This window comes from Streptomyces sp. NPDC002446 (assembly GCF_053595675.1).
The window spans coordinates 1-57671 of the sequence record NZ_JBSFYC010000042.1; the positions used below are offsets into that span (position 1 = coordinate 1).

The 57671-nt window shown below is 73.1% G+C and carries 43 protein-coding genes and 1 tRNA gene (1 of these 44 running past the window's edge); 25 read left to right on the top strand and 19 right to left on the bottom strand.

Annotated elements, in window-relative coordinates:
* The first annotated feature begins 339 nt into the window (after positions 1-339).
* Complete coding sequence (locus tag ACWD6P_RS22980; RefSeq protein WP_451446018.1) at positions 340-2172, top strand: glycoside hydrolase family 3 protein; 1833 nt, start codon at positions 340-342, stop codon at positions 2170-2172.
* Positions 2173-2241: 69 nt separating this feature from the next.
* Here ACWD6P_RS22980 and ACWD6P_RS22985 read toward each other — a convergent pair whose 3' ends face one another.
* From ACWD6P_RS22985 to ACWD6P_RS22995, 3 genes are all read right to left on the bottom strand, one after another.
* Positions 2242-3660: a S28 family serine protease gene (locus ACWD6P_RS22985; RefSeq protein WP_451446019.1), complete on the bottom strand. Its 1419-nt coding sequence runs from the start codon at positions 3658-3660 to the stop codon at positions 2242-2244.
* 152 nt (positions 3661-3812) lie between these two features.
* The gene (locus ACWD6P_RS22990) at positions 3813-7721 is read right to left on the bottom strand and encodes an ABC transporter ATP-binding protein (RefSeq protein WP_451446020.1); all 3909 of its coding nucleotides are present in this window, start codon (positions 7719-7721) and stop codon (positions 3813-3815) included.
* Between the two features lie 145 nt (positions 7722-7866).
* Entirely contained in the window at positions 7867-10665 is a 2799-nt protein-coding gene (locus tag ACWD6P_RS22995; RefSeq protein WP_451446021.1) for a discoidin domain-containing protein, read from the bottom strand.
* 233 nt (positions 10666-10898) lie between these two features.
* On the opposite strand from ACWD6P_RS22995, the gene ACWD6P_RS23000 reads away from it, so the two are divergent.
* The 3 genes from ACWD6P_RS23000 to ACWD6P_RS23010 are packed head-to-tail and all read left to right on the top strand — an operon-like array spanning position 10899 to position 14576.
* The gene (locus tag ACWD6P_RS23000) at positions 10899-11693 is read left to right on the top strand and encodes an ATP-binding cassette domain-containing protein (RefSeq protein ID WP_451446022.1); all 795 of its coding nucleotides are present in this window, start codon (positions 10899-10901) and stop codon (positions 11691-11693) included.
* On the top strand, positions 11665-13914 hold the full coding sequence (locus ACWD6P_RS23005) for a YhgE/Pip family protein (protein ID WP_451446023.1): 2250 nt from the start codon (positions 11665-11667) through the stop codon (positions 13912-13914). The genes ACWD6P_RS23000 and ACWD6P_RS23005 overlap by 29 nt, the downstream gene beginning before the upstream one ends.
* On the top strand, positions 13911-14576 hold the full coding sequence (locus ACWD6P_RS23010; RefSeq protein ID WP_451446024.1) for a TetR/AcrR family transcriptional regulator: 666 nt from the start codon (positions 13911-13913) through the stop codon (positions 14574-14576). The genes ACWD6P_RS23005 and ACWD6P_RS23010 overlap by 4 nt, the downstream gene beginning before the upstream one ends.
* Before the next feature lie 63 nt (positions 14577-14639).
* Here ACWD6P_RS23010 and ACWD6P_RS23015 read toward each other — a convergent pair whose 3' ends face one another.
* The gene (locus tag ACWD6P_RS23015; protein ID WP_451446025.1) at positions 14640-16376 is read right to left on the bottom strand and encodes a thiamine pyrophosphate-binding protein; all 1737 of its coding nucleotides are present in this window, start codon (positions 16374-16376) and stop codon (positions 14640-14642) included.
* Between the two features lie 94 nt (positions 16377-16470).
* Positions 16471-17913, bottom strand: a complete 1443-nt coding sequence (locus ACWD6P_RS23020; protein ID WP_451446026.1) for a sodium:solute symporter — start codon at positions 17911-17913, stop codon at positions 16471-16473.
* Positions 17914-18111: 198 nt separating this feature from the next.
* Between ACWD6P_RS23020 and ACWD6P_RS23025 the strand changes: the two genes are divergently transcribed.
* Positions 18112-19737, top strand: coding sequence for a helix-turn-helix domain-containing protein (locus ACWD6P_RS23025; RefSeq protein ID WP_451446027.1), 1626 nt, complete (start codon positions 18112-18114; stop codon positions 19735-19737).
* Positions 19738-19907: 170 nt separating this feature from the next.
* On the opposite strand, the gene speB is transcribed toward ACWD6P_RS23025, so the two are convergent.
* Complete coding sequence (gene speB / locus ACWD6P_RS23030) at positions 19908-20894, bottom strand: agmatinase (protein ID WP_451446028.1); 987 nt, start codon at positions 20892-20894, stop codon at positions 19908-19910.
* Between the two features lie 192 nt (positions 20895-21086).
* Between speB and ACWD6P_RS23035 the strand changes: the two genes are divergently transcribed.
* Both ACWD6P_RS23035 and ACWD6P_RS23040 read left to right on the top strand, forming a co-directional pair.
* Entirely contained in the window at positions 21087-21884 is a 798-nt protein-coding gene (locus ACWD6P_RS23035; protein ID WP_451446029.1) for a phosphatase, read from the top strand.
* A 209-nt stretch (positions 21885-22093) separates the two neighbouring features.
* Positions 22094-23170, top strand: a complete 1077-nt coding sequence (locus tag ACWD6P_RS23040; RefSeq protein ID WP_451446030.1) for a S1 family peptidase — start codon at positions 22094-22096, stop codon at positions 23168-23170.
* A 32-nt stretch (positions 23171-23202) separates the two neighbouring features.
* On the opposite strand, the gene ACWD6P_RS23045 is transcribed toward ACWD6P_RS23040, so the two are convergent.
* From ACWD6P_RS23045 to ACWD6P_RS23055, 3 genes are all read right to left on the bottom strand, one after another.
* Positions 23203-24102 (bottom strand): acyl-CoA thioesterase, encoded by a 900-nt coding sequence (locus tag ACWD6P_RS23045; protein ID WP_451446031.1) that lies wholly within the window; start codon positions 24100-24102, stop codon positions 23203-23205.
* A 32-nt stretch (positions 24103-24134) separates the two neighbouring features.
* The gene (locus ACWD6P_RS23050) at positions 24135-25292 is read right to left on the bottom strand and encodes an acyl-CoA dehydrogenase family protein (RefSeq protein ID WP_451446032.1); all 1158 of its coding nucleotides are present in this window, start codon (positions 25290-25292) and stop codon (positions 24135-24137) included.
* Between the two features lie 161 nt (positions 25293-25453).
* Entirely contained in the window at positions 25454-26095 is a 642-nt protein-coding gene (locus ACWD6P_RS23055) for an SACE_7040 family transcriptional regulator (protein WP_451446033.1), read from the bottom strand.
* Positions 26096-26229: 134 nt separating this feature from the next.
* Here ACWD6P_RS23055 and ACWD6P_RS23060 point away from each other — a divergent pair, with 134 nt between their 5' ends.
* Genes ACWD6P_RS23060 through ACWD6P_RS23075 form a run of 4 tightly spaced genes read left to right on the top strand, consistent with a single transcriptional unit; the run spans position 26230 to position 31983 of the window.
* The gene (locus tag ACWD6P_RS23060) at positions 26230-27861 is read left to right on the top strand and encodes a carboxyl transferase domain-containing protein (RefSeq protein WP_451446034.1); all 1632 of its coding nucleotides are present in this window, start codon (positions 26230-26232) and stop codon (positions 27859-27861) included.
* Positions 27862-27887: 26 nt separating this feature from the next.
* Positions 27888-29873, top strand: coding sequence for an acetyl-CoA carboxylase biotin carboxylase subunit (locus ACWD6P_RS23065; protein ID WP_451446035.1), 1986 nt, complete (start codon positions 27888-27890; stop codon positions 29871-29873).
* Positions 29870-30811, top strand: coding sequence for a hydroxymethylglutaryl-CoA lyase (locus ACWD6P_RS23070; protein ID WP_451446036.1), 942 nt, complete (start codon positions 29870-29872; stop codon positions 30809-30811). Before ACWD6P_RS23065 ends, ACWD6P_RS23070 begins: the two co-directional genes overlap by 4 nt.
* Before the next feature lie 2 nt (positions 30812-30813).
* Positions 30814-31983 (top strand): acyl-CoA dehydrogenase family protein, encoded by a 1170-nt coding sequence (locus tag ACWD6P_RS23075; protein ID WP_451446037.1) that lies wholly within the window; start codon positions 30814-30816, stop codon positions 31981-31983.
* A 110-nt stretch (positions 31984-32093) separates the two neighbouring features.
* Here ACWD6P_RS23075 and ACWD6P_RS23080 read toward each other — a convergent pair whose 3' ends face one another.
* Positions 32094-33689, bottom strand: coding sequence for a beta-N-acetylhexosaminidase (locus tag ACWD6P_RS23080; protein WP_451446038.1), 1596 nt, complete (start codon positions 33687-33689; stop codon positions 32094-32096).
* A 202-nt stretch (positions 33690-33891) separates the two neighbouring features.
* On the opposite strand from ACWD6P_RS23080, the gene ACWD6P_RS23085 reads away from it, so the two are divergent.
* Both ACWD6P_RS23085 and glmS read left to right on the top strand, forming a co-directional pair.
* Positions 33892-34182, top strand: coding sequence for a hypothetical protein (locus ACWD6P_RS23085; protein ID WP_451446039.1), 291 nt, complete (start codon positions 33892-33894; stop codon positions 34180-34182).
* A 95-nt stretch (positions 34183-34277) separates the two neighbouring features.
* On the top strand, positions 34278-36104 hold the full coding sequence (gene glmS, locus ACWD6P_RS23090; protein ID WP_451446040.1) for a glutamine--fructose-6-phosphate transaminase (isomerizing): 1827 nt from the start codon (positions 34278-34280) through the stop codon (positions 36102-36104).
* Between the two features lie 338 nt (positions 36105-36442).
* Here the strand turns inward: glmS and ACWD6P_RS23095 are convergent, their stop codons facing one another.
* Positions 36443-36964, bottom strand: a complete 522-nt coding sequence (locus ACWD6P_RS23095; protein WP_451446041.1) for a universal stress protein — start codon at positions 36962-36964, stop codon at positions 36443-36445.
* Positions 36965-37373: 409 nt separating this feature from the next.
* Between ACWD6P_RS23095 and ACWD6P_RS23100 the strand changes: the two genes are divergently transcribed.
* From ACWD6P_RS23100 to ACWD6P_RS23115, 4 genes are all read left to right on the top strand, one after another.
* A complete protein-coding gene (locus tag ACWD6P_RS23100) occupies positions 37374-37646 on the top strand; it encodes a hypothetical protein (RefSeq protein ID WP_451446042.1) in 273 nt (90 codons plus the stop codon).
* 349 nt (positions 37647-37995) lie between these two features.
* Positions 37996-39285, top strand: a complete 1290-nt coding sequence (locus tag ACWD6P_RS23105) for a GlxA family transcriptional regulator (RefSeq protein WP_451446043.1) — start codon at positions 37996-37998, stop codon at positions 39283-39285.
* A 5-nt stretch (positions 39286-39290) separates the two neighbouring features.
* On the top strand, positions 39291-39926 hold the full coding sequence (gene orn, locus ACWD6P_RS23110; protein ID WP_451446044.1) for an oligoribonuclease: 636 nt from the start codon (positions 39291-39293) through the stop codon (positions 39924-39926).
* A 159-nt stretch (positions 39927-40085) separates the two neighbouring features.
* Positions 40086-40161: transfer RNA gene (locus ACWD6P_RS23115), tRNA-His, on the top strand.
* 82 nt (positions 40162-40243) lie between these two features.
* Here ACWD6P_RS23115 and ACWD6P_RS23120 read toward each other — a convergent pair.
* Positions 40244-40894: an NAD(P)-dependent oxidoreductase gene (locus ACWD6P_RS23120; protein ID WP_451446045.1), complete on the bottom strand. Its 651-nt coding sequence runs from the start codon at positions 40892-40894 to the stop codon at positions 40244-40246.
* 140 nt (positions 40895-41034) lie between these two features.
* On the opposite strand from ACWD6P_RS23120, the gene ACWD6P_RS23125 reads away from it, so the two are divergent.
* Positions 41035-41973 (top strand): helix-turn-helix domain-containing protein, encoded by a 939-nt coding sequence (locus ACWD6P_RS23125; protein WP_451446046.1) that lies wholly within the window; start codon positions 41035-41037, stop codon positions 41971-41973.
* A 52-nt stretch (positions 41974-42025) separates the two neighbouring features.
* On the opposite strand, the gene ACWD6P_RS23130 is transcribed toward ACWD6P_RS23125, so the two are convergent.
* The 3 genes from ACWD6P_RS23130 to ACWD6P_RS23140 all read right to left on the bottom strand — a co-directional run bounded on the left by ACWD6P_RS23130 (position 42026) and on the right by ACWD6P_RS23140 (position 45359).
* Positions 42026-43075 carry a chitinase gene (locus ACWD6P_RS23130; protein ID WP_451446047.1) on the bottom strand — a complete coding sequence of 350 codons (1050 nt, stop codon included), beginning with the start codon at positions 43073-43075 and terminating at the stop codon, positions 42026-42028.
* Between the two features lie 177 nt (positions 43076-43252).
* On the bottom strand, positions 43253-44656 hold the full coding sequence (locus tag ACWD6P_RS23135; protein ID WP_451446048.1) for a sensor histidine kinase: 1404 nt from the start codon (positions 44654-44656) through the stop codon (positions 43253-43255).
* 10 nt (positions 44657-44666) lie between these two features.
* Positions 44667-45359, bottom strand: coding sequence for a response regulator transcription factor (locus ACWD6P_RS23140; RefSeq protein WP_451446049.1), 693 nt, complete (start codon positions 45357-45359; stop codon positions 44667-44669).
* 118 nt (positions 45360-45477) lie between these two features.
* Between ACWD6P_RS23140 and ACWD6P_RS23145 the strand changes: the two genes are divergently transcribed.
* A complete protein-coding gene (locus ACWD6P_RS23145; RefSeq protein ID WP_451446050.1) occupies positions 45478-46047 on the top strand; it encodes a hypothetical protein in 570 nt (189 codons plus the stop codon).
* A 67-nt stretch (positions 46048-46114) separates the two neighbouring features.
* On the opposite strand, the gene ACWD6P_RS23150 is transcribed toward ACWD6P_RS23145, so the two are convergent.
* Together ACWD6P_RS23150 and ACWD6P_RS23155 are read right to left on the bottom strand one after the other, a co-directional pair.
* Positions 46115-46975: a spermidine synthase gene (locus ACWD6P_RS23150; protein ID WP_451446051.1), complete on the bottom strand. Its 861-nt coding sequence runs from the start codon at positions 46973-46975 to the stop codon at positions 46115-46117.
* A 129-nt stretch (positions 46976-47104) separates the two neighbouring features.
* Positions 47105-47476: a chaplin gene (locus tag ACWD6P_RS23155; protein ID WP_451446052.1), complete on the bottom strand. Its 372-nt coding sequence runs from the start codon at positions 47474-47476 to the stop codon at positions 47105-47107.
* Between the two features lie 685 nt (positions 47477-48161).
* Between ACWD6P_RS23155 and ACWD6P_RS23160 the strand changes: the two genes are divergently transcribed.
* The 3 genes from ACWD6P_RS23160 to ACWD6P_RS23170 all read left to right on the top strand — a co-directional run bounded on the left by ACWD6P_RS23160 (position 48162) and on the right by ACWD6P_RS23170 (position 52257).
* A complete protein-coding gene (locus tag ACWD6P_RS23160) occupies positions 48162-49592 on the top strand; it encodes an exopolysaccharide biosynthesis polyprenyl glycosylphosphotransferase (RefSeq protein ID WP_451446053.1) in 1431 nt (476 codons plus the stop codon).
* 74 nt (positions 49593-49666) lie between these two features.
* Positions 49667-50944, top strand: coding sequence for a glycosyltransferase (locus ACWD6P_RS23165; protein WP_451446069.1), 1278 nt, complete (start codon positions 49667-49669; stop codon positions 50942-50944).
* A gap of 17 nt (positions 50945-50961) precedes the next feature.
* Positions 50962-52257, top strand: a complete 1296-nt coding sequence (locus ACWD6P_RS23170) for an NAD(P)-binding domain-containing protein (protein WP_451446054.1) — start codon at positions 50962-50964, stop codon at positions 52255-52257.
* Positions 52258-52301: 44 nt separating this feature from the next.
* Here the strand turns inward: ACWD6P_RS23170 and ACWD6P_RS23175 are convergent, their stop codons facing one another.
* The gene (locus ACWD6P_RS23175; RefSeq protein WP_451446055.1) at positions 52302-52790 is read right to left on the bottom strand and encodes a hypothetical protein; all 489 of its coding nucleotides are present in this window, start codon (positions 52788-52790) and stop codon (positions 52302-52304) included.
* Between the two features lie 224 nt (positions 52791-53014).
* On the opposite strand from ACWD6P_RS23175, the gene ACWD6P_RS23180 reads away from it, so the two are divergent.
* Complete coding sequence (locus tag ACWD6P_RS23180; protein WP_451446056.1) at positions 53015-54436, top strand: tetratricopeptide repeat protein; 1422 nt, start codon at positions 53015-53017, stop codon at positions 54434-54436.
* A gap of 57 nt (positions 54437-54493) precedes the next feature.
* On the opposite strand, the gene ACWD6P_RS23185 is transcribed toward ACWD6P_RS23180, so the two are convergent.
* The gene (locus ACWD6P_RS23185) at positions 54494-55087 is read right to left on the bottom strand and encodes a histidine phosphatase family protein (protein WP_451446057.1); all 594 of its coding nucleotides are present in this window, start codon (positions 55085-55087) and stop codon (positions 54494-54496) included.
* Between the two features lie 183 nt (positions 55088-55270).
* Between ACWD6P_RS23185 and ACWD6P_RS23190 the strand changes: the two genes are divergently transcribed.
* Positions 55271-56584, top strand: a complete 1314-nt coding sequence (locus ACWD6P_RS23190) for a hypothetical protein (protein ID WP_451446058.1) — start codon at positions 55271-55273, stop codon at positions 56582-56584.
* A protein-coding gene (locus ACWD6P_RS23195; RefSeq protein WP_451446059.1) for a hypothetical protein crosses the window boundary here: on the top strand, positions 56575-57671 show its 5' portion. 448 nt of this gene lie beyond the right edge of the window; the window shows 1097 of its 1545 coding nt (coding positions 1-1097); the start codon lies at positions 56575-56577; the stop codon falls past the right edge of the window. Before ACWD6P_RS23190 ends, ACWD6P_RS23195 begins: the two co-directional genes overlap by 10 nt.

Genomic DNA, 57671 nt, shown 5'->3' on the forward strand with positions numbered 1-57671 from the left:
CACCGTCTCCCTGCTGCTGCCCCGCTTCTACGACGTCACCGCGGGCCGCGTCCTGGGCCATGCCCTAAGGGGGCGATGGCACCCCTAGGGCCGTACGAATGGGACGTATATCCGGCGCAGGCGACGACATTGCGCGGTGCCAGCGCCGGAAGCAGCTCCGCGAGCTCGGCGCCCCCGGGCGCACTCGTTCCCGGCGCCCCTTCACACACCCCCGCCCCGCCCGCAAGAGCTGGGCGCCATCGCGGAGCGAGTCATTGACCGGCAATTGTTTTCCGGCTATCCGTGTCTCCTTGGAAGTTTCCTTCAAATGATCGAGGAAGCCCTCCGGAAGGAGCGCAGATGCACTCCAGACGTACCGTTCTGACCACCGCTGCCGCCGCGGCCGCCGCCGCTGCCGCCGGTGCCGGGCCCGCGCACGCCGGCCCGGCCGCCGTCGGCCGGCAGGCCGGGCCCGGTTCCGCCACCCGGGCGCGGCTGCGCCGTCTCATCGCCCGTATGACGCCCGAGGAGAAGGCCGGGCAGCTCTTCGTGATGCGGGTGTACGGGCACTCCGCCACCGACCCCGACCCCGCGGACGTGGCCGCCAACCAGAAGGAGATCGGGGTCGCCAACGCCGCGGAGCTGATCGCGAAGTACCACGTCGGCGGCATCATCTACTTCGGCTGGGCGCACAACACCCGTGACCCGCATCAGATCGCCGATCTGTCCAACGGCATCCAGAAGGCGGCCGCCGCCCAGCGCGTACCGGTCCCGCTGCTGATCTCCACGGACCAGGAGCACGGGATAGTGGCCCGGGTCGGGGCGCCCGCGACGCTGCTGCCGGGGGCGATGGCGCTCGGCGCGGGCGGCTCCCGCGACGACGCGCGCACGGCGGGCCGGATCGCCGGCCGGGAGCTGTACGCGATGGGCATCCGGCAGGACTACGCGCCGGACGCCGATGTCAATGTCAACCCCGCCAATCCGGTGATCGGCGTCCGCTCCTTCGGCGCCGACCCGCAGGCCGTGGCCCGTATGGTCGCCGGCCAGGTGAAGGGCTATCAGGACGGCGGGGTCGCGGCCTGCGCCAAGCACTTTCCCGGGCACGGCGACACCGACACCGACAGCCATGTCGGGCTGCCGCACATCCACCACAGCGCCGAGGAGTGGGAGCGGCTGGACGCGCCGCCCTTCAAGGCCGCGATCGCCGCCGGTATCGATTCGATCATGACGGCGCACATCGTGGTGCCCGCCTTCGACCCGAGCGGGGACCCGGCGACGCTCTCCCGCCCGATCCTCACCGGCATCCTGCGCGAGCGGCTCGGCTACGACGGTGTGGTGGTGACGGACTCACTCGGCATGGAGGGCGTACGGGTGAAGTACGGCGACGCCCGGGTGCCGGTCCTGGCGCTCAAGGCGGGCGTCGACCAGCTGCTGAACCCTCCGGATCTGTCCGTGGCGCACGCGGCCGTCGTCCGGGCCATGGCGGAGGGCGAGCTGACGGAGCGCGAGATCGACGCGAAGCTGATGCGTATCCTGCTGCTCAAGGAGCGGCGCGGGCTGTTCGAGGACCCGTACACCACGCACGGGGCGGTGGACCGGGTGGTCGGCACGCGGGGCCATCTGGCCGCCGCGGACCGGATCGCGGGCCGCACGACCACGCTGCTGCGCAACGACGCGGGCATTCTGCCGCTGTCGCGGCGCCGGGAGCGGCGGGTGCTGGTGGTGGGGGTGGACGCGGCCGCGCCGTCGGGCACGGGCGGTCCGCCGACCGCGGTGCTGGCGAAGGCGCTGACGGAGCTGGGCTTCACGGCCGACGCGCTCTCCACGGGGCCCTCGCCGAGCCGGCAGCGGATCGACGAGGCGGTGGCGGCGCTCGGCGAGCGGGACGCGGTGGTGGTGGCGACGTACAACGTGACGGCCGGCTCCTCCCAGCGGACGCTGGTCGGCGCGCTGCTGAAGACCGGTAAGCCGGTGGTGCAGCTGGCGGTCCGCAACCCGTACGACATCGCCCGGCTGGACGGTGTGCGGGCGGCGCTGGCCAGCTACTCGTGGACGGATGTGGAGCTGCGGGCGGCGGCGCGGGTGATCGCCGGCCGGCGGGATCCGGCGGGCAGGCTGCCGGTCGCGATACTGCGCGCCGACTCCCCCGGCCGGGAGCTGTTCCCGATCGGCCACGGTCTGCGCTATCGGTGACCTGCCACGACGGCGGGCCCGGCGGCGGCGCGCTCCCTGCCCGGGGAGCGCGCCGCCGCGGTCAGCGCGTCACGGCCGCAGCAGCGGCATGCGGCGCATCTCCTGCTTGTCCAGCTTCTTGTTGTACGGGGCCAGCGGGGTGGCCTTGCCGTGCGGGGCGCGGACGCCGGCCCAGTCGAGGAGCTCGGCGGTGGCCTTGGTGCGGTCGGCTTCCTTCAGCTTGGCGATGTTGGCGCCGTGGTTGCCGCCGGGGACGGTGAACAGATACGCGTCCCGGGAGCCCTTGCCGGGCTCGAAGTGCTCCGAATTCCAGGGGTCGTACTGGCCGTTGACGAACATCATCCGCTGTGCGTGGTGACGCACCCAGCGGTCGACGTCGGGCATCGCGCGCCGGTCGAAGCTCATCGGGATGTCCTGGGGCACGAAGGTCCGCGAGTTGTTGATGCCCGGGTACTTCAGCAGGCCGTCCAGTTGCGGGTAGCCGTAGCCGGGCTCACCGAGCTGGGTGCCGGCCTGGTAGTAGTACGGCGTGTAGGGCTCCATGCCCTGGTCGGTGTAGCTGCTGAAGCCGCCGACCTTGTCCATCCACTTCCACAGGTCGTCCGTGGAGACGGTCGGCTTGGGGATCTCGGTGCAGGCGGTCTCGGCGGGCTGGTACTGCCAGAACCCGAACACCAGGTCCGTGACCATGACTTCATAGGCCCGGTCGGCGCTGCCGACGGTCTTGAAGGTCTGCTTCTCCTTGTCGGCCCAGGCCTGGAAGCGGTCGACCATCTCCCCGCGGCGCACCAGGGCCTCGCGCTCGATGGCGGCGAGGTCGGTGCGGCACTGTGCGGTCCCGACGGTCTGGAAGAACCGGTCGTAGGCGGCGTCCTCGTCGTTGCTCACGTCGTTGGGCGCGACATAGGCGACGGTGCCGTTCATGTCGTCGGGGAAGAAGCGGCGGTAGTAGGTGGCGGTCATGCCGCCCTTGCTGCCGCCGGTGGCTATCCAGTTCTTGCCGTAGATGCGGTGCAGCGCCGTGAAGAGGCGGTGCTGGTCGTTGGCGGCCTGCCGGATGTCCAGCTTCTTCCAGTCGGCGGGCGAGGGCCGCGACGGGGTGAAGTAGCGGTATTCCAGGGATATCTGATTGCCGTCGATGATCTTGGTGGGTTCGCTGCGGGACGGCGTGGTGCTGACGTTGTAACCGGAGGTGAAGAACACCGTGGGCCGGTCCACCGACTTGTGCAGCAGGGTCAGCCGCTGCTGGAAGGTCCCCTTCGAGGGGTGCCGGTGGTCGATCGGCTGGGTGTAGTTCAGAACGAAGTAGCGGTAGCCGTCGACCGGCTTCTCCTCGACGAGGCTCATCCCCCGGATCGCCAGGATCCGGTCCTTGATGTCCCCGTCTCTCGGCTCGGCGGCGGTGGCCGCTCCCGCCGAGGCGCTGCCGGCCGTGGCCGTGCCTATGAGCACGGCGAGCGACAGCAGCCATCTGGTGGCCTTGCGCATGCACCCTCCCCTTGGGATAGCAAAGGTGGGGCTGAACCTATCGGCGCGCGGGGGGTGCCACCAGCCCCCGGCGCCATCTGGCGGATCGTCCGTCAGCGGCGCGGGGGCCGGGCCGGGTTCTTCGGATCGGCCCGGCCCCCGTGCGGCGGGCCTCAGGCGACGAGTTCCTCCTCCTCGCCCGTGAAGGTGCGCCACAGCTGTGCGTACCGCCCGTTGCGCGCGAGCAGTTGCGCATGGCTGCCGTCCTCTGCTATCCGGCCCTGGTCGAGGACGACGACGCGGTCGGCGCGGGCGGCGGTCGTCAGGCGGTGCGCGACGACGAGGGTGGTGCGGCGGCCGATGAGGCGGTCGGTGGCCTGGGTGACGACGGCTTCGGTGGCCAGGTCGAGGGAGGCGGTGGCCTCGTCGAGCAACAGCACGTCCGGGTCGACGAGTTCCGCTCGGGCCAGCGCCAGCAGCTGCCGCTGGCCGGCGGAGAGGTTGCGGCCGCGCTCGGCGACCTCGTGGAGGTAGCCGCCGTCGAGTGTGGCGATCATCTGGTGGGCGCCGACGGCGCGGGCCGCGGCCTCCACCTCGGCGTCGGTGGCGTCCGGGCGGCCGTAGGCGATGGCGTCGCGGACGGTGCCGGCGAAGAGGTAGGACTCCTGGGGGACCACGCCGAGGCGGCGGCGGTAGCCGGTCAGGTCCAGCTCGCGCAGGTCCGTGCCGTCGATGCGGACGGCGCCCGAGGACGGGTCGTAGAACCGCGCCACCAGCTTGACGAGGGTGGACTTGCCGGCGCCGGTCTCCCCGACGAAGGCCACGGTCTGGCCGGCCGGGATGGTGAGGTCTATGCCGGCCAGCGCCGGCTCCCCGCTCCTGCCGTAGTGGAAGTGGACGTCGTCGAAGGTGAGGTCGCCGCGCAGCGCGGGCACCTCGCGGGGCCGCTCGGCGGCGGGGGTGGTGCTCGGCTCGCGCAGCAGCTCCTGGATGCGGCCGAGCGAGACGGACGCCTGCTGGTAGCCGTCGAAGACCTGGGAGAGCTGCTGTACGGGGGCGAAGAACAGGTCGATGTAGAGCAGGTAGGCCACCAGCGCACCGGCCGTGAGGGTGCCCGAGCCGACCCGGCCGGCGCCGACGATCAGCACCAGTGCGGCCGCCACCGAGGACAGCAGCTGGACGAACGGGAAGTACACGGAGATCAGGAACTGGCCGTGGACGCGGGCTTGGCGGTAGGCGTCGCTGCGCGCGGCGAAGCGGTCCCGGCCGCGCCGCTCGCGCCCAAACGCCTGGACGATCCGCAGCCCGGCGACGTTCTCCTGCAGGTCGGCGTTGACGGTGCTGATCCGCTCGCGGGCGAGTTCGTACGCCTTGACGCTCTGTTTGCGGAAGAAGTACGTGCCGATGATCAGCGGCGGGAGGGTGGCGAAGACGACCAGGGCCAGCTGGAGGTCGATGGCGAGCAGCGCGACGAGTATGCCGAAGAAGGTCAGCATCGAGACCAGGGCGGTGACCAGGCCGGTCTGCAGGAAGGTGGACAGCGCGTCCACGTCCGTGGTCATCCTGGTCATGATCTTGCCGGTCAGCTCGCGTTCGTAGTAGTCGAGCCCGAGGCGCTGCAGCTGCGCGAAGATCTTGAGGCGGAGGGAGTAGAGGACCCGCTCGCCGGTGCGCCCGGTCATGCGGTTGCCGCCGATCTGGGCGGCCCACTGGGCGAGCACCACGATCAGGGCGAGCACGGCGGCCGTCCACACGCCGGCCAGCGCGCCGCGGCGGACGCCCTCGTCGATGCCCTGGCGGATCAGGACCGGCAGCAGCAGCCCGGCGACGGCGTCCACGGCGACCAGCGCCAGGGCGAAGGCCAGCGGCCCGCCGAAGCCGTGCAGCAGCCGGCGCAGACCGTAGGAGCGCTCGGGGCGCACCGCCCGCTCCTCGTCGATGCCGGGGGTGTCCCGGGCCGGCGGCAGCGCGGCGACCTGGGCGAGCAGTTCGGGGGTGGCCGGTGTGCCGGCCGTCGCGGCGCCGAGGCCGGGCCCGGCGGCGGCCGCGCGGGGCGCCACACCGGCCCCGCCCTCCTCCTCGGCGTCCTGTTCGCGGCGGACCCACAGCTCGGGGGTGACGGTGCCGGCCGCGGTGTCCCGGCCCCGCTCGCCGTCCGCGTCGCCGTCGAGCGCGTCGGTCCCGTCGGGTCCGGCGCCGTCGGGGAGGTACTCCAGCAGTCCGGTGGCGGCGAATTCGCCGCCGAAGGCGCCGGCCAGCTCGCCCGCCGGGTCGCGCGGGGCGCCGCCCAGCTCCTCCGGGTCGGTCAGCAGCTTGCGGTAGAGCGGACATCGTTCGGCGAGCTCGTCCTGGGTGCCGATGTCGACCAGCCGCCCGCCGTCGAGGACGGCGACCCGGTCGGCGAGCGCCAGGGTGGAGGCGCGGTGCGCGATCAGCAGGGTCGTACGGCCCGCCATGACGCCGCGCAGCGCCTCGTGGATCTCGTGCTCGACCCGGGCGTCGACCGCGGAGGTCGCGTCGTCCAGCACCAGCAGCCGGGGGTCGGTGAGGATGGCGCGGGCCAGGGCGACGCGCTGCCGCTGGCCGCCGGACAGGGTCAGGCCCTGCTCGCCGACCTCGGTGTCGTAGCCGTCGGGCAGCTCGGATATGAAGCCGTCGGCCTGGGCGGCGCGGGCCGCGGCGCGCACCTGCTCGTCGGTGGCGTCCGGATGGCCGTAGGCGATGTTGTCGCGCACCGAGTCGGAGAACAGGAAGCTGCTCTCGGGGACCAGGCCGATGGCGGCCCGCAGCGATTCCAGCGTCAGTTCGCGTACGTCGTGGCCGCCGACCAGGACGCGGCCCGCGGTGACGTCGTAGAAGCGGGGCAGCAGCAGGGAGACGGTGGACTTGCCGCTGCCGGACGTGCCGACCACGGCGACGGTCTCACCGGCCTCGATGCGCAGGGAGAAGTCGTCGAGGACGGGGCGCGCAGGGCGGCCGGGGCCGGGCCCCGCGCCGTCGCCCGTGGCGTGGCCGTCGGGTGCCGGTGCGTACCCGAACGTCACCCGGTCGAAGACGACGGTGGCCGGGGCGTCGGCGGGCAGCTCATGGGCGTCCGGGCGCTCCTCGATGAACGGTTCGGTGTCGATCAGCTCGTAGACCCGCTCCACGCCGGCGCGCGCCTGCTGGCCGACGGTCAGCATCATCGCCAGCATCCGGACCGGTCCGACCAGCTGCGCCAGATAGGTGGAGAAGGCGACGAAGGTGCCCAGCGTGATCTGGCCCCGGGTGGCCATCCAGCCGCCGAGGGCGAGCATCGCGACCTGGCCGAGCGCCGGTACGGCCTGCAGGGCGGGGGTGTAGCGGGCGTTGAGGCGGACCGTGCGCAGCCGTCCGGCGAACAGCCGGCGGGAGACCTCGCGCAGCTTGCCGGTCTCCTGCTCCTCCTGGCCGAAGCCCTTGACGACGCGGACGCCGGAGACCGCGCCGTCCACGACTCCGGCCACCGCGGCCGCCTGGCCCTGCGCGTACCAGGTCGCGGGGAACAGCCGCACCCGGCTGCGCCTGGCGATGAACCACAGGGCGGGGGCGACGGCGAGTGCGACGACGGTGAGCAGCGGGGAGAGGACCGCCATCACGACCAGCGAGATCACGAAGAGCAGCACGCTTCCGATCATCATCGGGAGCATGAACAGCAGGCTCTGGATCAGCTGCAGGTCGCTGGTGGCGCGGCCGACGACCTGGCCGGTGCTCAGCTCGTCCTGCCGCCTGCCGTCGAGCCGGGCGATCGCGGCGAACATCCGGGTGCGCAGTTCGTGCTGGATGTCCAGGGCGAGCCGGCCGCCGTAGAAGCGGCGGAGGTAGGTCAGGACGTAGACGACCACGGCGGCCGCGATCAGCAGTCCGGCCCACAGGGCGAGCGAGCGCTCGTGCCGGACGACGACGTCGTCGATGATCAGTTTGGGTATGAGCGGGACCAGCGCCATCACGGCCATCCCGGCGAGCGAGGAGCCGAGCGCGAGCAGTACGTCCTTGCGGTACCGCCAGCAGTCGCGGGTCAGCCGCCGCGCCCAGCCTTCTCGGTGCGTATCCGTGCCCGCCACCCCATGCCTCCCGCCCGTCGACACCTATCGCAAGGCACCAACACCGCCGGGTGCGAATTTCATCCCATCGCAACAATCCGGCGGCCGGGCGGGCGGCCCGCGACGGGGCGGTCACGGGAGGTGACCGCCCCCAACGGGGCGGGGCTCACTCCACGCGCTGCACCGTCAGCTCCGAGATCCCCGGATGCGGCGCGGGCTTGCCGCCGGCTGCCGGGGTCCGCTCGCCGGTCACCGTGACCCGTACGTACCGGGCCGGGGTACGGCCCGCGTACCCCGTCCCCGACCAGTGCTTTCCGTCGGTGGAGACCTGGACGTTGAAGGACTTGGGGCGGGTCCTGGTCCAGTGCGGGGTGATCTGGCCGACGCGGGTGGTGCGGCCGAGGTCGACGGTGAGGGTGCCGGTGGCGGCGTCCGGCACCCAGGCGGTGGCGGCGTTGCCGTCCACCGCGCCGGGCGCGTACATCCCGGGCTCCTCCGAGGTCGCCGTGGCCGGTGTGCACCGGGCGGCGTTCGTGGTCGCGGCCAGATCGGGGCGGCGGGTCTTGAGGACGGCCGGCAGGCCCCGGCTGACGATCTTCTCGCCCTCGGGCGACTCGATCCGCATCGGCGCCCCGGCGGTCAGCCGCACGGTGGTCTGGTGCGCGCCGATCTCGATCTCGTACGTCCGCCCCTGCCAGCGCAGACCGCGCAGGGTGACGCCGTCGGACAGCTGCGGCGGCAGCATCGGGTCGAGCCGCACCCGGTCCTCGCGCAGCCGCAGGCCCGTCAGCCCGTGGGTGAAGGTCTGCAGGAAGCCGCCCTTGCCGGTGAGGAAGTCCTGCGCGGGCTGCCCGGCGTGCGGGTCCGCGGCGCCGGCCTTGCTGCCGCGGGCCTCGGAGAACTGCGCGAACGGCCCGCGCACGAACGGCTTGATGGAGCGCAGCAGATAGGTGTACGTCGCGCAGCCGGCCTCGCCGATCCCGGCCGCGTCGACGGCGTGCACCGAGTCCGTCATGGCCGGGCCGTCCGGGTCGGTGCGCGCGGCGTAGAAGTCCAGGGTGCGCGCCGCCCGGCCGGGCGGCATCGGCCACTCCAGCGGGTACATCAGCAGCACGGTGTCGGCCTGCTTGATGGTCGTGCCGCGGTAGCCGGCGTACTGCTCGAAGACCCGGTTCCTGCGGTCGTAGGGGATCCGCAGGCGGTCGGCGACGGTTGTCCAGGAGGCGGGTGCCCGCTCGCCGAGGAGGGCGGCGGCGCGGGTGGCGTGCCGCAGTGCGGTGGCGGCGCCGGCGTTGGTGAAGACGCCGTCGGTGACGCCGTTGCTGTACTCGTCCGGTCCGGCGACGTTCTTGACGGAGTAGCTGCCGTCGGCGTTGCGGGTGGCCCGCGACGCCCAGAACTCGGCGATGCCCTTGAGGACCGGCCAGCCGCGGGAGCGCAGCCAGGCGGTGTCCTTGGTGGCGAGGTAGTACTGCCAGGCGGCGAGGGAGACATCGCCCATGAGGTGGTTCTGCGTCCGGCAGTGCGGCGGGTCCCAGCTGTGGCACTCGTTCCACAGGTCGCCCTTGCTGCCGCTGGTCCAGGGGTAGAACAGCCCGTCGTAGCCGAGCTTCCTGGCGTTGGCGCGGGCCCCCTCGCGGGTGCGGTAGCGGTAGTCGACGATCGACCTGGCGAGTTCGGGGTGGCTTGCCAGCAGTCCCGGATACATCCAGGTCTCGGCGTCCCAGAACACCTCACCGGCGTAGTTGTCGCTGGTCAGGCCGGTCGGGCCGATGCTGTTGGCGCTGTGGGCACGGGTGTTGGACAGCAGCCCGTACTGGGCCGAGCGCACCCAGGACTGCAGCTCGGGCCGGTTTTTGACCTCGATGTCGGCGCGCCACAGCCGCTGCCAGGCGGCGGTGTGCCGGGCGAACAGGGCGTCCCAGCCGCGGTCCGCGGCCCGGCGCGAGGCGGCGTCGGCGGCGGCGCGCGGCGCGCGGGAGGTGAGCGCGGTGTCCACGCCGACGTACTTGGTCAGTTCGTACGAGCGGCCGCTGCTCACCGGGAAGGTCACCCGCTGCCGGCTGCTCAACCCGTCGGTGCGCGGCGCCTGTTGGGGATGCTGTGCGCGGACTTCCGGGCCGGTGCGCAGGGTGGAGGCCACCGCGCCCTCGGTCTTGGTGCCGTTGGTGCGGAAGCCGACGGCCATCGTGCGGCCGGTCGCCTCGCCGCCGGAGGCGGTGGCCGGTTCGATCCGGCGGGCGCCGCGTCCGTCGAGGGCGTCGGTGACGGTGGCCGCGCCGCTCCAGTGGGGCGTCATCCGCAGGCGTACGGCACCGGTGTGTGCGTCGTCGCGGTCGGCGAGTACGTCGTAGACCAGGTCCGTGGCGCGGCCGTCGGCGGCCGTCCAGGTCAGCGAGGTGCGGACGAAGCCGCAGCGCAGGGAGAGCGTCTGGCGGTAGTGGGAGATGCGGCCCGGCTTCGTGGCGGAGGAGAAGGTGTCGGGGCGCTCGCCGCCGGTGGTGACGTCGAGGGTGGTCCAGGTGGGGATCGCGGCGACGGCCTGCCGTCCCTGGACGTTCTTCGGCCCCTTGGCGTACAGCCCGGAGACGAACGAGCCGTCGTAGGCGGGGGTCTTCAGCGGCCAGCCGGTCGCGCCGCCGGGGGCCGAGTAGCCGGTGCCGTTGGGCGGCACCCGCTGGCCGAGGTAGCCGTTGCCGACGTAGGCGTGGTGACTGTCCTCGGGGTCGATCCTGGTGGCGGTGGCGGTCCAGTCGGCGCCCTGCTCGCACGGGTCCTGCCCGGCGGGCGCGCCGGGCGTCGGCGGCGCCGCGGCGGACGCGGATATCGGGGCGAGGACGGCGACCAGCGCGGTGGCGAGCAGCGGGGCGACGAGCTTGCGGGGGCGGCGGGCAGAGGGACCGGCGCGTCGCCCGTCCGGGTCCTGCGGTGAGCGGTCCACGGGGGGAGGTGCCGAGTGTTCCATGGTTCTCCGTCGTCTGTGCGCGCCCGTGCCGCGGCCACCGCGACACGGACTTCACCTTGAACATCATCAGGCCCCCGCCTTCACCGCACCTTAGGGCGACTGGGCCGTTCGGGTCACGGACCTGGCCGCGACGACTCGCCGCCGCACCCGGCCCGCATTGCTCCGATTGGTCAAAGCGCCGCGCTTGCGGCACACTTTTAGACTGACCAGTCAGATCAAAAGGGGAGGGGTTTGTGAACACCACCCGCCAGGGGGCGGCGGTCAACGCCAGGGGAATGGGAGTGCAGGGCCCACGGGGGTGGGCCTTCCGGGGCATCGACATCACCGCGGACCCGGGCTCGCTGATCGCCGTCCAGGGCCCCTCGGGCTCCGGGCGCACCTGTCTGCTGCTCGCCCTCACCGGCCGGATGCGGATCACCGAGGGCCATGCCACGGTCGCCGGGTTCCCGCTGCCCAAGCGGATGGGGACGGTGCGCGGCCGTACCGCCATCGCCCACGTACCGGGCGTCGCCGACCTCGAACCGGCCCTCACCGTCGGCGAACACCTCAAGGAACAGGCCCTGCTGGGCCGCCGCCTCAAGGGCTCGCTCCCCTGGGGCAAGAAGCACAAGGAGGCCGCCCGGGCCCGGATCGACGCCGCGCTGACGGCCGCCGGCCTCGATGCCGACGCGCTCCCCAAGGGCCTGCGGACGACCGTCCGCGACCTGGAGCGGCTGGAGGCGCTGCGGCTGTCGATCGCGCTCGCGGTGATGCACGGCCCGCGTCTGCTGGCCGTCGACGACGTCGATCTCAAGCTGTCCGCGGCCGAACGCGACCTGGCCTGGCAGCTGCTGCGGGACCTCGCACTGGCCGGCACCACCGTCGTGGCCGCCGGCAGCGACGCACCGGCGGACGCGCTGATCGTCAGCACCGCGCCCGCGGACCGCGCCCCGTCCGCCGCCCCCGACCCCGGCCAGGACACCCCGGCCGCCCCCCACACCACCGAGGAGGAAGCGGCGCATGCGTTCGCCGAAACTGGCCGCGCTTGAGCTCAGGCGCTTCGGCAGGGGCAAGCTGCCCCGGCTGGGGCTGGTCGCCCTGATGCTGATCCCCCTGCTGTACGGGGCCCTCTACCTCTGCTCCTTCTGGGACCCCTACGCCCGCCTGGACAAGATCCCGGTGGCCCTGGTCAACGACGACCGGGGCGCCACCACCGGCGGCAAGAAGATCACCGCCGGCGACGACCTGGCCGAGAAGGTCAAGGACAGCAAGACCTTCGACTGGCAGGAGGTCAGCTCCGCGGACGCCGCCAAGGGCGTCGAGGACGGCACGTACTACCTGTCCCTGACGGTCCCGAAGAACTTCAGCGAGCGGATCGCCTCCAGCTCCGGTGACGACCCGCAGACCGGCGCGCTCCAGGTCCGCACCAACGACGCCAACAGCTACATCGTCGGCTCGATCTCCAAGACGGTCTTCTCGGAGCTGCGTGCGAAGACCTCGGCGAGCTCGTCCCGGGCGTTCTTCGACAAGATCTTCGTGTCGTTCTCGGACCTGCACACCGAGACGAAGAAGGCCGCGGACGGCGCGACGAAGATCGACGGCGGCCTCGGCAGCGCCAAGGACGCCACCGGCAAGCTCAAGGACGGACTGGGGAAGCTGGACAAGGGCTCCGGCGACGTCAGCAAGGGCGCGGGCACGCTGCACGACAAGGCGGGCGAGCTGACCCAGGGCGCGGGGAGCGTGGACAAGGGGGCCAAGGACCTCGACGAGGGCGTCGGGAAGGCCAACTCCGGGGTCCAGGAGCTCAGCAGGCGCATGGGCCAGCTGGCCGGCGGAACCCAGGAGCTCGCCGACACGGCCAACAGGCTGGCCGGCAAGGCGAACCCGGTGATCGACGGGCGCGGCAAGGAGCTGGGCGAGAAGGCGCAGATCGCGGCCGATGTCTCCCAGGAGATCGCGGACGCTCTCGACCGGCTGCCGGACGACATGTCCAGGGCCGCAACGCAGACGCGCCAGAGCGCCGACGAGGCCGCCGCGGTGTACAAGGAGAGCTGCGAAGGCCTCACGCCCGCCGCCAACTGCCTGCGGCTGAAGGCCCACGCCGACGGGCTCGCCCGCACCGCCGACACGGTGGAGAAGGCCAACGGCACGGTCAGCGAGAACACCTCGGCCATCAAGGACATGCAGCGCAAGCTGCGGGAGCTGCACCAGCTCGCCACGGTGGTCGCCAAGGAGGCTCCCACCGCCCAGCAGAAGATGAACACCGCCGTCGCCAAGATCAATCAGCTCAACGACGGTGCGCAGAAGATCTCCGCGGGCGCCGAGCAGCTCGCGGCGGGCACCGGCAAGCTCGCCGACGGCAGCGGCAAGCTGGCCGACGGTACCGGCAAGCTCGCCGACGGCAGCGGGAAGCTCGCCGACGGCGCGGGGAAGATCGCCGACGGCGCCGGCCGGGTGCACGACGGCATCGGCGACGCCAAGGACGGCGTGGTCAAGCTCGACGGCGGCATCTACCAGCTCAAGGACGGCTCCAACCAGCTGGCCGACGGGCTCAACAGCGGCGTCGCCAAGATCCCGGACTACGACAAGCAGGACCGCGAGCACCGCACCGGCGTCATGTCCGACCCGGTCGAGCTGGCCGCCAAGTCCCTGCACAAGGCGCCCAACTACGGCACCGGCCTGGCGCCGTACTTCATCCCGCTCTCCCTGTGGGTGGGCGCGATGGTCGCGTTCATGCTGCTCCAGCCGCTGGGCAAGCGCGCACTGGCCGCGGGCGCCCCGGGCTGGCGGATCGCCCTCGGCTCCTGGCTGCCGGCGTTCGCCATCGGCATCGTCCAGGTGCTCGCCCTGATGGCCGTACTCCACTGGGCCCTCGGCCTGGAGATGGCCCGCTCGGCCGGCACCATCGGCTTCCTGCTGCTGGCCACGGCCTGCTTCACGGCGATCATCCAGCTGCTGAGCGCGTTCTTCGGCCCGGCCGGCCGGGTGCTGACGCTGGTCGTCCTGATGCTCCAGCTGACCTCGGCGGGCGGCACCTACCCGGTGCAGACCAGCCCCGGGTTCTTCGCCGCCATCCACCCCTTCCTGCCGATGAGTTACGTCGTCGACGGCCTGCGCCGTCTGATCACCGGCGGCGACCTCGCCGTCGTCTGGCAGGGCTGCGCGGTCCTGGCCGCCTTCACCCTCGGCGCGCTGGCGCTCACCGCTCTGGCGGCGCGCGGCCGGCAGGTCGTACGGATGAAGGACCTGCACCCGGAACTCAGCCTGTGAGCGTTCCTTCGGGCCTTCGGGGCGGTGCCGTTCGCGGCACCGCCCCGGGGGGCGCGCCCACCCGCCGCCGCTCGGCCACCCGTCGCCGGATCTTCGACGCCGCCGTCCCCCTCATCGCCGAACAGGGCTTCTCCGCCACCACCGTCGACGAGATCGCCGACCGGGCCGGCGTCGCCAAGGGCACCGTCTACTACAACTTCGCCAGCAAGAACGTCCTCTACGAGGAGCTGCTGCGCGACGGCCTCGACCAGCTCGCCGACTCCCTGCGCCAGGCCGCCGACACCACCGCGGACCGCGGCGGCACCCGGATCGACGCGCTCGACGCGATGATCCGCGCGGGCCTGGACTTCATCGCCCGCTCCCCCGCCCTCACCCAGCTCTACGTCGCCGAGCTGTGGCGCACCAACCGCACCTGGCGCGCCACCCTGACGTCCGTACGCGGCCGCGCCCTGACCGTCGTCGAATCCGTCCTCGACGACGCCGTCCGGACCGGGGAACTCTCCGGAGAACTCGACGTCCCCCTCACCGCCTCCGCCCTCCTCGGCATGGTCCTGGTGGCCGCCCTGGACTGGCTGTCCTTCCAGCCGGACCGGTCGGTCGAGGAGGTGCACGCGTCGCTGTCGCGGCTGGTGCAGGGGCGGGTGGGGGCGCGGACGGCCTGACGGTCCGTCTCAGGCCGCCAGAGGGGTTCAGGCCGTCGGATGGGTTCAGGCCGTCAGATGGGTTCAGGCCGTCAGATGGGTCGGGGCGAACATCCGCAGCCGGGCCGGAAGGACGACCACGGACGGGCCGGGCGCGGCGAGCGCGGCCGACAGGTCCGTACGCAGCCGCTCGGGCGTCGTACGGACCGCGGGGACGCCGAAGGACTCGGCGAGGGCCGCGAAGTCCGGGCGGGTGAGTTCGGTGGCGGTGGCCTCGCCGAAGGCGTCGGTCATGTACTCGCGCAGGATGCCGTAGCCCCCGTCGTCCACGATCAGCCAGGTCACCGGCAGGCCGTACTGCCGGGCGGTGGCCAGCTCGGCGATCGAGTACATCGCGCCGCCGTCACCGGAGACCGCGAGTACCGGCCGCGACGGGTCCGCGACGGCCGCGCCCAGCGCAGCCGGGAAGCCGTAGCCCAGGCCGCCGGCGCCCTGCGCGGAGTGCAGCGCGTTGGTGCCCCGCGGGTCGAAGGCGGACCAGGCCCAGTAGGCCAGGATCGTCATGTCCCAGCAGCTGACCGCACCGTCCGGCAGCGCCTCCCTCACCGAGGCCAGCACCTGCTGTTCCACGTCGAGGTGCTGCCCGGCGATGCGGTCGCGGACGCGGGCGAGGAGGTCGCGGACGGCGGCTTCGGGGGTGGCGGCGTCCGGGGTGTCCGACCGGGCGTACGGGGTGTCCGACCGGGCGTACGGGGTGTCCGACCGGGCGTCCGCAGGGTCGCGCCGCGCCGCGCCTTCGTGTCGTGCCACCTCCTTGACCAGGGCTGACAGCGCCATCCGCGCATCCGCGTGGATGCCCAGCGCGGCGTGGTTCGACTCCAGCTTGCCCAGGTCCGCCTCGATCTGTACGACACGGCCGTGCGGGCGGAACGTGTGGTAGTTCGAGGAGAGTTCGCCCAGCCCGGAGCCGACGACCAGCAGGGTGTCCGCGTCCTCCAGGAAGGTCGTGGTGTGGCGGTCCTCCAGCCAGGACTGCAGGGACAGCGGATGCTCCCACGGGAAGGCGCCCTTGCCGCCGAAGGTGGTGGCCACCGGCGCCCGCAGCCGCTCGGCGAGCGCCAGCAGCTCCGCCTCGGCTCCGGCCCGTACGACCCCGCCACCGGCCAGGATCACCGGCCGCCGGGCCTGCGTCAGCCGCTGGGCCGCCGCCGCGATCAGCTCGGGGCGCGGCGCCAACTCCCTTGGAGCGGCGGAGAGTTCGGCAACCGGAGGCACGTCTACGGGCGCCAGCAGCACATCCTGCGGGATCTCCAGCCAGACCGGACCGTGCGGCGCGCTCAGGGCCGACTCCCAGGCGGCGGCCACCGCCGACGGGATCTGCGAGGCGGTACGCACCGTGTGGACGGACTTGACCACGCCCCGGAACGAGGCGCTCTGGTCGGTGAGTTCATGCAGATAGCCGTGGCGACCGCCGCCGAGGCCGGCCACCGGCACCTGGCTGCCGATGGCCAGTACGGCGGCCGAACCCGCCGCCGCCTCCTGGAGCGCGGGCAGCGTCAGCAGCGCGCCGGGGCCGGTGGAGACCAGCAGCGGCGCGACGCGGTGCGTGGTCCTGGCGTACGCGTCGGCGGCGAAGCCCGCGTTGTTCTCCACCCGCAGCCCCACGTAGCGCAGCGTGGAGCGGCGCAGGGCGTCGAACATGCCGAGGGCGTGCTGGCCGGGGAGGCCGAAGACGGTGGTCGCGCCGAGGGCTGTCAGCGACTCCACTACCAGGTCGCCGCCGCTGCGCGGTGCTGGCGACGGCGCTTCCAGGGTGCTCATCGTTGTCGGCTCTCCGTCTCGTTGTGCTCGTTCGCGGCCTGGCGGCCGCTCGTCCTCAATCGCCGGACGGGCTGAATTTCGCGACCGTCTCGCGTCATACACCGGACAGGCTGGTGGTGCGCTCCCGCCAGGCCGCCAGTACCGTCGCGTCCGTGGGCCTGGTGGCCAGGCTCACCGCCACATAGGCCACGAGGGAGGCGATCAGCCCGTAGTAGATCGGCTCGTTGGCCAGGACGCCGAACACGGCCATCAGCCCGACGACAGTCGCTCCGCCCACCGCGACCGAGGCCAGCGCGCCCGCCGCCGTGCCGCGCTTCCACAGCAGTCCGCCCAGGATCGGCACCAGCAGCCCGCCGACCAGCAGGTTGTAGGCGACGGTGAGGGCCGCGACGACATCGTTCAGGACGATCGCGATGCCGATGACCGCGACGCCCATGAGGAGGATGAACAGCCGGTTGCCGCGCACCTCGTCGTGCACCGCGCCGTCCGCCGCCTCCGGCTTGCGCACCGCGCCCCTCACCCGGGACCAGATGTCGTTGTTGGCGACCGTGGCGCAGGCGATCAGCGCGCCCGAGGACGTGGACATCACCGCCGACAGCGCCGCGGCCAGCACCAGCCCGCGCACGCCCATCGGCAGCGCGTCCTTGACGATCGTCGCGAAGGCGTCGTCCGGGCTGCCCAGACGCGGGTAGAGCACCTTGGCCGCGGTGCCGATGACCGCACCGGCGAGCGCGTACGCCAGACAGTACGTACCGGCCGCGGTGCCGCCCAGGCGCGCGACCCTGTCGCTGCGCGCGGTGAACACCCGCTGCCAGATGTCCTGCCCGATCAGCATGCCGAAGGAGTAGATCAGCACATAGGTGAAGACCGTCTGGCCGCCGATCCCCAGGGGCGCGAAGTAGTCGTCCGGCAGCTGCGCCTTCATCTCGGCGAAGCCGCCCGCCTTGACGACGGCGATGGGCAGCAGGAGCAGCAGCACGCCGATCGTCTTGACGACGAACTGGACCATGTCGGTGAGGGTGATCGACCACATGCCGCCGAGCGTCGAGTACGCGACGACGATCGCCCCGCCGAGGATGATCGACAGCGACCGGTCGAGGCCGAAGAGCACATCGAAGATGGTCGCGTAGGCGATGGTCGAGGTGACCGCCAGCATCAGCGTGTACGCCCACATGACGACACCGGAGATCAGTCCGGCGGAGCCGCCGTAGCGCAGATCCAGCATCTCGGAGACCGTGTAGACCTTCAGCCGGGCGATCCGGGCCGAGAAGAAGACGCTCAGCGCGAGCAGTCCGAGGCCGATGGTGAAGACCATCCAGGCGCCGGAGAGGCCGTACTGGTAGCCGAGCCCCACCCCGCCGATGGTGGAGGCGCCGCCGAGCACGATCGCCGCCATGGTTCCGGAGTACATCGCGGGGCCCAGGCGGCGCCCCGCGACCAGGAACTCGCTCTTGGATTTGGCGCGCCGCATCCCCCACCAGCCCATGGCGAGCATTCCGGCCAGGTAGAGCACGATCACCGCGTAGTCGACAGCCATGGGCCATCCCTTCCAGCTGCGCCGAGGGGGAGGTGGAGACGGGGGTGGGGGCGTGGGGGTGCGAGGAGGAGACGGGCGCCCGGCGGGCGGGGGTCCCTGCCGGGCGCCTCGTCTGGGGGTTGACCCTAGGAGGCGGGAAGGCGACGCTGAAGTGTACGTTTCCTCCATTCACCGCCCGCCGACGTGGATGGTTCGCACATGCCGCACCCGATGCCTCCGCCGTCCACCCCGCCGGTCCCGCTGGCGGACCTCCTCGCGCGGACGGATCTGGGCCTGCGCCAGATCGCCGGCCCCCGAGAGGGCGTCGCGATCCACTGGGTGCACACCTCGGAGATGGCAGACCCGGTGCCGTACCTTCTGGGCGGCGAGATGCTGCTGACGGCGGGCGTCCATCTGGCGGAGGTGTCCGGGGACGCCGACGTGCTGGACGACTACCTGGACGGCTATGCGGCCCGCACCGTCGCCGCCGGTGCCGCCGCCCTCGGGTTCGGGATCGCGCCGGTGCACGACAGGGTGCCCGGCGCCCTGGTGGCGGCCTGCGACCGGCACGGGCTGCCGCTCGTCGAGGTCCCGGCGGGCACCCCGTTCACCGCCGTGGAGAGCGCCGTATGGCAGGCCGTGACGGAGGCCCGGCACCGCGAGCTGACCCGGCTCAGCGAGGCCCAGCGGGCCCTGGCCGCGGCCGCCGCCCGCCCCGATCCGGCCGGCGCCGTGCTGCGCGCCCTGGCCCGCCATGTCCACGGCTGGACCGCGCTGCTCGCCCCGGACGGCACCGAACACGGCGCGGCCGGCCCGCGCCCCCACGCCGCCGTACGGGCCGCGGCCGGCCGGCTCGTACAGGTCATCGGCGCCGGCGGCCCGTCCTCGGCCACCGACGCACTGCCCGGCACCCAGCTGTCCGCATACGCCCTGACGGGGCGCGCCCCCGGCCCGCAGGCGCCCGTCCTCGTGGTCGCCGTGGACCCGCACGATCCGCCCGCGCACGCCATCGCGGGCGTCGCCGCCGTACTGCTCTCCCTGATCACCGGCCCGGCCGCCGACCGCGCCCCGGCCGGGGGCCCGCAGAGCTCAGCCGCCCTGGTCCGGCTGCTGCTCGGCGCCCGCCCCGCCGAGGTCGCCCCGCTCCTGGGCCATCCCCGGTGGACCGTCGTCCATGCCGAGCCCCGACGGGAGACGAAGCGGCCGGCGCAGGCGGAGGCTTCGCTGGCCGCCGCGCTCGGCACGCCATTGGTCGCCCCGGCCGCGTCGGCCCCGGAGGACCCGTGGGACGGACCGGCCTCGGACGGGTCGACGTCGGACGGACCGGCCTCGGACCGATCGGCCGGGTCAGGCCCCGAGGCCGAGCGGCCATCCGCCCTGCGCGCCCTGGTCCCCGCCGACCGCACGGTCGGCGCACAGCCCGGCTGGACGCTCGGCGTCAGCGAACCGGTCCCGGTCGAGGAGCTGCCGGCCGCCGACCGGCACGCCGCCACCGCTCTGCGCCGCGCCCTCGCCCATCGCGTCCCCCTCGTACGCCAGCGCGCCCCGGGCCCCCACGGCCTCACCTCCCTCGTCGCGCCCGCCGACGCCCGCCGGCACGCCGAGGCCCTGCTCGCCCCGCTGACCGACTCCCCCGCCCTGCTCTCCACACTCCACAACTGGCTCTCGCTGCACGGCAGTTGGGACCGGACAGCGAACTCCCTCGGCATCCACCGCAACACCGTCCGCCAGCGCATCGGCCGTATCGCCACACTCCTCGACACCGACCTGGACGACGCCGACGTCCGCATGGAGCTGTGGTTCGCACTGCGCTGCCTCGACCGGGACACCGGACGCCGCCGGTAACACCGCTGACCGCTCATACGCGACCGGCCCGCCACGGGTACTCCGTGACGGGCCGCCGTCATCGTGCGCGCAGCCGATCAGCCCTGCCGGGACGCAGCACTGCGCTTACTGACCACCCTGCCTCGCGGCAGCGCTGTGCCTACTGACCCTGCCTTGCGGCAGCGCTGTGCTTACTGACCCTGCCTTGCGGCAGCGATTTGCCGCGACATGATCGTCGTCAGCTCGTACGCCGTGTGCGAGGCGGCCACGCAGGTGATCTCCGCGTGGTCGTAGGCCGGAGCTACCTCCACGACGTCCGCCGAGACCAGGTTGCAGGAGGCCAGCCCGCGCAGGATCTCCAGCAGCTCGCGGGAGGTCAGGCCGCCCGCCTCGGGGGTGCCGGTGCCGGGCGCGTGCGCCGGGTCCAGGACGTCGATGTCTATGGAGATGTACAGGGGGCGGTCGCCGATGCGCTGGCGGAGCTGGTCGGCCACCTCGTCCACACCGCGCCGCATGACGTCCGCGGAGGTGACGATGCCGAAGCCCATCTTCTCGTCGTCGTCGAGGTCCTGCTTGCCGTAGAGCGGGCCGCGGGTGCCGACGTGGGAGAGCGCGGAGGTGTCGAGGATGCCCTCCTCGACCGCGCGCCGGAAGGGCGTGCCGTGGGTGTACTCGGCGCCGAAGTACGTGTCCCAGGTGTCCAGATGGGCGTCGAAGTGGAGCAGGGCCACCGGGCCGTGCTTCTTGGCGACCGAGCGCAGCAGCGGCAGCGCGATGGTGTGGTCGCCGCCGAGGGTCATCATGCGGGCGCCGCTGGCGAGGAGGTCGTCGGCCGCGGCCTCGACCGTCTCCACGGCCTCGTTGATGTTGAAGGGGTTGGCAGCGATGTCACCGGCGTCGGCGACCTGGGCGAGCGCGAAGGGGGACGCGTCCTGGGCCGGGTTGTACGGGCGCAGCAGGCGGGAGGCCTCGCGGATGGCGTTGCCGCCGAAGCGGGCGCCGGGCCGGTAGGAGACGCCGGTGTCGAAGGGGACGCCGACGACGGCCACGTCGGCCCGGCCGCCGACCTCGTCGAGGCGGGGCAGGCGGGCGAAGGTCGCGGGCCCGGCGTAGCGGGGGATGCGGGAGGAGTCGACGGGGCCGACGGGCTCGGGGGATGCGCTGGCTGCGGTGGTCATAACGGTGAGATTAGGGACGGCCGCCGGTCCGGCCCATGGACATTTGCGGCGGGGAGGGGGAGGGCATTCGACATTTTGTCCAGCCCCCGGCGTCTGTCCGCCCTGCGGTGCGCCCGCCCCGCCATCCGTACGCGCCCGTCCGGGCTGCGAAACCGCCCCGCCCCGGAACATACGTCCGGGCACAATGGCGCTATGCCGATAGCCTCCGCAGCCGCCGCCCCCTCGCGCGCCGAACTCGTCGACCATCTCGTCCGCACCCGTATCGCCGGCCAGGTCGCCACTCCCCGCGAGAACAACCTCTCCCACTACCGCAGGCTCGCCAACGGCGACCGTCACTACTGGTTCGGCCTGGAATTCGGCGACCGCTGGGCGGACGAGCAGGATGTGCTGGCCGTGATGGCGGAGCGCTGCGGAGTCAGTGACGACCCGCACCACCGGCAGGGCCAGGACACCATCGACCCGGAGCTCACGGTGGACGCGCTGGACCGTACGGCGGCGGTGCTGCGCAAGGCGGCCGCCGACCGTCAGCGGGTGCTGTTCGCGACCGGCCACCCGGGCGGACTGCTCGATGTGCACCGCGCCACGGCCGACGCGCTGCGGGCGGCCGGCTGCGAGATCGTCGTCATTCCGGACGGGCTGCAGGCCGATGACGGCATGGTCTTCCAGTTCGCCGACGTGGCGATGCTGGAGCGCGGTGCGACGCTGTGGCACACCCACTCGCCCGAGCCGATGGCCGCGGTCCTGAACGGGCTGGAGAGCGAGGGCCGCCCGCAGCCGGATCTGGTGATGGCCGACCACGGCTGGGCGGGCTGTGCGGGCCAGCGCGGGATCGACGCGGTGGGCTTCGCGGACTGCAACGACCCGGCGCTGTTCCTGGCCGAGGCGGAGGGCACGCTCCAGGTGACCGTCCCGCTGGACGACCACGTCCGCAGCCCCCGCTACTACGACCCGCTGACCGCGTATCTGCTGGATGCGGCGGGGCTCGGCTGAGGGTCTTGCCGGCCCGTCAGGCGGGTGGGGCGCGGCACGGGCCGTACGGGGCGGGCTCGGGCCGTACGGGTGATTCGCGCGGACCTGGGGCAGGGCCGGTGTAGCGCACGGTGGGGCCTGGAAAGGATGAATCCGCGCCGCTGCTCCCACGCGCCCCTGTGTGCCGCGTGAGTGCTCGGGAAACCCCACCCCCCACCGAAGGTTCCGAGTTGAAGCACACGAGCGAATCCACGCCTCGCAAGATCATCGCCGGTGCCGGTGTCGTGGCCCTGCTGACCGCCGCACTCGCTCTGCAGAGCGCAGACGCCGCCCCCGCCAAGGTCCCTGACCCACCGACGGCCACCGCCGCCGCCCAGCGCGCCAAGGAGCTCGGCTCCGTCCTCGGCGAGGCGGGGGCGGGCTCGTACTTCGACGCCGAGAACGGCAGGCTCGTCGTGAACGTGACCGACGAGGCCGCGGCCGCCAAGGTCCGCTCGGCCGGCGCCGAAGCCAAGATCGTCAAGTACTCGCTCGCCTCGCTGGACGCCGCCCGCGCGACCCTCCTGGACAAGGCCGCGATCCCCGGGACGTCCTGGGCGATGGACCCCCGGACCAACAAGGTGGTGATCACCGCCGACCGCACGGTCAAGTCCGACGCCCTGGACAAGCTCAAGCTGGTCGCCTCCTCACTCGGCGACCGGGCCGCCCTCACCCAGTCGCCGGGCGTGCTCCGGCCGGTGATCGCCGGCGGCAACGCCATCTGGGGCCTGCTGTCGCGCTGTTCGCTGGGCTTCAACGTCACCAAGGGCGGGCAGCCGTACTTCCTGACGGCCGGGCACTGCACCAAGGCGGTGCAGCGCTGGTCCGCGGCGCAGGCGGGCCCCGAGAGCGCGGTGTCGGAGAGCAGCCACTTCCCCGGTGACGACTTCGGGCTCGCCAAGTACACCGCCGCCGACGTCGTGCACCCCAGCGAGGTCGATCTCTACGACGGCAAGGCGCAGTCCATCACCGAGGTGGGCGACCCGATCGTGGGCCAGAAGGTGCAGCGCAGCGGCAGCACCAGCAAGGTGCACGGGGGCGCCGTGACCGCGGTCGATGTGACGGCCAATTACCAGGAGGGCCGGGTCGACGGCCTGATCCAGACCACCGTCTGCGCGGAACCCGGCGACAGCGGCGGCTCCCTCTTCGAGGGACACACCGCCCTCGGCCTCACCTCGGGCGGCCGCGGCGACTGCAAGGTGGGCGGCGAGTCCTTCTACCAGCCGGTGCGCGAGGCCCTGGAGAAGTCCGGGGCGCACGTGGGCTGATACGGGCCGGGCCGGTCCGAAGGGCGCGCGTCCTACCCCCGGGGGACCCGGATGACCCCCTCCTGGATCACCGAGGCGGCCAGTTGGCCGTCGGCGGTGAAGATGCGGCCGCGGCCGAGGCCCCGGCCGCCCTGGGCGGTGGGGGATTCCTGGTCGTAGAGGAGCCAGTCGTCGGCGCGCAGCGGGCGGTGGAACCACATGGCGTGGTCCAGGCTCGCGCCGACCACATCGCCGACCGCCCAGCCGCCGCGGCCGTGCGCGAGCAGGATCGAGTCCAGCAGGGTCATGTCGGAGACGTAGGTGACCAGGCAGATGTCGAGCAGCGGACGGGGGATCTCGCCGCCGTCCTCCAGCTTTCCCTGGGTGCGGAACCAGACCTGGGACCGGGGCTCGCGGACCTCGCCGACGGTGCCGAACGGCGGCTCGCCCACATAGCGCAGATCGATCGCGGCGCGGGACTCCAGCAGCCGGTCGACGACGCCGGGGCCGGCGAACCGGTCGGCGTAGCGGGGCAGCATCTCGGCGGCGGTGGGCAGCTCCAGCGGGTCCGGCGCCGGGGGCATCGGCTCCTGGTGCTCCATCCCCTCCTCGTGGACCTGGAAGGAGGCGGAGAGGTGGAAGACCGGCTGGCCGTGCTGGACGGCGACGACGCGGCGGGTGGTGAAGGACCGGCCGTCGCGGATGCGGTCGACGGTGTAGACGATGGGCGCGCCGGGGTCGCCCGGCCGCAGGAAGTACGCGTGCAGGGAGTGCGGCGGCCGGTCGGCGGGGACCGTGCGGCCGGCCGCGACCAGGGCCTGGGCGGCGACCTGGCCGCCGAAGACCCGGGGCACGACCGAGGCCTGGGACTGTCCGCGGAAGATGTCCTGCTCGATCCGCTCCAGGGAGAGCAGACCGACCAGGGACCGCAGCGCGTCGTTGACGTGGTTCACGTGTGTGGCCTGTCGGAGAGTCCGTGCCCGGTCTACAGGCCCATCGACTTGGCGATGATGCTCTTCATGACCTCGCTGGTGCCGCCGTAGATGCGGTTGACGCGGTTGTCGGCGTAGAGGCGGGCGATCGGGTACTCGTTCATATAGCCGTAACCGCCGTGCAGCTGGAGGCACTTGTCGATGACGCGGTGGGCGACCTCGGTGCAGAACAGCTTCGCCGACGCGGCCTCGGCCGGCGTCAGCTCGCGGGCGTCGAGGGCTTCCAGGGCGCGGTCGGCCACCGCCTCGGCGGCGTCCACCTCGGCCTGGCAGGCGGCCAGTTCGAACTTGGTGTTCTGGAAGGCGGCGACCGGCTTGCCGAAGACGGTGCGGTCCTGCACGTACTGCTGGGCGAACCGGATGGCGGCCTTGGCCTGCGCGTACGCGCCGAAGGCGATGCCCCAACGCTCGGAGGGCAGGTTCTGGCCGAGGTAGGAGAAACCCTTGTTCTCCTCGCCGAGCAGGTCCTCGACCGGGACCTTGACGTCGACGAACGCCAGCTCGGCGGTGTCGGAGACCTTGAGGCCCAGCTTGTCGAGCTTGCGGCCGACGGAGTAGCCCTGGGACTTGGTGTCGACGGCGAAGAGCGAGATGCCGAAGCGGCGGTCGTCCTCGCGCGGGGCGGCGGTGCGGGCGCAGACGATGACGCGGTCGGCGTGCACGCCGCCGGTGATGAAGGTCTTGGCGCCGTTGAGGACGTAGTGCGTGCCGTCGTCGGAGAGCTTCGCGGTGGTCTTCATGCCGGCGACGTCGGAGCCGGTGCCCGGCTCGGTCATCGCCAGGGCCCACATCTCCTCGCCGGTGACGAACTTCGGCAGGTAGCGCTTCTTCTGCTCGTCGGTGGCGAGCATCTCGATGTACGGCAGGCCGAGCAGCACATGGACGCCGGAGCCGCCGAAGGAGACGCCCGCGCGGGCGGTCTCCTCGTACATCACGGCCTCGTACTTGTGCGAGTCGATGCCGGCGCCGCCGTACTCCTCGGGGACGCGGATGCCGAAGACGCCCAGCTCACCGAGCTTGTAGTAGAAGTCCCGGGGCGCCTGGCCCGCGGCGAACCACTCGTCGTAGACCGGTACGACCTCGTTCTCGATGAAGGCGCGTATGGTCTCGCGGAATGCCTCGTGATCCTCGTTGAACACCGTACGGCGCATGCCCATGGCCTCCTTCACCGCCATCCATGGCTAAGCGCTTGCTCAGCCTCTCGCGCTGCGAAAGCTACCCGCCGGTCACCAAAACTGTCCAGAGGTCAACGAGAAACCGTGCCCGCCTCAAGCCCGCGCGGGCCGGAAGCGCGAGCCGGACGGAGAGACCCCTACGCGCCCGGCACCGCCGCCGTCACCGGCTCCTGCCCGCCCGGCGCGGCCGCGACCGCCCCGAAGGCCCCCAGCGCCAGCCTGTGCAGCAGCTCCGCCGTCTCCGTACGGCCCGGCAGGGAGCCGGGGCGGCCCAGGTGGGGGGTGGAGTTGAGCAGGCCGAAGACGGCGTGCACCGCGGCGCGGGCCTGGGACTCGGAGGGACCGGGGTGGACCCGGCGGACGACCTCCACCCAGAGCTCGACGTACTGCCGCTGGAGCTGGCGCACCCGCTTGCGGTCGGCCTCCCGCAGCCGGTCCAGCTCGCGGTCGTGCACGGTGATCAGCGGCCGGTCGTCCAGCGCGAAGTCGATATGGCTGTCGATCAGCGCCTTCAGCACCGCCTCGGGGCTCTCGCCGCCCTCGGCGACCCGCATCCGGCCGCCCTCCAGCAGCCGCTCGCTGATGCCCACCAGCAGCTCGGCGAGCATCGCGTCCTTGCCGGCGAAGTGCCGGTAGAGGCCGGGGCCCGAGATGCCCACGGCCGCCCCTATCTCGTCCACGCCGACGCCGTGGAATCCCCGCTCGGCGAAGAGCCGGGCGGCCTCCTTGAGGATCTGCTCGCGGCGGCTGGTCGGGGCGGAGGCCTGCGCATTACTCATGCCGTCGATTGTAGACAGCCGGGTTAGTGGTCGTTAACCTGAGGGAAATGAGGTTAACGGCCATTAACCCGCAGGGCCCCGCGGCCGCCGATCGCGGCACCGGGGCGGCTGATCGAGCAAGGGGGCTCGTACTGATGGAGCAGGCACCGGTGCTGGGGAGCGCGGCCGCCACGGCGTCCGACTCCTGGCGGGCCAATGAGGCCGCGCACCGCGAGCTCGCCGCCGAGCTGCGCGAGAAGCTCGCGGCGGCCCGGCTGGGCGGCGGCGAGAAGGCCAGGGCGCGGCACACCGCACGCGGCAAGCTGCTGCCCCGTGACCGGGTGGACGCCCTGCTGGATCCCGGCTCGCCCTTCCTGGAGCTGGCGCCGCTGGCGGCGGAGGGGATGTACGGGGGCGCGGCGCCCGCCGCCGGGGTCATCGCGGGCATCGGCCGGGTCAGCGGCCGCGAGGCGCTCGTCATCGCCAACGACGCCACGGTCAAGGGCGGCACGTACTACCCGATGACGGTCAAGAAGCATCTGCGCGCCCAGGAGATCGCGCTGGAGAACCGCCTCCCCTGCCTCTATCTGGTCGACTCCGGCGGCGCGTTCCTGCCCATGCAGGACGAGGTCTTCCCCGACCGCGACCACTTCGGGCGGATCTTCTACAACCAGGCCCGGATGTCGGGGGCGGGGATCCCGCAGATCGCCGCCGTCCTGGGGTCCTGCACGGCGGGCGGCGCCTACGTCCCCGCGATGAGCGACGAAGCGGTGATCGTCCGCAACCAGGGCACGATCTTCCTCGGCGGCCCGCCGCTGGTGAAGGCCGCCACCGGCGAGGTCGTCACGGCCGAGGAGCTGGGCGGCGGCGAGGTGCACACCAAGGTCTCCGGCGTCACCGACCACCTCGCCGAGGACGACGCGCATGCGCTGCGGCTCGTGCGGACCATCGTCTCCACGCTCGGCGAGCGGCCCCCGCTGCCGTGGACCGTGCGCGAGGTGGCGGAGCCCGAGGTCGACCCGGCCGGGCTGTACGGCGCGGTGCCCGTGGACTCCCGTACGCCCTACGACGTCCGCGAGGTGATCGCGCGGATCACGGACGGCTCGCGGTTCGCCGAGTTCAAGGCCGAGTACGGCACGACGCTGGTCACCGGCTTCGCCCACATCCACGGCCACCCGGTCGGCATCGTCGCCAACAACGGCATCCTCTTCTCCGAATCCGCCCAGAAGGGCGCACACTTCATCGAGCTGTGCGACCAGCGCGGCATCCCGCTGCTGTTCCTGCAGAACATCTCCGGCTTCATGGTCGGCCGCTCGTACGAGGCGGGCGGCATCGCCAAGCACGGCGCGAAGATGGTGACGGCGGTGGCCTGCACCCGCGTGCCGAAGCTGACGGTCGTCATCGGCGGCTCGTACGGGGCGGGCAACTACTCGATGTGCGGCCGGGCCTATTCGCCGCGCTTCCTGTGGATGTGGCCGAACGCCAAGATCTCGGTGATGGGCGGCGAACAGGCCGCCTCCGTCCTCGCGACCGTCAAGCGCGACCAGCTGGAGGCGCGCGGCGAGGAGTGGAGCGCCGAGGAGGAGGCCGCCTTCAAGGCGCCGGTGCGCGAGCAGTACGAGACCCAGGGCAACGCCTACTACGCCACCGCGCGGCTGTGGGACGACGGCGTGATCGACCCGCTGGAGACCCGCCAGGTGCTGGGGCTGGCGCTGACCGCCTGCGCCAACGCCCCGCTCCCCCACAGGGACCCCGCGGCGCCCGGCTACGGCGTCTTCCGGATGTGATCTTCATGAGGGGAATGCCCACACCCATGGCAACGACCATGTTCGACAGCGTCCTGATCGCCAACCGCGGCGAGATCGCGGTCCGCGTGATCCGGACCCTGCGCGCCCTCGGCATCCGCTCCGTCGCCGTCTACAGCGACGCGGACGCCGACGCCCGGCACGTCCGCGAGGCCGACACGGCCGTACGCATCGGCCCGGCGCCGGCCGCCGAGAGCTATCTGTCGGTGGAGCGGCTGCTGGACGCGGCGGCGCGGACCGGTGCGCAGGCGGTCCACCCCGGCTACGGCTTCCTCGCGGAGAACGCCGGCTTCGCGCGGGCCTGCGCGGACGCGGGGCTGGTCTTCATCGGCCCGTCCGCCGAGTCCATCGAGCTGATGGGCGACAAGATCCGCGCCAAGGAGACGGTGCGCACGGCCGGCGTCCCGGTCGTCCCCGGCTCCTCCGGCAGCGGCCTGGACGACGACCAACTGGCCGCCGCGGCACGGGAGATCCGGCTGCCCGTGCTGCTCAAGCCGTCCGCGGGCGGCGGCGGCAAGGGCATGCGGCTGGTCCGCGACGAGGCGCTGCTGGCCGGCGAGATCGCCGCCGCCCGCCGTGAGGCCCGCTCCTCCTTCGGCGACGACACCCTCCTCGTCGAGCGCTGGATCGACCGGCCCCGGCACATCGAGATCCAGATCCTGGCCGACGGCCACGGCAACGTCCTCCACCTCGGCGAGCGCGAGTGCTCCCTGCAGCGCCGCCACCAGAAGGTCATCGAGGAGGCGCCCTCGGTCCTGCTGGACGAGGCCACCCGCGCCGCGATGGGCGAGGCGGCCGTCCAGGCGGCCCGCTCCTGCGGCTACCGCGGCGCCGGCACCGTCGAGTTCATCGTCCCCGGCAAGGACCCGGCCTCCTACTACTTCATGGAGATGAACACCCGCCTCCAGGTGGAGCACCCGGTCACCGAGCTGGTCACGGGCCTGGACCTGGTGGAGTGGCAGCTGCGGATCGCGGCCGGTGAGCGTCTCCCCTACGCCCAGGAGGACATCACCCTCACCGGGCACGCCATCGAGGCGCGGCTGTGCGCCGAGGACCCCGCGCGCGACTTCCTGCCGACCGGCGGCACGGTCCTCGCACTGCACGAGGTCCAGGGTGCGGGAGTGCGTACGGACTCCGGCCTCGCCCAGGGCGTCGAGGTCGGCAGCCGCTACGACCCGATGCTCTCCAAGGTCATCGCCCACGGCCCGGACCGGGCGAGCGCGCTGCGCCGGCTGCGCGCCGCGCTGGCGCAGACGGTCACCCTCGGCGTGACCACCAACGCCGGTTTCCTGCGCCGGCTGCTGGCCCACCCCGACGTGGTCTCCGGCGAGCTGGACACCGGCCTGGTGGAGCGAGAGGCGGCCGGTCTGACCTGCGGCGAGGTGCCGGACGAGGTGTACGCGGCGGCCGCGGCGGTGCGGCAGGCCGCGCTGGAGCCGCAGGTGGCCGAGGGCGGCTGGCGCGACCCGTTCGCCGCGCCCAGCGGCTTCAGGCTCGGCGGCGAGCCCGCGCCCGTCCGCCACTGGCTGCGGGTGCCCGGCCATGACCCGGTGGCCTGGGACGCACCGCCGCGCTCCGCGGCCGGGCAGGTCGAGGCGGACCGCGTACGGGTCACCGTCGACGGGGTCCTGCACACCTTCCACCGCAGCGGCGACTGGCTCGGCCGGGACGGCGACTCCTGGCAAGTGACCGATCACGACCCGGTGGCGGCGGCGCTGCGCGGGGCCGCGGGCGGGCACGGCGCGGACACCCTGGCCGCCCCGATGCCGGGCACCGTCACCGTCGTCAAGGTCGCCGTCGGCGACGAGGTGACCGCCGGGCAGGGCCTGCTGGTGGTGGAGGCGATGAAGATGGAGCACGTCATCTCCGCGCCGCACGCCGGGACCGTCACCGAACTGGACGTCACGGTCGGCACGACCGTCGCCATGGACCAGGTCCTGGCCGTGATCGCGCCCCATGAGACGCCCGAGGGCGGACAGGAGGGGGCGTCATGACCGCGGCCGGACTGCCGATGGAGATCCGGGCGGAGGGCCTGCCCACCCGCGTGCGGATCCACGAGGTCGGCGCGCGCGACGGCCTGCAGAACGAGCAGGGCGTCGTCCCGACGGAGCTCAAGGCCGAGTTCATCCACCGGCTCGCCGACGCGGGCCTGCCGACCGTCGAGGCCACCAGCTTCGTCCACCCCAAGTGGGTACCCCAACTCGCCGACGCGGAACGGCTGTTCCCGCTGCTGGGCGATCTCGACCCGCACCGGCTCCCGGTGCTGGTGCCCAACGAACGCGGACTGGACCGTGCGCTCGCCCTGGGCGCCCGCCGCATCGCGGTGTTCGGCAGCGCCACCGAGTCCTTCGCCAAGGCCAACCTCAACCGCACGGTCGACGAGGCGCTGGCGATGTTCGCGCCGGTCGTCGCCCGCGCCAAGGACGCCGAGGTGCAGGTGCGCGGCTACCTCTCGATGTGCTTCGGCGACCCCTGGGAGGGCCCGGTGCCCCTCGCGCAGACCGTCCGCGTCTGCCGGGAGCTGCTGGAGATGGGCTGCGACGAGCTGAGCCTGGGCGACACCATCGGCGTGGCCACCCCCGGCCACGTCCAGCACCTGCTCGCCGCGCTCAACGAGGCCGGCGTGCCCACCTCCCGGCTGGGCGTGCACTTCCACGACACCTACGGGCAGGCCCTCGCCAACACCCTCGCCGCGCTCCAGCACGGCGTCACCACCGTCGACGCCTCGGCGGGCGGCCTCGGCGGCTGCCCCTACGCCAAGAGCGCCACCGGCAACCTCGCCACCGAAGACCTCGTGTGGATGCTGCACGGCCTCGGCATCGAGACCGGCGTCGACCTGGACCGGCTGGTCGCCACGAGCGTGTGGATGGCCGAGGTCCTGGGCCGCCCGAGCCCCTCGCGCACCCTCCGAGCCCTCTCCCACAAGGAGTGACCATGTCCCTGGACCACCGTCTGCCCGATGAGCTGGAAGAACTCCGGCGTACGGTCGAGGCGTTCGCGCATGACGTCGTCGCCCCGAAGATCGGCGAGTACTACGAGAAGCATGCGTTCCCGTACGAGATCGTGCAGGAGATGGGCCGGATGGGCCTGTTCGGCCTGCCGTTCCCCGAGGAGTACGGCGGGATGGGCGGCGACTACCTCGCCCTCGGCATCGCCCTGGAGGAGCTGGCCCGGGTCGACTCGTCGGTGGCCATCACCCTGGAGGCCGGCGTCTCCCTGGGCGCCATGCCGGTCTACCGCTTCGGCACCGAGGAGCAGAAGCGCGAGTGGCTGCCCAAGCTGTGCAGCGGGGAGGTCCTCGGCGCGTTCGGCCTCACCGAACCGGACGGCGGCTCGGACGCCGGCGCCACCCGCACGACCGCGGTGCGCGACGGCGGAGACTGGGTGATCAACGGCAGCAAGTGCTTCATCACCAACTCCGGCACCGACATCACGGGCCTGGTGACGGTCACGGCGGTGACCGGCCGCACCGACGACGGCAGCCCGCAGATCTCCTCGATCATCGTCCCGTCCGGCACGCCCGGCTTCACGGTCGGCGCCCCGTACTCCAAGGTCGGCTGGAGCGCCTCGGACACCCGCGAGCTGTCCTTCTCCGACGTCCGGGTCCCGGCCGCCAACCTGCTGGGCGAGGAGGGCCGCGGCTACGCCCAGTTCCTGCGCATCCTCGACGAGGGCCGGATCGCCATCGCGGCGCTGGCCACCGGCCTCGCGCAGGGCTGTGTGGACGAGTCGGTGGCGTACGCCAAGGAGCGGCAGGCCTTCGGGCGGCCGATCGGCGCCAACCAGGCGATCCAGTTCAAGCTCGCCGACATGGAGATGCGCGCCCACACCTCCCGGCTGGCCTGGCGCGACGCGGCCTCCCGCCTGGTGCTGGGCGAGCCCTTCAAGAAGGAGGCGGCGCTCGCCAAGCTCTACTCGTCCGAGATCGCGGTGGACAACGCCCGTGAGGCCACCCAGATCCACGGCGGCTACGGCTTCATGAACGAGTACCCGGTCGCCCGGATGTGGCGCGACGCCAAGATCCTGGAGATCGGCGAGGGCACCAGCGAGGTCCAGCGCATGCTGATCGCGCGGGAGCTGGGTCTTACGTCCAGCGCGTCATAGCCCAGCCGTCACCATCAAGCCCGTGAAAATCAAGCCCGTCCGGCGTTTGAGGACGGACCTTGTGTGCCGCCGGGCCGCACCCGCAAGCGCGGCCCGGCGACATCACCGGCTCAGGCCGCCGGCCACGGCACCTCCGCCGACCGGTAGTAGTTGATCCCCAGCTCGTCCCACCGGGGCCCTTGCGCCGCCAGCCGGTACTTGTACGTCTCCCAGTCGTGCGTGTCCGCCGGCGACCACCCCAGCTCCGCGATGCCCGGCAGCCGCGGGAAGGCCATGTACTCCAGGTGCGCCGAGGTCGACAGGGTCTCGGTCCACATCGGCGCCTCGACGCCCAGGACCGACTCCCCGGGCGCCCCCGCCAGATAGGCCCCCGGGTCCCAGTCGTAGGAGCGCTTGGCGTCGACGTACCCGGCCCAGGACAGGCCCAGCTGCGTGTTCTTGTCGTACTTCATGTCGAGATAGGCGCGGTCCGCGGGCGAGAGGACCAGCCGGGTGCCGCGCTTGGCCGCGTCGGCGACCTGGGCGCGCTCGTCCGCGCTCGTCTTGTCGTAGCCCCAGTACTGGGCGACGGCGCCCTTCGCGGGGTGCGCCCCGGTCAGCTGGTGCCAGCCGATCACGGTCTTGCCGTACTTGGCGACCACCGGCTGCACCTTGTCCATGAAGGCGACGTAGTCCTCGTGGCTGGTGGAGTGCGCCTCGTCCCCGCCGATGTGGAGGTACGGGCCGGGCGTGAGCGCCGCGATCTCACGGATGACGTCGTCGATGAAGTCGTACGTCACCTTCTTCGGCACGCACAGCGAGCTGAAGCCGACGTTGGTGCCGGTGTAGAGCGGCGGCGCCTGGCCGTTGCAGTTGAGCTCGGCGTAGGAGGCGAGCGCGGCGTTGGTGTGGCCCGGCATGTCGATCTCGGGGACCACGGTGAGGTAGCGGTCGGCGGCGTAGCGGACGATCTCGCGGTAGTCGTCCTTGGTGTAGTGGCCGCCGGGGCCGCCGCCGACCTGGGTGGAGCCGCCGTAGGTCGCCAGCCGCGGCCAGCTCTCGACGGCGATCCGCCAGCCCTGGTCGTCGGAGAGGTGCAGATGCAGCTTGTTGATCTTGTACCTGGCGAGCTGGTCGATATAGCGCTTGACCTGGTCGACGGTGAAGAAGTGCCGGGAGACGTCGAGCATCGCGCCGCGGTAGTCGTAGCGCGGGGAGTCGGCGATGGTGCCGCCGGCGATCCGCCAGGGGCCGGGCTGGGCGCTGCGCCGCTCGATGCCGGCGGGCAGCAGCTGGCGCAGGGTCTGTACGCCGTGGAAGAGGCCGGCCGGGCGGGCGGCGCTGAGGGTGACCGCGCGGGCCCCGGAGGTCAGGCGGTAGCCCTCGGCGCCCAGGCCCTTGGCGCCGGGGCCGCCGAGCCGGAAGACGATGCCGTCCGGCCGGTCCTTGGTCGTCACGGGGAGCTCGAAGCCGGTGGCGGGCCGCAGCAGCCCGGCCAGATAGCCGGCGATCCTCCTGGCCTCCGGGGAGCCGCCGGGCACCCTGATCCGGGTGCCCTCGCCGAGGGTGAACGCGCTGCCGGCGCTGTGCACGGACGCGGGCGCGGGGACCACCTGGTCCAGGGGGGTGGCGGCCGGGGCGCCGCCGCCCCGGGGCGGTACGGCGGCGGTTCCCAGCCCCGCCGCCGCGACCAGCAGCAGCGAGAACAGCAGTCTGCGTCGTCTCATCGACGGTCCCTTCGGCGAACGTCGTACATGGCAGCGTGCGTGGCATCGTGCATGGCATGGAGCGACGGAACGGTGACCATGCGTACCGCGAGCCTGGATCAGGGGTCAAGGTGTAGACCACTTTCCCGCACCCAAATCGGGGACCTGCCCGATTCCGGGCAGATTTCTTGCGAATCCTCGCGCCGCCCCGCAGTATCTACGGGTGCTCGAACGCCGAAACCGCAGCGCAGAAGCGCCGCACGACGACCTGGTGGACCACCTGGTGCGCAGCACACCGCTGCAGCGCGGTGAGGCCGCCCGGGTGGTGCTCGACGTGCTGGCGTACTTCGACGAGACGACGGAGGAGTTCGTCCGCCGGCGCCACCGTGAGCTGCAGTCCCAGGGGCTGCGCAACGAGGAGATCTTCGAACGGATCCGCCACGAGATGCCGCACCGGGCCGTGGCCCCGCCCGATCTCTCGGCCCGCCAGCTGCGCCGCCTCGTCTACGGCTGACGCCCCGCAGGGCGCCGGGCACCGCAACCGAAGCAACGCCTTCAACCGGCATAACGTCTTCAACGGACACAACGTCTTTCTCGGAGGGTCTCTGTATGTGCGGGATCGTTGGATATATCGGCAAACGTGATGTTGCTCCGCTGCTCCTCGAAGGCCTCCAGCGCCTGGAGTACCGCGGCTACGACTCGGCCGGTATCGCCATCCACTCCAGCGGCACCGGCAAGGCGGCGGGCCTGAAGACCGCCAAGGCCAAGGGCCGGGTCCGCGAGCTGGAGTCCCGCCTGCCCAAGCGCTTCGCGGGCACCACCGGCATCGCGCACACCCGCTGGGCCACCCACGGCGCCCCCACGGACGAGAACGCCCACCCGCACCAGGACGCCACCGGCAAGGTCGCCGTCGTCCACAACGGCATCATCGACAACGCCGCCGAGCTCCGGGCCCGCCTGACCGCCGACGGCGTGGAGTTCGCCTCCGAGACCGACACCGAGGTGCTGGCCCACCTGATCGGCCGCTCCCAGGCCGAGAAGCTGGAGGAGAAGGTCCGCGAGGCACTGCGGCACATCGAGGGCACGTACGGCATCGCGGTGCTGCACGCCGACTTCACCGACCGCATCGTCGTCGCCCGCAACGGCTCCCCGGTCGTCCTCGGCATCGGCGAGCACGAGATGTTCGTCTCCTCCGACGTCGCGGCGCTGGTCTCGCACACCCGCCAGGTCGTCACCCTCGACGACGGCGAGATGGCCACCCTCAAGGCCGACGACTACCGCACGTACACCACCGAGGGCTCCCGTACGACGGCGACGCCGGAGACCGTCGAGTACGCGGCCGAGTCGTACGACCTGGGCGGCCACGACACCTACATGCACAAGGAGATCTCCGAGCAGGCGGACGCGGTGGACCGCGCGCTGCGCGGGCGGATCGACGACCGCTTCTCCACCGTGCACCTCGGCGGCCTGAACCTCGACGCCCGCGAGGCGCGCGCGGTGCGCCGGGTGAAGATCCTGGGCTGCGGCACCTCGTACCACGCGGGCCAGATCGGCGCGCAGATGATCGAGGAGCTGGCCCGGATCCCCTCGGACGCCGAGCCGGCCTCCGAGTTCCGCTACCGCAACCCGGTCGTGGACCCCGACACGCTGTACGTGGCGGTCTCCCAGTCCGGTGAGACCTACGACGTGCTGGCCGCCGTCCAGGAGCTCAAGCGCAAGGGCGCGCGGGTGCTGGGCCTGGTGAACGTGGTCGGCTCGGCGATCGCCCGGGAGACCGACGGCGGCATCTACGTGCACGCAGGACCCGAGGTCTGCGTCGTCTCCACCAAGTGCTTCACCAACATGGTGGTCTCCTTCGCGCTGCTCGCCCTGCACCTGGGCCGCATCCGCGACCTGTCCGTCGCGGACGGCAAGCGGATCATCGAGGGCCTGCGCAAGCTGCCCGGCCAGATCGACGAGATCCTCAAGGGCGAGGAGGACATCAAGAAGCTGGCGGCCCACTACGCCGACGCCAAGTCGATGATGTTCATCGGCCGGGTGCGCGGCTACCCGGTGGCCCGCGAGGCCTCGCTGAAGCTCAAGGAGGTCTCCTACATCCACGCCGAGGCCTACCCGGCCTCCGAGCTCAAGCACGGCCCGCTGGCGCTCATCGAGCCCGCCATGCCGACCGTCGCCATCGTCCCGGACGACGACCTGCTGGAGAAGAACCGCGCCGCGCTGGAGGAGATCAAGGCCCGCAGCGGCCGCATCCTCGCCGTCGCGCACCAGGAGCAGGAGAAGGCCGACCACACCGTCATCGTCCCGAAGAACGAGCCCGAGCTGGACCCGATCCTGATGGGCATCCCGCTCCAACTGCTCGCCTACCACACGGCGTTGGCCCTGGGCCGGGACATCGACAAGCCCCGCAACCTCGCGAAGTCGGTGACGGTGGAGTAGCTCCACCCAGGGGCGGTGGCGTCGCGCGTGCCACCATACGCGCGACGCCGCCGCCTCCCCTTCGCCGGCATCGGCCATACGCCGGCGGGATGCCGCCGCCCCGGGAACCGTCACCTCCCGGCCGGCAGCACGCAGTTGCCGTGTGCGCGGCCGCCCGGGCCCGTGCATGCGGCGCGCCCACGTGACCGTTTTCTACCCCTCACAAGGGCACAATCCACCTCTGCGGGAGGCGGAGATGGGGAGATCGGCCGCACGGAACGTCCACGACGCCCCCTCAACTGCGGGCGGTGTGCGAAGAGATGGCCACGCGCGAGGAACCGGGATCAGCCGGCGCGCGGTCAGGGAATGACGATCACCGGGCGCTGCGCCCGGCGGGCCAGCCGGCCGGCGACCGAGCCGAAGATCCGGCCGACGATGCCATGGGTGGAGCCGACCACGATCGCGTCGGCCTCGTACTCCCGGCCGACCTCCTCCAGCTCGTGGCAGATGTCCCCGCCCCGCTCGACGAGGATCCAGGGCACCTCGCTGAGATGCTCGGCACAGGCGAGCTCCAGGCCGAGCACCTCGGTGCGGTGATCGGGTACGTCGACGAAGACCGGGGGCTCGCAGCCCGCCCAGACGGTCGTCGGCAGCCGGTTGGCCACATGGACGATGATCAGTCCGGCGCTGTGGCGCCGCGCGATACCGATTGCATACGCCAACGCCCGCTCGCTCGACATGGAACCGTCGAAGCCGACCACGACGCCGTGCCGGAACGCGGGGTCGCAGGAGTGTCGTGGCTCTTCCGCCGCTTCCAGGTCCGCCGTTGGATCGGCGACCTGCTTGCGGTCCGCTGGTTCGGGGAATTCGTGACCGGCCATTGGTGTCTCGGCGAGGACGTCCTCTTGCGGAGGGGCGAACGGGGAACGGCGATTGACTTGATCCGGCAGTTGACTGAGCTGGCTCTATCGAGGTGCGGTAGCCATAGTTCAAAGAGGAACAATACGACTGGGAATCATCTTCCCAAGCCGATACCCCAAGAGTACGGCGCTACTCCCCCGCTGCCCAGAGCCCGCCGCGAACGCCGGGCGCCCACGCGAGGCGGAGGGCGGCGCGGAGTGGCCTCGAACGTTCCCCGGAGCATGCCGGAGCGTGGCCCGTATGGCAATGCCCCGGCCTGCCCCCGTACGTACCCCTCGTGGTGACCCGTGATCGCCGACGGCGTTGTAGTAGCAGCCCGTCCGAGGGGAGTACGAGGTGCGGTTGCGGCCCGACAGATCACCGGACCCAGTGAGCGACGTCGTGCGCTGGGGCGCGTTCGGCTGCGCCCTGGTGCCCCTGGTCCTGATCGTCAGCGGCGCCCCCTGGGCCGGCGCGGCGGGCACCGGGGCCGGCCTCGTGGCGGTGACCTGCGCCTGCCGCGCACTGCTGCGGCGGTCCGAACGCAGCGGTGCGCGGGCCCGTCCCCACGACGCCGGACGACACCGGGACAGAAAGGGACGTTCGGCACCTCCGGCGCGCAGGGGCGGACGCCATTCCGAAGGGCGTACGCCGGCCGACTGAGGCGCCCGCAAGTCTGCGTGCGACCGTTTTCAGCCAACTTCCGGGCCACCCCCTCACCTTGCCCCGAACCCCCCTCAACCCTTGTGTGAGCAGGGAGGAAAGGACCGCTGGGCATGGTTGTGTCCTACTGCGAACGGGCAGAGCCGAGACGCGTACTTCCCATGCAGGCCCGACGAGTGGAACGCTTCGTGATCGAATGCTTCGCGCCAAGTTGCCATATCGACATACCAGCGGGTGGTGAACTTGGCACTCCATCCTCACGGAACACAGTAGATTCGATCTTGGTAGTTACGGCGGGGGAACTGTGCAGGACCGAGAGGGCGAGACGACCGAGGGGGGCTTAAGTGCCATGAGCCAGGACTCCGCTGCCGTACCAGATGCCGCACGCAAGCTCGCCGCCCGACGACGCCGCGAAATAGTCGCGGTGCTCCTCTTCAGCGGCGGACCTATTTTCGAGAGCTCCATTCCGCTCTCGGTCTTCGGCATCGACCGACAGGACGCCGGCGTTCCGAGGTACCGGCTACTTGTGTGCGCGGGCGAAGATGCACCTTTGCGCACGACCGGGGGGCTGGAGCTGTCAGCCCCCTACGGGCTGGAGGCGATCTCCCGTGCCGGGACGGTCGTCGTACCGGCCTGGCGTTCCATCACCCAGGCCCCACCGCCCGCCGCGCTCGACGCGCTGCGCCGGGCGCATGAAGAAGGGGCCCGGATCGTCGGGCTGTGCACGGGGGCGTTCGTCCTCGCCGCGGCCGGACTGCTCGACGGCCGACCGGCCACGACCCACTGGATGTACGCGCCGACGCTCGCCAAGCGTTATCCGTCCGTCCATGTGGACCCCCGCGAGCTCTTCGTCGACGACGGCGATGTGCTCACCTCCGCGGGGACCGCGGCGGGCATCGATCTGTGCCTGCACATCGTGCGCACCGACCACGGCGCGGACGCCGCGAACGCGCTGGCCCGCCGGCTCGTCGTGCCGCCCCGCCGGACCGCCTCCGATCTGGGGCACCAGCGCTACCTCGACAGGTCATTACCAGAAGAGATCGGCGCCGACCCGCTCGCCGAGGTCGTCGCCTGGGCGCTGGAGCACCTCCACGAGCAGTTCGACGTGGAGACGCTCGCCGCGCGCGCCTACATGAGCCGGCGGACGTTCGACCGACGGTTCCGCTCCCTCACCGGGAGCGCCCCCCTGCAGTGGCTGATCACACAGCGGGTGCTGCAGGCCCAGCGGCTGCTGGAGACCTCCGACTATTCGGTGGACGAGGTCGCCGGGCGCTGCGGGTTCCGCTCCCCGGTCGCCCTGCGCGGCCACTTCCGCCGGCAGCTGGGCGCCTCGCCCGCGGCCTACCGCGCGGCCTACCGCGCGCGCCGGCCGCAGAACGGGGGACCCGAGCCCGCGCTGCGACCGGAGCGGGCCGACCGCGCCGAGCGGCCGGAGCGGGAGCGGGCGGCGCTGGGGGCGGGCGGCGCGGAGCGGTTCTCCGCCGCCGCGCTGGCCGGCCACGGTCTGGCGACCGCCGAAACGGGCGATCCGGGCAAACCGCAGTCGGACGTGTATGCGTCCCGGCTGCCGGAGACCCCGGTCGGCCGCGGTGCGGGACGGCCCGTGCTGCCCGGACAGCGCGAGCGCCCCGTAGGGTGAGATGTATGAACGATCGCATGGTGTGGATCGACTGCGAGATGACCGGACTCTCGCTGGCGAATGACGCGCTCATCGAGGTGGCCGCGCTGGTCACCGACTCCGAGCTGAATGTGCTGGGCGACGGGGTGGATGTGGTGATCCGCCCCCCGGCCGAGGCACTGAGCACCATGCCGGAGGTGGTGCGCCAGATGCACACGGCCTCCGGGCTGCTGGCGGAGCTGGACGGCGGGACGACGCTGGAGGCGGCCGAGGCGCAGGTGCTGGCTTACATCAAGCAGCATGTGCCGGAGCCGGGGAAGGCGCCGCTGTGCGGCAATTCCGTCGGCACCGACCGTGGCTTCCTGCTGCGCGACATGCCGACGCTGGAGAGCTACCTCCACTACCGGATCGTCGATGTGTCGTCCGTGAAGGAGCTGGCCCGGCGCTGGTTCCCGCGGGCCTACTTCAACAGTCCGGACAAGAACGGCAACCACCGGGCACTGGCGGACATCCGCGAATCCATCGCGGAGCTGCGCTACTACCGGGAGGCGGTGTTCGTGCCGCAGCCCGGCCCCGATTCGGAGACGGCCAAGGCCATCGCCGCCAAGCACGTCCTGCCGGCCGAACCCCAGCCGGCACCGCAGTCCGCACCGTCGTCGTAGGACAGCCGGTGCTGTCTTCCGGGTCACGGCCTGACCTGCCGTGACCCGGAGGACACGCCCGCGCCCGCCAGGTTCGAAACCTGGGCGCGAGCACCCCTCCGGACCCTGTACACTTTTTCTCAGCCGGTGGGGAAAAAGAACCACACAGCACCGGTCATGGTGGGTATAGCTCAGCTGGTAGAGCACCTGGTTGTGGTCCAGGATGTCGCGGGTTCAAGTCCCGTTACTCACCCCACTTCAAGGCCCCCGACCTCAGGTCGGGGGCCTTGAACGTTTGCGGGCGCGGGAGCCGGGCGGCGCGGTTCAGTAGCCGACGTTCAGTAGCCGACGGTGAAGCGCTCGCCGATGTGCCGGGGGCGCTCGATCTCGTCGAGGAGGGCGACCGCGTAGTCCTCGGTGGAGATCTTGCTGGTGCCCTCCGCGTCGGTGACCAGATCGTCGGTGGCGGTGCGGTAGCCGCCGGTGCGCTCGCCGGGTGCGATGGTGGCGGCCGGGCTGAGGTTGGTCCAGCGCACATCGGTCACGGAGCGGTAGAAGTCCAGCGCGTCGCCGTGGGCGTGCATGATCTGGAGCAGGAACTCGGGCAGGCCCTCCGCGTCCCAGACCTGCTTGCCGTCCGGGGTGCGCAGCGAGCCGGCGCCGCCGACCGCGATCAGCCGGGGCGCCTCGCCGCCGAGGGTGCGCAGACCGGCGACGAGGGACTCGGCGGCGGGCCTGATGGTGGCGATGTGGCCCGGTCCGTCGCCCCCGCCGACCGCGCTGACCAGCACGTCCCGGCCCTTGGCAGCGGCGGCGACGGAGGCCGGGTCGAGGATGTCGCCGGTGGTCACGGTCAGGTTCGGGTGGCTCGTGGTGATCTTCGCGGGGTCGCGGACCACCGCGGTGACCTGGTGACCGCGCTGGAGGGCCTCGTGGAGGATGCGGCTTCCGATGGCGCCGCCGGCCCCGAAGAGGGCGATCGTGGACATGGTGTCTCCCAAGCTGTTCTCGGTGTCCGGTGGTCGGCGTGTCCGGGTCTGCGGACTTCCGTTTTCCGTCAGCGCTCTCGCCGACGTCTTCTACGCTAGGGCCGGTAGCGGGACATTTCGGGGTAGCGAAGGGACCGGGCATGGTCAAAAAACGACAGGAGGAGGCGGAGCCCGTTCCGGAGATCCGGGAGGTGGCGTTCTCCGCGCCGGCCGGGCGGCCCGCGGGTGTGGAGGTGATGACGCTCGCCGAGCTGCGAGAGCGCGCGGACGCCTGCCAGCTGGCGACTCCGCACCGCCCCGGCTTCCACCATCTGCTGACCCTGGACAGCGGACGCCTGGTGCACAGCGTCGACTTCCGTGAGCACCGTCTCACCCCGGGCGATCTGCTGTGGTCGCGCCCCGGCCAGGTCCAGCACTTCGGCGATCTGGCGGGCGCGGAGGGGCGGCTGGTCCTGTTCGAGGCCGGCTTCCTGGATCCGGCGACGGCGGCCGCGGCCCGGATCGAGGACTGGTACGGGCCGCCCGTACGGCGTCTGAAGGGCGCGGCGGCGCGCGGTGTGGACGAGGCGATGGGCCAGCTGCACCGCGAGTTCGGGGCGCTGGGCGGGCTGCCGCTGGAGATACACCTGGAGGTGCTGCGGCATCTGCTGGCCGTACTGGTGCTGCGGGCCGCGCACCCGGGCGGGCCGGCGGACGACGGGGCGGGCGGCTGCGCGGCGAGCGAGACGTATCTGCGCTTCCGGGACGCGGTGGAGCGGGGCTTCACCCGCAGCCGCCGGGTCGCCGACTACGCCCGCTCGCTGGGGTACGCGCCGCGCACCCTCGCGCGGGCCACCGAGGCGAGCGCGGGCATCGGGGCGAAGGAGTTCATCGACCGCAGGGTGGTGCTGGAGGCCAAACGGCTGCTGGCGCACGGCGACCAGTCGGCGGCCCGGATCGCGGACCGGCTGGGCTTCGCCGACGCCACCAACTTCAGCAAGTTCTTCCAGCGGCAGACCGGCAGCACCCCGATCGCGTTCCGGGTGGCGGTGCGGGGCGGGGCGCAGCGGGTGGGGGGTGGGCCGCTGCGCCCCGCCTAGGGACGGTGGTCCGGGACGACGGGCCGGACCTCCGGTGGGGGTGGGACCTGTCTCAGCCGGTGTAGGCGCCGAACGCCTTGGTGAAGTCCAGCGGGCCCTGCTCGATGGAGCTGCAGGTCGGCTGGGCGGAGTTGCCGGAGCCGCCCGGGCACGCCTTGTCGCGGGTCGAGGACCACATCGACAGCCAGCCCAGGTGCCTGGCCTTGGCGAACTTCACCAGCTGGGCGGCGTCTTCGGCCTTGAAGACCTCGTTCTGGACGTCGTTGACGCCGATCATGGGCGTCACGGCGACGGCCTTCCAGGCGGCCGCGTCGCTCAGGCCGAGGGCCTTTTTGATCTGGCCCTGGGTGGCGGTGGCGGCCTTGGTGGCGTAGGTGCCCATGTCGCCGTCGTAGGAGGGGCCGTAGTCCATCGCCATGATGTTGACGGCGGAGACCTTGACGCCGTTCTTCCTGGCGTCGGCGACCAGGTTCACCCCGTCCTGGGTCAGGCCCTCGGGCATGACCGGCAGGGTGAAGGAGACGTCCAATGCGGGGTGCTTCTTCTGGAGCTGGGCGATGGCCTGGGCGCGGCGGGTGTTGGCGGCGGTGTCGGGCAGCGCGCCGCCCTCGATGTCGAAGTCGACCTTGGTGAGCTTGAAGCGGTCGATGACCTTGCCGTACGCGGCGGCCAGCTCGTCCGCCGAGCCGCAGGCCAGGCCGAGTTCGGAGCCGTTGGCGCCGCCGAAGGAGACCCGCACGTCGCCGCCGGCCTTGCGCAGCCGGGGTATCTGCGCGGCCACCGGGTTGCCGTCGAGCTCGCCCGCGCCGCCCCACTTGGGTACGCAGCCGCCGCCGGAGGTGATGAACGCGAGGTTGAAGTTCTTCACCCCGGTCTTCGCTGCGGTGCCGACCAGGTCGTAGGCGGGGCTGAGGGAGGTGTCGACGTACGGGGAGAAGCCGGCCGCGCGCTTCGCGGCGGCGCCGGGGGTCCGCGGCGCCTTGTCGGCGAGGGCGGATCCGGCGACGGCGAAGGCACCGCCGGCCGCGAGCGCGGCGGCCGCGCCGGTCACGATCAGCTTGGTGGTACGGCTCTTGCGCCGGCGGTGTGCCGAAGGGTTCATCTCGTCCTGCCTGTCGTCACGTGGGGGGGTGGGGTGCACCGTGGTGCGTCCCGCACGCTAGCGGCAGCGAAACGGACAAATGCCGGGATCCGTACGGCGGTTGGCGGAATTATGGCCCCCTTAAGGAAGCGGAAGGGGGTGGTTAAGACCTCCGGCCTATGCCACACACCCGTTCGCTCAGGAGCCGGTGCGGGCGGCTCGCCGGCGGCGGCCGCGGAGGGTGCGGCGCAGCCGGTGGCCGCGGCGTACGCCGTGCCGCTCGCGCCGGTCGTCCAGCGCCAGCCACACCCGTACCTCGGTGCCGCCGAGGACCGAGCGGCCCAGGCGCACATCGCCGCCGGTGGACTCGGCCAGCCGGCGCACGATGTCCAGACCGAGGCCGGTGGAGCCGTCGCCACCGCCACCGTGGCCGCGGCGCAGCGCCGCGTCGGGGTCGGCGATGCCCGGGCCCGCGTCCGAGACCAGCACGATCACCGCGTCCTCGGCGTTGTGCACATCGACCGCGAAGGCGGTGCCCTCGGGGGTGTGCCGGAAGACGTTGCCGAGCATCGCGTCGAGGGCGGCGGCGAGTTCGGGGCGGGCGACCGGGATGCGTACCGGGCGGTCCGCGCCGGCGATGCGCACGGTGCGGCCCTCGTCCTCGGCGAGCGCCGACCAGAAGGCCATCCGCTCGCGGATCACCTCGGCGGCGTCACAGCCGGCCGCGGCCGCCGCCTGCCGGGTCTGCGCCTTCTGCTCGCGGGCGGTGCGGATGATCTGGTCGACCTCGCGCTCCAGCTGTTCGACGGCGGCCCGGGTCTGCTCGGCGGCCGGGGTGTCGCCCAGGGAGGCGGTGTTGAGCCTGAGGACGGTCAGCGGGGTGCGCAGCCGGTGTGAGAGGTCGGCGGCCAGTTCGCGTTCGTTGGCGAGGAGCTGGACGACCTGGTCGGCCATGGCGTTGAAGGCGCTGGCCGCGGAGCGCAGTTCCTTGGGGCCGTCCTCCGGGACGCGTACGCCGAGCTTGCCCCTGCCGAGGTCGAGGGCGGCGCCCGCGAGCCGTTCCGCGGGCCGCACCATGCGGGTGCCGAGCCGGTCGGCGACCGCCACCGAGCCGATGACCAGCGCCAGTCCGACGGCGGCCAGTACCACCCAGGAGGTGGTGACGCCGTTGGTGAGCGCGGCGTCGGGGACGAAGACCTCGACGACCGCGATACCGGAGGCGACGGCGGTCGGCTGCAGCAGCACGGAGCCGCCGGGGACCGGCGAGATGGAGGCCCGGCCGATCTCGACGGCGGCCGCGACATCGGCGGGGGCGGCCCGCCGGGACCCGATCTCGGCGGGGGTGCCGTTCTTGCCGCTCGCCGGGACGTGGACGCCGATCCGGCCGCCGGGCCCGGTCTCGGCGCTGGCGACGGCCCGCTCCAGCTGGGTGCGGTCGGTGGTGATGGCGAGGACCGGGCCGATGGTGGCGGCCTGCCGCTCGGCGTTGGAGTACGCGCGGTCGCGGGCCAGCTCCTTGACGACGAGTCCGAGGGGGACCGCGAAGGCGACCACGACCATGGTGGTGACCGCCAGCGCCACCTTGACCAGGGCCCATCTCACAGCGTCTCGCTCACCGCGGCGGCTCCAGCTTCACGCCGACGCCGCGCAGGGTGTGCAGATACCGGGGCTTCGCCGCGGTTTCGCCCAGTTTGCGGCGGAGCCAGGACAGATGGACGTCGATGGTCTGGTCGTCGCCGTAGGACTGCTGCCAGACCTCGGCGAGCAGTTCCTTGCGCGGGACGACGACGCCGGGGCGCCCGGCGAGGAAGGCCAGCAGGTCGAACTCCCGGCGGGTGAGGTCGAGCGCGACACCGTCGAGGCGGGCCTGCCGGCGCAGCGGGTCGACGGACAGGCCGCCGACCCGGATCACTCGTGAGGGCGGTTCCGCGCCGGCCGCACCGGCCCGCGCACGGCGCAGTACGGCCGCCATCCGGGCCGAGAGGTGCTCGACGGAGAACGGCTTGGTGAGGTAGTCGTCGGCGCCGTCGTTCAACAGCCGTACGATCTCCGCCTCGTCGTCCCGGGCGGTGGCGATGATCACCGGGACGTCGGTGATCCCGCGCAGCATCTTCAGCGCCTCGCCCCCGTCCAGATCGGGCAGGCCGAGGTCGAGGATGACCACGTCGAAGCCGACCTGCGCCACCTCGCGCAGCGCCTCCAGGGCGGTCCCGACGCTGCGCACCGTGTGGGCGGCCTCGGTCAGATGCCGGATGAGGGCCGAGCGTACGAACTGGTCGTCCTCGACCACGAGCACACGTGCCATGGGCCGCACCGTACGCCATTCGGGCCGTGTTCCTTACCCGAGGTTGACGCCCGAGCGGTGCGTTCCGCCGTCCTGGACCGGCTGCGACCAGGGTGGCCGGTGGTGCAGTATGAGCCGAATGCAACGAGGACTGGTTCACGTGGCGGCCTGGACGCTGGCGACCGGCGCCGCGGTCACGCTGTCGTGGTTCGGCGTGCACACCGTGCTGTCCGGCACGGCCTACGACCCGCCGCGCGCGCTGCCCCTCTCCGACCAGGTGGCCTCCTCAGGGGCCCGGGGCGAGAGCGGCGCGACACCGCGGGTCTCCTCCACCCACCGCCCCAGACCGGCCGCATCGGCGGGGCGGAGCCCGTCACCCGCCGACGGCAGGCCGACGAAGCCGGCCGCGCCCCCGGCCGCCGGCGCGACCCGCCCGGGCCCGTCCGCCGCCCCGCCTGGCGGCAACGCGCCCGCCACCGGCGGCGAGGTCAAGAGCTACTCCACGGCGGGCGGCCGGGTCGTCTTCACCATGGGCAGCGCCTCCGCCGAACTGGTGTCGGCGACCCCGAACTCGGGCTGGGAGATGCAGGTCTGGAAGCAGGACGGGTGGATCCGGGTCGACTTCACGGGCGGCGGCGCGCACACCTCGGTGTTCTGCACCTGGAACGGGCATCCGCCGACGGTGCAGACGACCAACCACGCGACCTGAACCGGGCCCTGCCGGACGTCGGCCGGTGCCGTACGCCGCCGACGCATACGCCGGCCCGCGAGATGCGTCAGTCGAAGGCCTTCGCGGGCGGCGCCGGGGACCGGACGGCCGTGGCGTCGGTGACCGGCACCGCGCCGCCGGTGAAGTCCGCCAGCGCACGGCCGTGTTCGACCCGCCCGGCCTCCGGATCGGTCGCGGCGCGGCGGGTCAGCTCGGCGATCGGCAGCGGGCCGTCGGAGGCCAGGAGGACGGCGTTGCCGAAGCGTTTGCCGCGCAGTACGGCCGGGGCGGCGGTGAGGCAGAGTTCGGGGAACACCGTGCGGACGGTGGCGATCTGGCCGCGCAGAAAACGCAGCGGGGGCCCGTCCGCGAGGTTGGCCGCGTAGCTGCCGCCGGGCCGCAGCGCGCGGCGGACGTCGGCCACGAACTCGGAGCTGGTCAGATGCGCGGGCGTACGCGCCCCGCCGAAGACATCGGCGATGATCAGGTCGGCCCAGCCGTCGGGGACCTTCGCCAGGCCCGCGCGGGCGTCGCCGCCGCGCACCCGGATCCGCCAGCCGCTCTCCAACGGCAGCTGCCGGCGGACGAGTTGGACCAGCGCCGCGTCGATCTCCACCACCTGCTGGGTGGACCGGGGCCGGGTCGCGGCGACATAGCGGGCCAGGGTCAGCGCGCCGCCGCCCAGATGGACGACGCGCAGCGGGGCGCCGGGCGGCCCGGCGAGATCGGCGATGTGCCCGAGCCGGCGCTGGTAGGAGAAGTCGAGGAAGGACGGGTCGTCGAGGTCGACGTGCGACTGCGGGGCGCCGTCGAGCAGCAGTGTCCAGCCGCGCGGCCGGTCCCGGTCGGGCCTGAGCTCCGCGAGCCCGCCGTCCACCGTCTCCGTGACGGACTCCGCTCCGCCGCGCCCGCGCCTGCTCCTCGCCATGCCCCCAGTATGACTGCCGCACCGCATGCCGTATTCCCTGGTCAGGGCGGTACGGCGGACGGCGCGGCGGCGGTGGGGAGAGCGGCGGACCACCCGCGACCGCGAGGCCGGGGCGGTCCGCCGAATGCACTACTTGCCTCCGAAGCTACCGTTCACGCAGTGGTTCCCGAATGCCGGGTTCAGCAGTGCGAGGATGTTGAGGCTGTTACCGCAGGCGTTGATCGGGATGTTGATCGGCACCTGGATCACGTTGCCGCTCAGGAACCCCGGGGAACGCGTGGCGACGCCCTTGGCCACGGCGGAGTTCCCGCCGCCGTGACCGTGGTGGCCGTGGCGGTGCTTGTGGCCGCCGTAGCTCTGCTGGATGTACTGAGCGTGACCGGCACGCTCGTGACCACCCTGCTGGGCGACACCGCCACCGGCGGACGCGATGCCTGCGCCACTGACCACCAGGGCGCAGCCGGCCGCAGCCGTCGCGGCGGACTGGACGAACCGCTTCATCCCATTCTCCTTTCAGTTCGCGAATGGGGCACCCGGTCACAACGAACGGAATGAGGCAGGGATGCGGGCGTTCCCCCTTACGGGAAATCGTTGGTCCTTCTGGCAGCAATCATTAGCCCTTCTGGCAGCAAGCACCCGCCGGGGAACTCCGGCATTCCGCCGATCGGGATCCCCCTGCGGCATACGGCGTGCCTGTCGCGGTTTCCAACATGATTTCTGTCAGAGTGCTCTCCTGTTTGACTGATAGAAGTCGGAGAGGAAGACATGCGGAAGTCGACGGACCGCACCGGGCGCGGCGTCGTGTGCGCGCCGGCCGCCTCCTGCGCGGCGGCCCGGCGGGGCACCGCCGCCGATACCGCCGACCCGGCGAATGATGTGATGAATTCGACGATCAGCGAATTCGTCCTGGAGTCCGCCCGAAAGCCCTCCTGCCGCAATACCTCCGCAATCGATTCCAAGGTATTCGGGAGGGACTCCGCACTGCGGCACCGAGCCGATCGGTGCGCTTTCCGATTCACCGGCCGAGGTCCGGGATATCCGCTCGGCGCGCTCGACGCCCGGGCCGGTACCCGTCCCTGAGCAACGCCCAGGAGTTTTCCGCAAAGGCCCGTACGGAGCCGCGCGGACGGACCGCGAAGGCCGTGGGGAGTCCACTGAGAGTGCTGTCAGGGGAGCGGATCAGGCGATGACGACGGAGAGCGCGGACGCGCACCGTTCCGCCCGGGTGCGGCCCCCGTCGGCGGTTCCTTCGGCGGTTCCCCGCCGGCGGCGCGCCGTCGCCCCGCTGGCGGCCGCTGACTGCCTGGGCGCTACGGGTGCCGCGGTGCTCGCCCTCGGCCCCGGTACCGCGCCGGCGCTGCCCGCCGCCGTCGTGCTGGGACTGCTGCTGCTCCACGCCCGGGCCGGGCTCTACCGTCCGGGCCCCGCGCCGACCGCGCTGGGCGATCTGCCGGCGCTGCTGGGCCGGGCCGCCGTCTGCTGGTGCGCGACGGCCGCGCTGCTCGCCGCCCTACGGCCGGACCTGGCGCTGTCACCGGCCCTGCTGGCGGCCGCAGTGCTGGCGCAGACCGTGCTGGTGTGCGGCGGCCGGGCCGCGGTCTACCGGGCGCGCCGCGGCCTGGCCCGCCGGCGGCCGCGCAGCACGCTGATCGTGGGCACCGACCCGGCCGCCCGGCAGCTGGCCGCCGCGCTCCTGGCCCACCCCGAGTACGGCATGCGCCCGGTGGGCGTGGTCGCGCCGGCGCCGTCCGGCCCGCCCGAAGCGCCCCCGGGCGACGGGGCGCTGCCGCTGCCGCGGCTCAGCGCCCCCCAGGACATCACCCTGGCCGTCATCCAGCACACCGTGCGCGACGCGGTGTTCACCGTGCCGCCGTACGGCGATCCGCACACCGCCGCGCTGCTGCGCCGCTTCGTCGACCAGGGCTCGGCGATCTGGCTGGCCGGCGCCGCGGCCGCCCGCGAGGGACGCCCGCCGCACCCGGAGACCGATCATCTGTGGGGCTTCGCCTGCCGCCCGCTGGACACCGCCCCGCCCCGGCACGGCAGTTGGGGCAAGCGGACGCTGGACCTCGCACTGGCCGCGCTCGCGCTGGCGGCCGCGGCGCCGGTGCTGCTGGGCTGCGCGCTGGCGCTGCGGCTCGCCGACGGGCCCGGTGTGCTGCTCCGGCAGGAGTGCACCGGCCGCGGCGGCCGCAGCTTCACCCTGCTGAGGTTCCGCACCCTGCGCCCCGGTGACGAGCACGGTGCGACGGCGCAGTGGAGCGTGGCGGACGACGCCCGGACGACCCGGGTCGGCCACCTGCTGCGGCGCACCTCGCTGGACGGGCTGCCGCAGCTGTGGAACGTCCTGCGCGGCGAGATGAGCCTGGTCGGGCCGCGCCCGGAGCGCGCCTGCCGCGCCGCGGAGCTGACCCGGCGCTGCCCGGAGTACCCGGCTCGGCACCGCATGCCGGTGGGCATCACGGGACTCGCCCAGGTGCACGGACTGGGCGGGCGGACCTCCCTTGAGGAGCGGGTCCGCTTCGACAACCTCTATATCGACGGCTGGTCGCTGTGGCAGGACGTCCGGATCCTGCTGCGCACCGCGGCCCGGCCGCCGTGGCGGGAGGGCGGATGAGCACGGACGCGGCGGCCGCCGTCCGGCCCGGCCCGGCCCGGTCCGTAAGACACCCCAACCCCGGGAGGCATCCGGTGAAGGTTCTCCATGTCATCACGGGCCTCGGCATGGGCGGCGCCGAGCAGCAGCTGCGGCTGCTGCTGCGCCGGCTGCCCGCCCAGTGCGAGGTCGTCACGCTGGCCGGTCCGGGACCGGTCGCCGACGCCATCGAGGCGGACGGCACCCCCGTCACCCCGCTCGGCATGACCGGCCACCGCGATCTGACCGCGCTCCCCCGCCTGGCCGGGCTGATCCGCACCGGCGGCTACGACCTGGTGCACACCCACCGCTACCGGGCCTGTGTCTACGGCCGGATCGCCGCCCGGCTGGCCGGCGTACGGGCCGTGGTCGCCACCGAGCGCTCCCTGGGCGACGCGGTCATGGAGGGACGCCGGCTGACCCGCGGGGTCCGCGCCCTCTACCGGGCCACCGAGCGGCTGGGCACGGCGACGGTCGCGGTCTCGGACACCGTCGCCGCCCGGCTGCGGCGCTGGGGCGTGCCCGAGCAGCGGATCCATGTGGTGCCCCACGGCATCGAGGCGCACCGCTTTGGCTTCGACCCGGCCGCCCGCGCCAGGGTCCGCACCCGGCTCGGGCTGCCGCTGGACGCCTTCGTGGTCGGCGGCGCCGGCCGGCTGGTGCCCGGCAAGCGGTTCGACGTCCTGGTCCGGGCGGTGACCCAACTCCCCGGCGTACACCTGCTGCTGGCGGGCGAGGGCCCGGAGCGGGAGGTACTGCGGCGGATGGGGGAGCAGTTCGGGTCGGGCGACCGCATTCACCTCCTGGGCGCGATCGACGACGTGGCCGGATCCCCGGCAGCGCCTGCCGATGCCGCCGATACCGCCGATACCGCCGATACGGCCGACGTACCCGACATCCCCGCCCTGCTCTCCGCCCTCGACGTCTTCGTCTCACCGTCCCCGGAGGAGGCGTTCGGGCTGTCCGTCCTGGAGGCGCTCGCGTCCGGGCTGCATGTGCTCTACGGCAGCTGCCCGGCGGTCGACGAGCTGCCCGAGGAGCAGGCGCCCGGCGCCCGCCACTTCAGCCCCGGCGTACCCGAACTCGCCGCTGCGCTGCGGGAGTTGCGGCGCGAAGGGCCGGTCCGGCTGCCGGTGCCGCCGGTGGTGCGGCGCTATGACATCGCGCGCAGCGCCGAGTCGCTGATGGCCGTGTACGAGCAGGCGGTGGCCGCCGCCCCCGCCCGGCGGCGCACCCCCGCGCCGGTCCCCGCGCCGCAGCCCCACGCCCCCGGAGTCGTCTCGCTGCCGGACCCGTCCCGGTCGTCCGCCCCGTCCCAGCTCTCGAACAGGTAGAAAGCGCAGGAACTCCGATGTACGACCTCGTGGTGGTGGGCGCCGGCCCGTACGGACTGTCGATCGCCGCGCACGCGGCGGCGGCCGGACTGCGGCTGCGGGTCCTGGGCCGGCCGATGGCCTCGTGGCGCGACCATATGCCCGACGGCATGCTCCTCACGTCCGAGCCCCGGTCCAGCAGCCTCTTCGGCCCGTCCGGCCGCCACAACCTGGGCGAGTACTTCGCCGTCCACGACCTGACCGCCGAGCACGGCGTCCCGCTGACCCTCGACACCTTCGTCGCGTACGGCAGATGGTTCGGCGAACGGGCGGTGCCGCAGGTCGAGGAGGTCACCGTCACCGCCGTACGCCCGGACGACGACGGCTTCCAGGTCGTCACGGACACCGGCGAGCCGATCGCGGCCCGCACCGTCGCGCTCGCCGTCGGCGCGCTGCCGTTCGCCGACCGCCCCTGGCCGCTGCTCGAACTCCCCCCGGAACTCGCCTCGCACAGCAGCGACCACCGCGATCTGCGCCGCTTCACCGGCCGGGACGTCGCGGTGATCGGGTCAGGTCAGTCCGCGCTGGAGACCGCGACCCTGCTGGCCGAGCAGGGCGCCCGGTCCGTGGTGGTGGCCCGCGCGGACCGGCTGCGCTGGGACCGCCCGCCGCAGCCGCAGGAGCGCGGCCGGCTGCGCGCGCTGGGCACCCCGCGCGCGGGGCTCGGCACCGGCTGGCCGGCCTGGGTGTGGTCCCAACTGCCGGCTGCGGTACGCCTGCTGTCCCCGGCGGCCCGGACGCGGATGGCCGAGACCGCGCCCGGCCCGTCCGGCGCCTGGTGGCTGCGGGAGCGCTTCGAGTCCGCGGTGCCGGTCCTGCTGGGCCACCGGGTCCGGGCCGCCGTCCCCCACGGCGAGGGGGTGCGGCTCCACCTCACCCGTACGGACGGCGGCGCCGAGACCCTCGACGCCCACCATGTGGTGGCGGCGACCGGCTTCAGCCCCGACCTGCGGCGGCTGCGGCTGCTCCACCCCCGGGTGCGCACCACCGTGCGAACGGTGGGCGGCGGGTGCGCGCCCGAGCTGAGCTCCGGCTTCGAATCGTCCTGGCCCGGCCTGTTCTTCGCGGGGCTGCTGACCGCGCCGACGTTCGGCCCGTCGATGAAGTTCGTGTACGGGACGGAGTTCACCGCGCCGCGGCTGCTGCGCGGCGTGCAGCGCCGGCTGGGCGACCGGCGCGGCGCCACCACCATCCCCCGTCCGACGCGGGACGGCGCACCGGCCGGCACGAGCGGCCCGGCACCGGACGCGGCGGCCGGCGAACCCGCGCACTGACCGCGCGCCCCGGCCCCGCCGGGCCGCTCTCCGGCGGCGGGCGCTCACTGGCAGCGGTCGACGGCCTCGATCGTCCGTGCCGCCTCGCCGAGCGCCGCGCGCAGTACGGCCGGGTCGGTGGCGGCGGCGCCCGCGCCCTCCGGGGGCACCAGCCAGCCGGTGCCGGTCACCGGCGGCTCCACCGCGACGCCTTCACCGCACAGCGCACCCGGCGCGATGCCCCGCCCGTACGTCTGGGTGCACGCGCTGCCCGGCACGTCCCAGCCGTCGGCCGTACCGGGCGGCACCAGGAAGCCGAGGGTGTCGCAGGCGCCGTCGTGCAGTACGGGGCCGACGCCGTCCCGCAGCCGCAGGATGTCGACGGCCTCCAGCCCTTGCCGGGCAGGCACCGTGACGAGGTCACAGGGCTGGACGGGTACGGCGGCCGCGCCACCCGGGACGGCCTGCTTGCGCAGGCCTCCGGCCTGGCCCGCGGAACCGTTGCCGCCCCTGCTCACGCCGGTCTCCCACACGGAGAACCCCTCCTCCTGCACACGCCGCAGCCTTTACACCGAATTCAACGGTCAGACGTGTCAACAGCTACGGCGGCGTAACGCTGCAAAGGATGGCAGTTCATGGCAGATCGCGCGTGAGATATCCGGTTTGTAGCCAAACTGGGCATATCGGAGCCATCGCGGCCGGTACCGTCGTCCCGCCGCACCGCCAGGAGGCGGCATCGCCACGAGATGGCACGGAGAGGGCACGGAGAGGGTCCGCCATGACGTCGCCAACAGCAGGTTCAGCGTCGTCCCGCACCGTACCCGCCCGCCCGAACACCGCTTTCCGACAGCTGCGCGGCCGGCTGTCACCAGGCGAGTTCGCGGCGGCGGTCCGACGGGCCGCCCGTGAGATCGGTGAGCAGGTCTCGTGCGACGCCCGCTATGTGGGGCGCGTCGAGTCCGGGGAGATCCGGTGTCCGAACTACGCCTACGAGCGGGTGTTCCGGCACATGTTCCCCGGGCTGACGCTGCCCGACATGGGTTTCGCGCCACGCGAGGCGGTACGCGGACGGGGGGCGCGTACGGCGGCGGTCAGCGCCGCGCCCCTGGCAACCGACACCGACCACCGCGATACCCGTATCCAGATCTGCGAGGAGAGCGACGTGCTGCGTCGCGCGTTCATCACCGGCGGCCCGGCGGCAGCCCTGGGCTTCGCCGCCCTGCACCCCGTCGAAGCCGCTGCCGCCGCCACGTGTGCCCAGGTACCCGGGCCGCGCACGCCGGCCGGCGGCCGGGTCGGTGCGGCCGAAGCCACCGCCGTCGAGCAGGCCGTACGCCATATCCGGCTGCTGGACGACCGGCACGGCGCGGAGGGCATCTACCGCCGTGCCACCCAGCCGCTGCGCGCCGCCTACGAGTTGCTGGACGCAGGCGTCCAGCGCCGCTCGGTCTCCGACCGGCTGCACTCCGGGGCGGGCGAACTCGCCATCACCGTCGGCTGGCTGGCGCACGACTCGGGCCGCTTCGACGACGCCCGCTCGCACTACGCGGAGGCGCTGGCCACCGCCCGGGTCTGCGGCGACGCGGCCCTGGAGGCGCACGCCTTCTGCAACACCGCCTTCCTCGCCCGCGACGCCGGCCGGCCGCGCGAGGCGGTGCGCGCCGCGCAGGCCGCACAGCAGGCCGCCAAGCACCTCGCCTCACCGCGGCTGCTGTCGCTGCTGGCGCTGCGGGAGGCGGGCGGCTGGGCGGGGCTGGGCGACCGCTCCGGCTGCGAGCAGGCACTGGCCCGTGCGGAGCGGCTGTTCGCGGCCGGGCAGCGGGACGGCGACCCGGAGTGGATGACGTTCTACGGCGAGGCCGAGGTGGCGGGCCTGGAGGCGCAGTGCTGGTCGGCGCTGGGCGACGCGGAGCGCGCGGCGGAGTACGCGCAGCGGGCGGTGGCCCTGCAGGACCCGCACTTCACCCGCAACATCGCGCTGTTCACCGCGGAGCTGGCCGGCGACCTCGCGGACAGCGGCGCCCCCGAGGAGGCCGCCGCGGCCGGCTCACGGGTGCTGACGCTGCTGGCGCAGGTCCACTCGGCCCGTATCCGCACGATGCTCGACCGCACGGCTCGTACGCTGCGGCCGCACCGCACGAGCGCGCCGGTCGCCGCCTTCCTGGAGCGGCATGCGGAGACGGCCTCGTCGCACGGATGAGGCCCGGCCGGGGACGGATCACCAGGCGGGCGGTCGGGCGCGGCTCGCCGCGGGCGGTCAGCCCAGGTGGCCGGTGTCGTTCCAGCGCTCGATGGCCGGCTCGCCGTAGGCCCAGCCGAGCACCGACAGGGACGTCGGCTCCAGCCGGATGCGGGCGGCGAAGGAGATGTCCAGGCCCAGCCAGCGGGCGCCCAGCGCGCGCAGGATGTGGCCGTGCGCGAAGACCAGCACATCGCGGTCGGCCGAACGCGCCCAGCCGACGACCTCGTCCGCCCGCGCGGACACCTCGGCGAGGGTCTCACCCTCCGGCACCCCGTCGCGCCAGATGAGCCAGTCCGGGCGCCCGGCCTTGATCTCGGCCGGGGTCAGGCCCTCGTACGCGCCGTAGTCGAACTCCATCAGCGCGTCCCACTCCTGCGCCCGGCCGCCGAAACCGGCCAGCTCGCAGGTCTCCTTCGCGCGCACCAGGGGGCTGGTGCGGACCTCGACGCCCGGCAGGCCGTCCCAGGGGCCGTGGTGCAGCCGCTCACCGAGGAGCTTGGCGCCGCGCCGGCCCTCGTCCAGCAGCGGGATGTCCGTACGGCCGGTGTGCCTGCCGGACAGGGACCACTCCGTCTGCCCGTGTCTGGCCAGGAATATGCGCGCTGCCATCGTCGTACCTCTCGCCGATCGCTCGGCCGGTCGTTGCTCGGTGCGGGCGACGTTGACCGCGGGGTTCCCATTCTCGCGCACGGGGTGATTTGTCCGCGGGCGGGGCGGCCGCCGGGGGCTCCCCGGGGTCCGGATCGCGGGCGGCGGCCCCGGCTGTCGGTGCCGGATGCGAGACTTCGGCGCGTGAACGTTTTCCGCGACAGCCGAACCCCTTCGGCCGCTCCCGCGGAGGGCCGGGCGGCGGCGCCCGCGGGCCCGCGGCCCGGGGCGCCCCCGCCCGGCCCGGGGCGGCTCACCGAGCTGCGCGGACCCGGCGTCCGCCCCCGCGCGCTGGACGCCCGCGCGCTCGCCGCGCTGGCCGCCAACCCGGGCTGCCGGCGCCGCGCGCTGCTGGACGGCGCGGGCGTCGACAAGGGCGCGCTGGCCCGGGCACTGGGCTCGCCCGCGGCCTACGGCCAGTCCCAGTTCGCGCTCGTACGGGGCAATGCGTTCGAGGCCCGGGTGAAGGCCGACGGCGGCACGGAGCTGCTGCGGCTCCTGCAGGAGCACCTCGCACCCGGCACCCCGCCGCCCGGTCCCGAGGAGATCGCCGTCCCCGACCTGTCCGCGGCCGGGCCCGAGGGCCGGGCGGCCCGTACGGCGCTGGCGCTGCGCGAGGCGAGTGCGGCCGGCGGCTGGGCGCTGCTGGACCATCCGCTGCTGGCCGTCGAGGTGGCCGGTGCGCCGGCCTATGTGGAGCCGGACGCGGTGGTGGTGCATCCGGACGGCGGCTGGACGGTCGTCGAGATCAAGTCCTTCCCCATGATCGACGGTTCGGCGGACGCCGCCAAGGTGGGCGCGGCCGCGCGCCAGGCGGCCGTGTATGTGCTGGCCCTGGAGCGGATCGCCGGGCAGGCCGGCGCGTACACCGGCCGCGAGGTGCGGGTGCGCGACCGGGTGCTGCTGGTGTGCCCGAAGGACTTCTCCAACCTCCCCGCGGCCGCCGCCGTCGACGTCCGCAAGCAGCTGGCCACGACCCGGCGGCAGCTGGCCCGCCTCACCCGGGTCGAGGAGATCGCCGCCGCCCTCCCGGCGGGCACGACGTTCGATCTGCGGCTGGCGGACGACGGGAAGACCGCGACCCGCCCGCCCGAGGAGCTGGCCGAGGCCGTCGAGGCGGTCGGCGCGGCCTACGCCCCCGAGTGCCTGGCCGCCTGCGAGCTGGCCTTCCACTGCCGCAAGCGGGCGCGCCAGGAGGGCGCGGTGGAGGCGCTCGGGCGCGGTGTACGGGGCGAGTTGGGCGGGCTGCGCACCATCGGGGAGGTGCTGGCGGCGGCCGGTGTCGCCGAGGTCCCCGGCCGGCCGGACGCCCCGGAGGTCCCGGACGCCTCGCATGCCCCCCACGACCCGGACGACCCGGCCGTCCTCGCCCTGCGCCGGGCGGCCGCGCTGCGTGCCGAGGCGCTGGCCGGCGCGGCCGTCCCGGCCCCCCGTGCACAGGAGCCGTCATGTCGATGATCGAGACGCTGGCCCGGATGGAGGCGGTGGCGGCGGGCCGCGCCCAGCCGCGCTGCACGGTCCGCCACCGCCATCTGTCCGAACATCCGCTGGTCCTCGTCCCGTTGACGACCGCGGGCGAGGCCGGCGCCCCGCTGGGCGCGCTGGCCGGCACGGACCGCGACAAGCCCGCGCTGCTGGTCGTCCCGCAGCCGCGCGACCGCGATCTGCGCTTCGCGTTCCTGGCCGAGCTGGCCGAGACGGTGCTGCCGTATGTGGACGGCTTCGCGGACGCCGTCGAGTGGGAGGAGCGCAAGGAGACCGACCCGGAGACCGGCAAGAAGGTCCCGGTGCAGGTCGAACTGTGCGCGGACGCACCGCAGTTGATCGTGCCGAGCGCCGCCGGCATCGAGTACGTACGGCTGCTGGGCCGCTCGATGCGGTTCCGGCGGACGGCCGAGCAGGAGCCGGAGACGCCGTATCCGGCGCCGCCGCACGTCCCGCTGCTGGGCCGCTGGCTGACGCACCTCGGCGAGCGGGCCAGGGTCCCCGGGTCGGGCCTCCTGCTGTCCATGACGGGCCTGCTGACCCGGCATTGGGCCAGCGGCCAGAGCGTGCTGGAGGACCAGCATCTGGGCGCGCTGCTGGCCTGGATCGATCCGCCGGGCGGAGGGTCCGGCCAGGAGGCGGCCGAGCGCGCGGAGTCGGCGCGGGACGCGGACGGGCAGCTGCTGTGCCCGCCGGCCGGCCCGGCCACGGACCCGGCGTTCGACAACCGGCTGCTCGCCCCCGCGATGGCCCGCTACGACGCCGGGCTGCCGGGCGCCGAGGACGAGCTCCGGGCCCTGGTGGAGAGCCAGTTGCGTCCGACCTGGGATGCCGTGTGGCACGGCATCGACCTGCTGCGCACGCTCCCGGTGGGCGCCCGGGTCGCCGACCGCTGGAAGCGCGACCGCTGGTCGTACACGGCGCACCGCGACCGGGTGCGCGCCGGGGAGCCGCCGCAGCCCAAGCGGGACGACGCGGTCACCGCCGCGCAGAAGCTGTCCGCGCGGGAGACCGCGCAGGCGCAGCTGGACGCCCAGGAGGCCCTGGACGACCCGTTGGT

Coding starts and splice junctions, on each gene's coding strand:
- ACWD6P_RS23155 (WP_451446052.1), bottom strand. CDS start 47,476: ATGAAGCGGTTCGTCCAGTCCGCCGCGACGGCTGCGGCCGGCTGCGCC.
- ACWD6P_RS23145 (WP_451446050.1), top strand. CDS start 45,478: ATGCAACGAGGACTGGTTCACGTGGCGGCCTGGACGCTGGCGACCGGC.
- ACWD6P_RS23020 (WP_451446026.1), bottom strand. CDS start 17,913: ATGGCTGTCGACTACGCGGTGATCGTGCTCTACCTGGCCGGAATGCTC.
- ACWD6P_RS23060 (WP_451446034.1), top strand. CDS start 26,230: ATGGAGCAGGCACCGGTGCTGGGGAGCGCGGCCGCCACGGCGTCCGAC.
- ACWD6P_RS23130 (WP_451446047.1), bottom strand. CDS start 43,075: ATGAACCCTTCGGCACACCGCCGGCGCAAGAGCCGTACCACCAAGCTG.
- ACWD6P_RS23160 (WP_451446053.1), top strand. CDS start 48,162: ATGACGACGGAGAGCGCGGACGCGCACCGTTCCGCCCGGGTGCGGCCC.
- speB (WP_451446028.1), bottom strand. CDS start 20,894: ATGACCACCGCAGCCAGCGCATCCCCCGAGCCCGTCGGCCCCGTCGAC.
- ACWD6P_RS23150 (WP_451446051.1), bottom strand. CDS start 46,975: ATGGCGAGGAGCAGGCGCGGGCGCGGCGGAGCGGAGTCCGTCACGGAG.
- ACWD6P_RS23025 (WP_451446027.1), top strand. CDS start 18,112: ATGCCGCACCCGATGCCTCCGCCGTCCACCCCGCCGGTCCCGCTGGCG.
- ACWD6P_RS23105 (WP_451446043.1), top strand. CDS start 37,996: ATGAGCCAGGACTCCGCTGCCGTACCAGATGCCGCACGCAAGCTCGCC.
- ACWD6P_RS23140 (WP_451446049.1), bottom strand. CDS start 45,359: ATGGCACGTGTGCTCGTGGTCGAGGACGACCAGTTCGTACGCTCGGCC.
- ACWD6P_RS23120 (WP_451446045.1), bottom strand. CDS start 40,894: ATGTCCACGATCGCCCTCTTCGGGGCCGGCGGCGCCATCGGAAGCCGC.
- ACWD6P_RS23075 (WP_451446037.1), top strand. CDS start 30,814: ATGTCCCTGGACCACCGTCTGCCCGATGAGCTGGAAGAACTCCGGCGT.
- ACWD6P_RS23170 (WP_451446054.1), top strand. CDS start 50,962: ATGTACGACCTCGTGGTGGTGGGCGCCGGCCCGTACGGACTGTCGATC.
- ACWD6P_RS23035 (WP_451446029.1), top strand. CDS start 21,087: ATGCCGATAGCCTCCGCAGCCGCCGCCCCCTCGCGCGCCGAACTCGTC.
- ACWD6P_RS22995 (WP_451446021.1), bottom strand. CDS start 10,665: ATGGAACACTCGGCACCTCCCCCCGTGGACCGCTCACCGCAGGACCCG.
- ACWD6P_RS23050 (WP_451446032.1), bottom strand. CDS start 25,292: ATGCGCCGTACGGTGTTCAACGAGGATCACGAGGCATTCCGCGAGACC.
- ACWD6P_RS22980 (WP_451446018.1), top strand. CDS start 340: ATGCACTCCAGACGTACCGTTCTGACCACCGCTGCCGCCGCGGCCGCC.
- ACWD6P_RS23080 (WP_451446038.1), bottom strand. CDS start 33,689: ATGAGACGACGCAGACTGCTGTTCTCGCTGCTGCTGGTCGCGGCGGCG.
- ACWD6P_RS22985 (WP_451446019.1), bottom strand. CDS start 3,660: ATGCGCAAGGCCACCAGATGGCTGCTGTCGCTCGCCGTGCTCATAGGC.
- ACWD6P_RS23095 (WP_451446041.1), bottom strand. CDS start 36,964: ATGGCCGGTCACGAATTCCCCGAACCAGCGGACCGCAAGCAGGTCGCC.
- ACWD6P_RS23005 (WP_451446023.1), top strand. CDS start 11,665: ATGCGTTCGCCGAAACTGGCCGCGCTTGAGCTCAGGCGCTTCGGCAGG.
- ACWD6P_RS23015 (WP_451446025.1), bottom strand. CDS start 16,376: ATGAGCACCCTGGAAGCGCCGTCGCCAGCACCGCGCAGCGGCGGCGAC.
- glmS (WP_451446040.1), top strand. CDS start 34,278: ATGTGCGGGATCGTTGGATATATCGGCAAACGTGATGTTGCTCCGCTG.
- ACWD6P_RS23185 (WP_451446057.1), bottom strand. CDS start 55,087: ATGGCAGCGCGCATATTCCTGGCCAGACACGGGCAGACGGAGTGGTCC.
- orn (WP_451446044.1), top strand. CDS start 39,291: ATGAACGATCGCATGGTGTGGATCGACTGCGAGATGACCGGACTCTCG.
- ACWD6P_RS23070 (WP_451446036.1), top strand. CDS start 29,870: ATGACCGCGGCCGGACTGCCGATGGAGATCCGGGCGGAGGGCCTGCCC.
- ACWD6P_RS23055 (WP_451446033.1), bottom strand. CDS start 26,095: ATGAGTAATGCGCAGGCCTCCGCCCCGACCAGCCGCCGCGAGCAGATC.
- ACWD6P_RS23125 (WP_451446046.1), top strand. CDS start 41,035: ATGGTCAAAAAACGACAGGAGGAGGCGGAGCCCGTTCCGGAGATCCGG.
- ACWD6P_RS23065 (WP_451446035.1), top strand. CDS start 27,888: ATGGCAACGACCATGTTCGACAGCGTCCTGATCGCCAACCGCGGCGAG.
- ACWD6P_RS23180 (WP_451446056.1), top strand. CDS start 53,015: ATGACGTCGCCAACAGCAGGTTCAGCGTCGTCCCGCACCGTACCCGCC.